Annotated in this window: 45 protein-coding genes (2 of these 45 running past the window's edge); 33 read left to right on the top strand and 12 right to left on the bottom strand. The window is 44.7% G+C overall.

From position 1 onward, the window contains the following. The 11 genes from HYN43_RS22290 to HYN43_RS22240 form a co-directional block, all read left to right on the top strand. Positions 1 to 949, top strand: partial view of a carboxylesterase/lipase family protein gene (locus HYN43_RS22290; RefSeq protein ID WP_119406140.1) — the 3' portion only. 590 nt of this gene lie to the left of the window's left edge; only the last 949 of its 1,539 coding nucleotides appear in the window; its start codon lies off the left edge, out of view; it ends in the stop codon at positions 947 to 949. 203 nt (positions 950 to 1,152) lie between these two features. Beyond that, positions 1,153 to 1,734, top strand: coding sequence for an RNA polymerase sigma factor (locus tag HYN43_RS22285; RefSeq protein ID WP_119406139.1), 582 nt, complete (start codon positions 1,153 to 1,155; stop codon positions 1,732 to 1,734). Then, complete coding sequence (locus HYN43_RS22280; protein WP_119406138.1) at positions 1,731 to 2,237, top strand: anti-sigma factor family protein; 507 nt, start codon at positions 1,731 to 1,733, stop codon at positions 2,235 to 2,237. Before HYN43_RS22285 ends, HYN43_RS22280 begins: the two co-directional genes overlap by 4 nt. 326 nt (positions 2,238 to 2,563) lie before the next feature. Next, the gene (locus tag HYN43_RS22275; RefSeq protein ID WP_119406137.1) at positions 2,564 to 3,466 is read left to right on the top strand and encodes a helix-turn-helix domain-containing protein; all 903 of its coding nucleotides are present in this window, start codon (positions 2,564 to 2,566) and stop codon (positions 3,464 to 3,466) included. Positions 3,467 to 3,556: 90 nt separating this feature from the next. Continuing rightward, entirely contained in the window at positions 3,557 to 4,390 is an 834-nt protein-coding gene (locus tag HYN43_RS22270) for an SDR family NAD(P)-dependent oxidoreductase (protein ID WP_119406136.1), read from the top strand. A 35-nt stretch (positions 4,391 to 4,425) separates the two neighbouring features. Next, complete coding sequence (locus HYN43_RS22265) at positions 4,426 to 5,157, top strand: SDR family oxidoreductase (protein WP_119406135.1); 732 nt, start codon at positions 4,426 to 4,428, stop codon at positions 5,155 to 5,157. A gap of 159 nt (positions 5,158 to 5,316) precedes the next feature. After that, entirely contained in the window at positions 5,317 to 6,162 is an 846-nt protein-coding gene (locus tag HYN43_RS22260; protein ID WP_119406134.1) for an oxidoreductase, read from the top strand. Next, complete coding sequence (locus HYN43_RS22255; protein WP_119406133.1) at positions 6,123 to 6,401, top strand: Atu4866 domain-containing protein; 279 nt, start codon at positions 6,123 to 6,125, stop codon at positions 6,399 to 6,401. Before HYN43_RS22260 ends, HYN43_RS22255 begins: the two co-directional genes overlap by 40 nt. A gap of 265 nt (positions 6,402 to 6,666) precedes the next feature. Continuing rightward, positions 6,667 to 8,292, top strand: a complete 1,626-nt coding sequence (locus HYN43_RS22250) for an NADP-dependent glyceraldehyde-3-phosphate dehydrogenase (RefSeq protein WP_119406132.1) — start codon at positions 6,667 to 6,669, stop codon at positions 8,290 to 8,292. Between the two features lie 305 nt (positions 8,293 to 8,597). Beyond that, on the top strand, positions 8,598 to 9,143 hold the full coding sequence (locus HYN43_RS22245; RefSeq protein WP_119406131.1) for a peroxiredoxin: 546 nt from the start codon (positions 8,598 to 8,600) through the stop codon (positions 9,141 to 9,143). A gap of 196 nt (positions 9,144 to 9,339) precedes the next feature. Further along, complete coding sequence (locus HYN43_RS22240) at positions 9,340 to 9,924, top strand: carboxymuconolactone decarboxylase family protein (RefSeq protein WP_119406130.1); 585 nt, start codon at positions 9,340 to 9,342, stop codon at positions 9,922 to 9,924. A 262-nt stretch (positions 9,925 to 10,186) separates the two neighbouring features. Here the strand turns inward: HYN43_RS22240 and HYN43_RS22235 are convergent, their stop codons facing one another. Genes HYN43_RS22235 through HYN43_RS22220 form a run of 4 tightly spaced genes read right to left on the bottom strand, consistent with a single transcriptional unit; the run spans position 10,187 to position 14,811 of the window. Continuing rightward, a complete protein-coding gene (locus tag HYN43_RS22235; protein ID WP_119406129.1) occupies positions 10,187 to 11,731 on the bottom strand; it encodes a DHA2 family efflux MFS transporter permease subunit in 1,545 nt (514 codons plus the stop codon). A 4-nt stretch (positions 11,732 to 11,735) separates the two neighbouring features. Then, complete coding sequence (locus HYN43_RS22230) at positions 11,736 to 12,791, bottom strand: HlyD family secretion protein (RefSeq protein ID WP_119406128.1); 1,056 nt, start codon at positions 12,789 to 12,791, stop codon at positions 11,736 to 11,738. 24 nt (positions 12,792 to 12,815) lie between these two features. Then, a complete protein-coding gene (locus HYN43_RS22225) occupies positions 12,816 to 14,180 on the bottom strand; it encodes a TolC family protein (RefSeq protein ID WP_119406127.1) in 1,365 nt (454 codons plus the stop codon). Further along, positions 14,164 to 14,811, bottom strand: coding sequence for a TetR/AcrR family transcriptional regulator (locus tag HYN43_RS22220; RefSeq protein WP_119406126.1), 648 nt, complete (start codon positions 14,809 to 14,811; stop codon positions 14,164 to 14,166). The genes HYN43_RS22225 and HYN43_RS22220 overlap by 17 nt, the downstream gene beginning before the upstream one ends. Positions 14,812 to 15,074: 263 nt before the next feature. Between HYN43_RS22220 and HYN43_RS22215 the strand changes: the two genes are divergently transcribed. The 4 genes from HYN43_RS22215 (at position 15,075) to HYN43_RS22200 (ending at position 20,524) form a co-directional block, all read left to right on the top strand. After that, positions 15,075 to 17,531, top strand: coding sequence for a PIG-L family deacetylase (locus HYN43_RS22215; protein ID WP_119406125.1), 2,457 nt, complete (start codon positions 15,075 to 15,077; stop codon positions 17,529 to 17,531). 4 nt (positions 17,532 to 17,535) lie between these two features. Next, on the top strand, positions 17,536 to 18,069 hold the full coding sequence (locus tag HYN43_RS22210) for a hypothetical protein (RefSeq protein ID WP_119406124.1): 534 nt from the start codon (positions 17,536 to 17,538) through the stop codon (positions 18,067 to 18,069). Positions 18,070 to 18,508: 439 nt separating this feature from the next. Then, positions 18,509 to 18,700, top strand: a complete 192-nt coding sequence (locus tag HYN43_RS22205) for a hypothetical protein (protein WP_119406123.1) — start codon at positions 18,509 to 18,511, stop codon at positions 18,698 to 18,700. A 108-nt stretch (positions 18,701 to 18,808) separates the two neighbouring features. After that, complete coding sequence (locus tag HYN43_RS22200; protein ID WP_119406122.1) at positions 18,809 to 20,524, top strand: sodium:solute symporter family protein; 1,716 nt, start codon at positions 18,809 to 18,811, stop codon at positions 20,522 to 20,524. On the opposite strand, the gene HYN43_RS22195 is transcribed toward HYN43_RS22200, so the two are convergent. From HYN43_RS22195 to HYN43_RS22185, 3 genes are all read right to left on the bottom strand, one after another. Beyond that, complete coding sequence (locus HYN43_RS22195) at positions 20,476 to 20,793, bottom strand: hypothetical protein (protein WP_119406121.1); 318 nt, start codon at positions 20,791 to 20,793, stop codon at positions 20,476 to 20,478. The genes HYN43_RS22200 and HYN43_RS22195 overlap by 49 nt on opposite strands. Before the next feature lies 1 nt (position 20,794). Then, entirely contained in the window at positions 20,795 to 21,118 is a 324-nt protein-coding gene (locus HYN43_RS22190; RefSeq protein WP_119406120.1) for a hypothetical protein, read from the bottom strand. Positions 21,119 to 21,294: 176 nt separating this feature from the next. After that, positions 21,295 to 22,149 (bottom strand): DUF2911 domain-containing protein, encoded by an 855-nt coding sequence (locus tag HYN43_RS22185; RefSeq protein ID WP_245446983.1) that lies wholly within the window; start codon positions 22,147 to 22,149, stop codon positions 21,295 to 21,297. A 383-nt stretch (positions 22,150 to 22,532) separates the two neighbouring features. On the opposite strand from HYN43_RS22185, the gene HYN43_RS22180 reads away from it, so the two are divergent. Beyond that, entirely contained in the window at positions 22,533 to 23,720 is a 1,188-nt protein-coding gene (locus tag HYN43_RS22180) for a class I SAM-dependent rRNA methyltransferase (protein WP_119406119.1), read from the top strand. Positions 23,721 to 23,909: 189 nt separating this feature from the next. Here HYN43_RS22180 and HYN43_RS30500 read toward each other — a convergent pair whose 3' ends face one another. After that, positions 23,910 to 24,170: a hypothetical protein gene (locus tag HYN43_RS30500; protein ID WP_162996584.1), complete on the bottom strand. Its 261-nt coding sequence runs from the start codon at positions 24,168 to 24,170 to the stop codon at positions 23,910 to 23,912. Here HYN43_RS30500 and HYN43_RS22175 point away from each other — a divergent pair. The 5 genes from HYN43_RS22175 to HYN43_RS22155 all read left to right on the top strand — a co-directional run bounded on the left by HYN43_RS22175 (position 24,151) and on the right by HYN43_RS22155 (position 34,878). Next, a complete protein-coding gene (locus HYN43_RS22175; protein WP_162996583.1) occupies positions 24,151 to 27,321 on the top strand; it encodes a SusC/RagA family TonB-linked outer membrane protein in 3,171 nt (1,056 codons plus the stop codon). The two genes, HYN43_RS30500 and HYN43_RS22175, sit on opposite strands and share 20 nt — an antisense overlap. Positions 27,322 to 27,336: 15 nt before the next feature. Next, a complete protein-coding gene (locus HYN43_RS22170; RefSeq protein ID WP_119406117.1) occupies positions 27,337 to 29,247 on the top strand; it encodes a RagB/SusD family nutrient uptake outer membrane protein in 1,911 nt (636 codons plus the stop codon). 11 nt (positions 29,248 to 29,258) lie between these two features. Beyond that, positions 29,259 to 30,008, top strand: coding sequence for a DUF3823 domain-containing protein (locus HYN43_RS22165; RefSeq protein WP_119406116.1), 750 nt, complete (start codon positions 29,259 to 29,261; stop codon positions 30,006 to 30,008). A gap of 73 nt (positions 30,009 to 30,081) precedes the next feature. Then, on the top strand, positions 30,082 to 32,262 hold the full coding sequence (locus HYN43_RS22160; protein WP_245446981.1) for a hypothetical protein: 2,181 nt from the start codon (positions 30,082 to 30,084) through the stop codon (positions 32,260 to 32,262). Between the two features lie 339 nt (positions 32,263 to 32,601). After that, entirely contained in the window at positions 32,602 to 34,878 is a 2,277-nt protein-coding gene (locus HYN43_RS22155; protein ID WP_119406114.1) for a GH92 family glycosyl hydrolase, read from the top strand. A 137-nt stretch (positions 34,879 to 35,015) separates the two neighbouring features. Here HYN43_RS22155 and HYN43_RS22150 read toward each other — a convergent pair whose 3' ends face one another. The 3 genes from HYN43_RS22150 to HYN43_RS22140 are packed head-to-tail and all read right to left on the bottom strand — an operon-like array spanning position 35,016 to position 38,037. After that, positions 35,016 to 36,320: an amino acid permease gene (locus HYN43_RS22150; RefSeq protein ID WP_119406113.1), complete on the bottom strand. Its 1,305-nt coding sequence runs from the start codon at positions 36,318 to 36,320 to the stop codon at positions 35,016 to 35,018. A 7-nt stretch (positions 36,321 to 36,327) separates the two neighbouring features. After that, complete coding sequence (locus HYN43_RS22145) at positions 36,328 to 36,975, bottom strand: DUF4276 family protein (protein WP_119406112.1); 648 nt, start codon at positions 36,973 to 36,975, stop codon at positions 36,328 to 36,330. Positions 36,976 to 36,981: 6 nt separating this feature from the next. Next, a complete protein-coding gene (locus HYN43_RS22140) occupies positions 36,982 to 38,037 on the bottom strand; it encodes an AAA family ATPase (protein ID WP_119406111.1) in 1,056 nt (351 codons plus the stop codon). A 252-nt stretch (positions 38,038 to 38,289) separates the two neighbouring features. Here HYN43_RS22140 and HYN43_RS22135 point away from each other — a divergent pair, with 252 nt between their 5' ends. The 10 genes from HYN43_RS22135 to HYN43_RS22090 all read left to right on the top strand — a co-directional run bounded on the left by HYN43_RS22135 (position 38,290) and on the right by HYN43_RS22090 (position 55,613). Beyond that, a complete protein-coding gene (locus HYN43_RS22135; RefSeq protein WP_119406110.1) occupies positions 38,290 to 40,047 on the top strand; it encodes a PQQ-dependent sugar dehydrogenase in 1,758 nt (585 codons plus the stop codon). Between the two features lie 141 nt (positions 40,048 to 40,188). Beyond that, entirely contained in the window at positions 40,189 to 41,691 is a 1,503-nt protein-coding gene (locus tag HYN43_RS22130) for a carboxylesterase/lipase family protein (protein ID WP_119406109.1), read from the top strand. A gap of 289 nt (positions 41,692 to 41,980) precedes the next feature. Further along, a complete protein-coding gene (locus HYN43_RS22125; RefSeq protein WP_119406108.1) occupies positions 41,981 to 46,210 on the top strand; it encodes a hybrid sensor histidine kinase/response regulator in 4,230 nt (1,409 codons plus the stop codon). Between the two features lie 856 nt (positions 46,211 to 47,066). Beyond that, a complete protein-coding gene (locus HYN43_RS22120) occupies positions 47,067 to 47,678 on the top strand; it encodes a TetR/AcrR family transcriptional regulator (protein WP_119406106.1) in 612 nt (203 codons plus the stop codon). 145 nt (positions 47,679 to 47,823) lie between these two features. Then, a complete protein-coding gene (locus HYN43_RS22115; RefSeq protein WP_119406105.1) occupies positions 47,824 to 49,203 on the top strand; it encodes a TolC family protein in 1,380 nt (459 codons plus the stop codon). Between the two features lie 9 nt (positions 49,204 to 49,212). Further along, a complete protein-coding gene (locus tag HYN43_RS22110; protein ID WP_119406104.1) occupies positions 49,213 to 50,292 on the top strand; it encodes an efflux RND transporter periplasmic adaptor subunit in 1,080 nt (359 codons plus the stop codon). Next, positions 50,289 to 53,348: an efflux RND transporter permease subunit gene (locus tag HYN43_RS22105; protein ID WP_119406103.1), complete on the top strand. Its 3,060-nt coding sequence runs from the start codon at positions 50,289 to 50,291 to the stop codon at positions 53,346 to 53,348. Before HYN43_RS22110 ends, HYN43_RS22105 begins: the two co-directional genes overlap by 4 nt. Before the next feature lie 285 nt (positions 53,349 to 53,633). Further along, entirely contained in the window at positions 53,634 to 54,218 is a 585-nt protein-coding gene (locus HYN43_RS22100) for a Crp/Fnr family transcriptional regulator (RefSeq protein WP_119406102.1), read from the top strand. After that, positions 54,215 to 54,787 (top strand): Crp/Fnr family transcriptional regulator, encoded by a 573-nt coding sequence (locus tag HYN43_RS22095; RefSeq protein ID WP_119406101.1) that lies wholly within the window; start codon positions 54,215 to 54,217, stop codon positions 54,785 to 54,787. Before HYN43_RS22100 ends, HYN43_RS22095 begins: the two co-directional genes overlap by 4 nt. Before the next feature lie 70 nt (positions 54,788 to 54,857). Next, positions 54,858 to 55,613: an SDR family oxidoreductase gene (locus HYN43_RS22090; protein WP_119406100.1), complete on the top strand. Its 756-nt coding sequence runs from the start codon at positions 54,858 to 54,860 to the stop codon at positions 55,611 to 55,613. Positions 55,614 to 55,915: 302 nt separating this feature from the next. On the opposite strand, the gene HYN43_RS22085 is transcribed toward HYN43_RS22090, so the two are convergent. Continuing rightward, positions 55,916 to 56,416, bottom strand: a complete 501-nt coding sequence (locus HYN43_RS22085) for a VOC family protein (RefSeq protein WP_119406099.1) — start codon at positions 56,414 to 56,416, stop codon at positions 55,916 to 55,918. 51 nt (positions 56,417 to 56,467) lie between these two features. Here HYN43_RS22085 and HYN43_RS22080 point away from each other — a divergent pair, with 51 nt between their 5' ends. Then, positions 56,468 to 56,857 carry a glyoxalase superfamily protein gene (locus tag HYN43_RS22080; protein WP_119406098.1) on the top strand — a complete coding sequence of 130 codons (390 nt, stop codon included), beginning with the start codon at positions 56,468 to 56,470 and terminating at the stop codon, positions 56,855 to 56,857. Further along, a protein-coding gene (locus HYN43_RS22075; RefSeq protein ID WP_119406097.1) for an ankyrin repeat domain-containing protein crosses the window boundary here: on the top strand, positions 56,850 to 57,671 show its 5' portion. The gene runs 150 nt beyond the window's last position; 822 of the gene's 972 nt are visible here — the first part of the coding sequence; the start codon lies at positions 56,850 to 56,852; its stop codon lies off the right edge, out of view. The genes HYN43_RS22080 and HYN43_RS22075 overlap by 8 nt, the downstream gene beginning before the upstream one ends.

Here is a 57,671-nt window from a genome sequence, read left to right as displayed (position 1 = left end):
AGCCTTGAAGTGGGTAAGGCAAAATATCGTGGCTTTTGGCGGCGACCCGGATAAGGTTACCATAGCCGGGCAATCGGCCGGATCAATGAGTGTGAACTGTTTGGTGGCCTCGCCGTTGGGTAAAGGTTTATTTAACGGAGCTATTGCCGAAAGCGGTGCCAGTTTTATTGCCCCGCGCGGATACGGTAGCCTGGCAGACGCCGAGGCGGCCGGTGCTAAACTGGCGACAACTTTAGGCGCTGTATCTATTGCCGATTTAAGAAACAAACCCGCCGCCCAACTGGCAGGCAAAGGCCAAAGCCGTCCGGTTGTTGACGGTTATGTGCTGCCCCAAAGTATTGCTGATATTTTTGCCGCGCATAAACAAAACGATGTACCGGTATTAACGGGATGGAATGAGGACGATGCGTTCGTCGGTCCGCCAAAAAATGCCGCCGATTATAAAAAGATGATTGAAGATCAATATAAAGATGAGGCAACCGAAGTTTTAAAGCTTTATCCGGGTAATACGGATGCCGAGGCAGCTGTATCACAAACCCGCCTTAACCGCGACCAGATCTTCGGCATGCAAAATTACACCTGGGCCAATGTGCAAAGCGAAACAGCGAAATCAAAAATATATGTGTATCGCTTTACCCGCCGTTTGCCCGCTACCCCCGCGTTTGAAAAATATGGAGCCTTTCATACCGGCGAGGTTGCTTATGCTTATGATAACCTGAAGTTTTTAAACCGCCCCTGGGAACCAGTTGATCAGCAACTGGCCACTACCATGAGCGCGTACTGGGCAAATTTTGTAAAAACCGGAAATCCGAATGGCAAGGGTTTACCGCAATGGCCCGCTTATACCGCTGATAAAAATTCTATCATGATGCTTGGTGAAAAGCCAGCGGCAAAACCGTTACCTGATAAAGCTGCTTTGGACTTTATGGTGAAGAAAGCCTCCAAATAATTTTATTTCACGCAAAGGCGCTAAGCCGCGAAGAGAGTACGGAAGATGACTTTGAAAGCACCTTTGTTATTTTCTCTTTGCGGCCTGGCGCCTTTGCGTGCTCAAAAAATCTACACCCCGCAAAAATCTATCACAACAAAATGGATTATATTTACTTAAAGGTGTAACCTGAACAGCAATGCCATAGTCACAACGATTATATAATGCAGAGCAAGCTTTCAGATATCGAACTTATTGAGCAAACCCTTGCGGGCAACCAATTCGCTTATGCCGATTTGGTAAAGCGCCATCAGCGTTTTGTTTTTACGCTGGCCATGCGTTTTGCCAAAGGCCGCGAAGACGCCGAAGAGATTGCACAGGATTGTTTTGTGAAGGCATACCGGTCGCTGGCAAGTTTCCAGGGGCAATCAAAATTCAGTACCTGGCTGTACAGTATAGTTTACACTACAGCCATGACATTTTTAAGGAAGAAACGGGTTGATACCGATTCGATTGATGACGAGGGGACTTTTGTACAGGTTGAAAGCCACGAATCGGCTTTTGATACCAATAATATTGAAAACAAATCCAGGTCGTTTTACCTTAACCAGGCCATTGCGCAATTGCTGCCTGATGATGCCACCATTATTACCCTGTTTTATAAAGGGGAGCAATCGTTAGAGGAAATTGCCCAAACCATGGGCATTGAAACCAATACGGTTAAGGTTAAACTATTCAGGGCGCGCCAGCGTTTGAAAGAAAAGCTGGAGCGCAATTTAAAACACGAGGTGAAAGAACTGATATGAACACCATCGAAGAAAAACTTTGGAACTATATTGATGGTACCTGCACGCCGGCCGAGCAGGACGCCATTACCCGGCTTATTGAGCAGGATGAGGTGTACGCATCAAAATATGCCGAACTAATGGCCTTAAATGCCGAGTTTGCTACAATGGAGTTCGACGAGCCATCAATGGCCTTTAATTATAGGGTTATGGAAGCAATCCGCGCAGAGCAGGCTATAACTCCGTTAAAGGCTACTATTAATAAAAAAATAATATTAGGTATAGCTGCCTTTTTTGTACTGAGCATACTGGCTTTGTTGGTACTTGTATGCTCAAATGTACAGATTACAGCAAATCCGTTCAGCGCAATCAGCCTCAAATTGCCGGATAATATCAAAATGCCTAACGCTTCCGGTTTATTCAAAAAAACCTTTATGCAAGGTTTTTTCATTTTTGATGTCATTTTGGCCCTATTTTTAACTGATAGTTATTTGCGTAGAAAAAAAGCTGCAAAACAGACATAAAATGTTCAGTTTTCTGTATGGTTATCGGGATAGGGTGTCGATTTGACACTAAATTAGCGTGTATTTGTAATAATAATGCAAGTATTAATGTATCAACAACGCTACATTAAATAAAAAATAAATAAAGCCCGAAACTTTGGCACAGTGATTGCCGTATACTATGCGAACTGGTAATCTTACCGGTTTAATTGTGATAAGGTTTAGGTTGAAAGTCGCCCGACGCAAGGTCTGGGCGGCTTTTATTTTTTTAGGAGGTTTTATCGCCGCTTCGCCCGCCTGCCCAACCCCACTTGACACCCCGGTTTGATTTTTGTAATTTTGTTTTTATGTTGAGAACAGAAACACTTGATGATTTTTATCAGCGTAAAATGAACTGGCTGCCCGGCAGCGTACAGCAAAACATTGGGCACTTTAACGTATTCAGGATAGAGGATTGCATTGGCCCCAATGCCAAACATGTTACCTACAGCCGCCGCACGTTTTATAAAATAAGCATGATGCGTGGCGATAATGTGATTCACTATGCCGATAAAAGTATTACGCTTTCGGGCACTACGCTAATGTTTTTCAGCCCGATGGTGCCTTACACCTTCGAAACCATGTCGGACGACAGAACAGGCTTCTTCTGCATATTTACCGAAGAGTTTTTCCTCGAAAAATTCCGTACCGGGCTGAGCGAGTTTCCGATGTTTGGCCTCAATGCCAAGCCTGTATATGCTTTAAATGATGAACAGGACGCCTATGTTACCCAGCTTTTTGAAAAAATGCTGGATGAGATCAATACCGAATATTCTTTTAAATATGATCTTATCCGAAGCTATGTAACCGAGTTGGCTTACTACGCGCTTAAAACCCAGCCATCTGAAAATGTGTATCAGCATGTTGACGCCAAATCACGCATCACATCGGTGTTTACCGAATTATTGGAAAGGCAATTCCCTATCGAAACCCCTTCACAGCGTTTTTCCCTGCGCTCGGCCAATGATTTTGCGCAGCGCCTATCGGTACATGTTAACCACCTGAACAGGGCTATCCGCGAAACCACAGGCAAAACCACCACCGATCATATTGCCGACAGGCTGCTGAGCGAAGCCAAGTCATTATTGAGGCATACCGACTGGAATATCTCGGAAATTGGCTACTGCCTGGGCTTTGAAGAACCTACCCATTTTAATAACTTCTTTAAAAAACAAACACAGCAAACGCCAAGTTCGTTCAGGAATGTTTGAATTTTGTAACCTTTGGTTTGATTAATGTAATGCCTTCGCTTTGTTGCCGCTGTAACTTTGCTTTCTCTAAAGCAAAACAAACAGTAATTTATGGACAACAAAAAAGTATGGTTTATTACCGGGGCTTCCAAAGGTTTTGGGCTCAGTTTAGTAAAACAGCTGCTTGAAGCTGGTCAGCTTGTTGCCGCCACTTCACGCAATCAACAGGAGTTAACCGCCGCGGTTAATACCACAAGCAATAATTTTTTACCCCTGCAGGTTAATCTGGTTAGTGAAGCCAGTGTATCATTAGCCCTGCAACACACGCACGAAACATTTGGCCGTATCGATGTAGTGATCAACAACGCCGGTTACGGTATTGGCGGCGCTATTGAAGAGCTAAGCGATGCCGAAACCCGTATGGCCTTTGATGTTAATGTTTTTGGAACGCTTAACGTGATCCGTTATGTAATGCCTTACCTGCGCAAACAACGTTCAGGGCATATCATCAATATTTCATCTATCGCCGGCGTAACTCCGGGCACAGGCTGGGCAGTTTACGGCGCTGCAAAACACGCGGTTATAGGCTTAACAGAAGTGTTGGCCGCCGATGTTAAAGAATTTGGCATCTATGCTACCGTAGTAATGCCGGGCGCTTTCCGTACGCAGTTCCTCACTGCCGATTCATTAGCCATGACCGACAATAAAATTGAGGGTTACACCGAAGTGCGCGCAAACCACGATAAGCTTTTAAAGATGAACGGCAAGCAAGCCGGCGATCCGGAAAAAGCTGCAACAGCAATTATCAATACGGTTTATGAAGAAAACCCACCAGTGTATCTTTTACTGGGCGGCGATGCCTATAACCGTGCTTTGGATAAGCTGCACGTATTGGATACCGCCTATCGCCAATGGCAGGATGTAACCTGCTCTACCGATTTTTAAAACATCAACCCTACATCTACCTATAAAACAAACCTATGGAAAACATCAAAAACAAAGTGGTTGTGATAACCGGTGCCAGCAGCGGCATCGGCGCCTTCACGGCCCGCAAGCTGGCCGGGCTTGGCGCTAAAGTAGTTTTGGCCGCCCGCCGCGAAGATCAGTTAAAAGCCCTGGTACAGGAAATTGGCGGCAATGCCACCTACGTAGTAACCGATGTGGCTAAACGTAATGATCTGGATAACCTTATTCAGCAAGCCATATCCAAATTTGGCCAGGTGGACGTGATGTGGAACAACGCCGGCGTAATGCCCATCTCCTTTTTTGAAGAAGGCCACGTTGACGAATGGGACAAAATGATCGACATCAACATTAAAGGCGTTTTATATGGCATCAACGCGGTATTGCCCTACATGTTGAAGAGGGGAGAAGGGCATATCCTTTCCACCTCATCAGTAGGCGGTTTAAAAACGTCGCCCGGCATAGGCGTTTACAGCGGAACAAAGTTCGCGGTAAAAGCCATTATGGAAACCCTGAGGGAAGAAGTAGCACAAACTATTAAGGTAACAACAATTTACCCGGGTGCAACTCAATCAGAACTTGGTCATGATATCACCAGCCCCAAAATCAAGGGCCTGTATGGTAATCTTACCAATATGCCCAAGCTTGATGAAGAGGCCATAGCCAACGCCGTGATCTACGCCATCAGTCAACGCGGTAATATCTCGGTAAACGAAATAACCGTAAGGCCATTAGGGCAAACAAGATAATAGAGCCAAGATAAAAGAAAGTAATTAACAAAAATATTAACCACTGAAAAGAGAAATCACCGAATCAAAAAATCTGTAGAATCACCCTAAAAATCGGTGTAATCCCAGAAAATAAAATCGGTGTAATCAAAAATCAATCGGTGTAATCCCAAAAAACAAATGGAAAACAACAAAATATGGTTTGTAACCGGCGCCTCAAAGGGCCTGGGACTCGCCTTAGTCAAGAAACTATTAACGCAAGGCTATAAAGTAGCCGCAACATCGCGCAGCTTAAGCGATTTAACCAAAGCCGTTGACAACGCTAACGACAGTTTTTTGCCGCTGGCGGTCAATCTTACCAACGAAGAAAGCGTACAGCAAGCCATCGAGCTTACCGTTAAAACATTCAGTAAAATAGATGTGGTGGTAAACAATGCCGGTTACGGTTTATTAGGCGGTATTGAAGAACTAACCGACCGCGAAGCCCGCGATAATTTTGAAGTAAATGTGTTCGGTTCGCTAAACGTGATTCGCAAAGCACTGCCTTATTTGCGCGCACAAAAATCCGGACATGTTTTAAACGTATCATCCATCGGTGGTTTTACCGGTGCTTTTGCAGGCGGCGGTATTTATTGTGCCACCAAGTTTGCGGTTAACGGTTTTTCTGAAACCCTATCGGCCGAGGTTGCGCCTTTTGGTATTAAAGTAACCATTGTGCAGCCGGGTTATTTCCGCACCAATTTCCTGTCGGCAGGATCATTGGCGGTACCGCAAAACCAGATAGCCGAATACGAGAATGTACGTAATACAGTGAATTTTCACCAAAACGACATGGACAAGCAACAGGCCGGCGACCCGGAAAAAGCCGCCGAAGCCATGATCAGGATCACCACCGAGGCTAATCCGCCGCTAAATTTATTTTTAGGCGAGGATGCTTACGGCCTGGTTGAAACCAAGCTTGCCTTCGTTAAAAACGAATTGGAAACATGGAAAGAATTAAGCCTTTCAACAGCAATAAAACAATAACAACAACTCATTATTTAGGGGTGTGGGTTACCCGCGACGGTTTTATCCGTCACCAATTTTTACCCAACGGCCGTTACGTGGAAGCACGCGGCGATAATGAAAATGCCTTCGCCGGTTATTACAGCGTATTAGGCAACCACGTTGAATACCTTGACGATACCGGCTTTACCGCCGAGGGGGATTTTATCGACGGAGCCTTTTTTCATGCCGGAATGGTGTTTTATAAAGAGACGGCATAGGTGAGAAAAAAGCGATGGCATGTGCAATTCCCCTCTTGAGAGGGGTGGGGGGGTGTTTTGTAGGGCGGCAACGGAACGCGGAAGAAACACACCCCTGCTCCCGCTCTTTTCCGCCGCGCCCCCTCTCAAGAGGGGAACTGGAAACGTCAGCAAAAAACTTCTCTTTGTGCCATAATAAAATCAGTAAATATTATTAGCACCTAAAAGCTTGCTTGTTAAAGCAGGCTTTTTCTATATTTAGGGTAAATCAAAACCCCTGGAAAATATGAGTTTTAAAACCCAGCTCAGTTCTATTTTTGTTGATGAAAACAAGATCCCTCCCGAGTTTCAGATTGAAGAAGTACACCAGCGCGAATACCTGAGTGCCGGCGAAATGAAGCCCTGGAATGGCGAGGTAAGCGAAGTGTACTCGCCGGTTGGCTTTTGGGGCGAAGATGGTACTTTTAGCCGCAAGCTGATAGGTACCTACCCGGTTTGTACCGAGAAGGAGGCTTTTGAATCGCTTGATGCCGCCCTTGCAGCATACGATAACGGCCGCGGCGAATGGCCCACCATGAGTATTGCCGACAGGATTAAATGTATGGAACGCTTCATCTTTAAAATGAGCGAACAGCGTACCCTGGTGGTTAAACTGCTGATGTGGGAGATCGGTAAATCATACGCCGATTCGGCCAAAGAGTTTGACCGTACCATCGAGTACATCAACGCCACTATTGATGCCCTTAAGGATATCGACCGCCAATCATCCCGCTTTGAAATGGCCGAGGGCCTGGTAGCCCAGATCCGCCGTTCGCCGCTGGGTGTGGTGCTTTGCATGGGGCCATTCAACTATCCGCTTAATGAAACTTTTACTACCCTTATCCCCGCTTTAATTATGGGGAATACCATTTTATTTAAACCACCTAAACATGGTACGCTGTTGCACTACCCGCTGTTAAGGGCCTTCCAGGAGTCGTTCCCGAAAGGCGTGGTGAATACTATTTACGGTAGAGGAGCAGTGGTTACTCCGGGACTGATGGCATCGGGGAAAGTGAACGTGCTGGCTTTTATCGGTTCGAGCAAGGTAGCTAACGATCTGAAAAAGCGTCATCCTAAAATAAACCGCTTAAGGGCAGTTTTAAGTTTAGATGCCAAAAACGCGGCCATCGTAACCAAACATGCCGATTTAAACCAGGCGGTAAGCGAATGTATTTTAGGGGCATTATCATTTAACGGGCAGCGGTGTACGGCCATTAAATTGATATTTGTGCAAAAGGAAATTGCCGATGAGTTTTTGAAACTGCTTAGCGAAGCGGTTGCCAAACTCAAATTCGGTTTGCCATGGGATAAAGATGTAAAACTTACCCCACTGCCCGAGCCAAACAAAACCGAATACTTAACGGATATAGTAAACGATGCTATAGCCAACGGCGCCAAAGTGATTAACGAAAACGGCGGCGAAACCTCGGCTTCATTCTTTTTCCCGGCTATTGTTTACCCGGTTAATGAAAATATGAAACTGTATCGCGAGGAGCAGTTTGGTCCGGTTATCCCTGTTATTCCGTTTGAGGATATTGAAGAACCAATCACCTACCAGATCGATTCGCCGCATGGTATGCAGGTAAGTATTTTTAGTAACGATGCCAAAGAGATTTCATCGCTGATAGATCCGTTTGTTAACCTGGTAAGCCGCGTAAACATCAACAGCCAGTGCCAGCGCGGGCCGGATGTGTTCCCGTTTACCGGCCGCAAGGATAGTGCAGAGGGTACTTTATCGGTTCATGATGCATTGAGGTCGTTCTCTATCCGCTCGTTGGTTACTACCAAGATGACGGAGACGAATAAGAATATCATCAACGAGATTGTGAATGATAACGACTCGAACTTTTTGAGTACCAAGTTTATTTTGTAACCCACAAGCCCTAAAGGGGACAAAGATAGTCAGAAGGGTTTACGAGGTTTTTTGTAAACCCTTCTTCACACGTAAGCGCCTCAATGAAACCTTATTCGATGGCTATCCGCATAATTATTGTTGCTGAGTTGTAATTGATGAAATCAATGTTTGTCAACTACCTGCTTTTGTAATTTACCTTCATCGATATTTCTTATTTTTAGATCGGATTATATAGTTAAAATCTATACATGATAGAATATTAGTATTCGGGAGGCGGCTTTAAATTTTTATATTTGCATCAACATTAAAAGAAATATCAAAATATGTTAACGATAGGACAAAAATTCCCCCAATTTTCTAAAACAGCGGTAGTAAGCCTTGAAAAAGGTAAAGAGTTTGAAACCCTTACTTCTGAGTACCTTACCAACGATGATAACGTTTGGACTGTAATGTTCTGGTGGCCAAAAGACTTTACTTTTGTTTGCCCTACCGAAATTGCCGAGTTTAACAAAAACTTTGGCGAATTCCGCGACCGTGAAACCCGCCTGATCGGTGCTTCTACCGATTCTGAGTTTGTTCACGCTGCCTGGAGAAGAGATCACGATGATTTGCGTGATTTGAAATTCCCTATGCTTGCCGATACTTCAAAATCATTAGCTGAAGACCTGGGCATTTTAGAGCCTACCGAAAAAATCGCTTACCGTGCTACTTTCATCGTTGATCCACAAGGTATCATCCGTTGGGTATCTGTTAACGACCTGAGCGTTGGCCGTAACGTGAAAGAAGTATTACGCGTACTTGACGGTTTACAAACCGACGAGCTTTGCCCTTGCAACTGGGAAAAAGGTCAGGAAACTTTAACTGTATAATTATTCAACAGATAAACGTCCCCGTACTGTATTCCGGTGCGGGGATTTTTTACACCTTTTTTTAAGCTGAAAAGAAGCTCAAAGCAGAAGGCTAAAAGCCTAAAGCAGAGAAATGTAGAGCCTGATCAGTCTAAAATAAATCATATTATCAAAAAATAGCTTTCGGCCTTCCGCCTTAAGCTTTAAGCTACCAGAAATGAACGAAAGTACCGAAGTGATCCAGGAGATACTTGAAAGTATCGGATTAGATAAAAACTACCGCACCGCCAGCCTTACCTTATTAGAAACCGGCGAATCACGCTACCTGCGCGATCTGAAACTGAATTTTACCAGCACCCTTACCTCGGCCCATTTAACTAATAAAGAATGTGCCCTGTTAGGTTTGGCCACCGCTGCAAACAATAATAACGTACCGCTTATCAACTTCTTTACCAAATACGCTAAAGAAAGCGAAGCTACCGATGCCGAAATTGGCGAGGCAGTTGGTTGCGCTTCATTATTGGCATCAAACAATATATTTTACCGTTTCAGGCATTTCACCCAAAAGGAGAAATACACGCAAATCCCGGCCCGTATCCGCATGCAGCTGATGATGAAACCTGTTACCGGTAAAGAGTTTTTTGAACTGGCCAGCCTTGCCGTATCGGCAATTAATGGTTGCGAGATGTGCGTGAACGCCCACGAAGATTCGCTGATTAAATTAGGCACTACCGAAGAGCGTATTTTTGATGCAGTACGCATCGCATCATTGGTTACAGCAACCGGAAAAGTTATATTTTAATAAGCTTAGCTTAGTTTAACGATAAAAAAGGCATGAAACGATTAAATTTCATGCCTTTTTCATAAATAGTATTTTATTGCCGAATAAAATTTGCGTTTATTAATTAAATTCCAGTAAATTTATACCTTAAGATTAAACAAACCTCGGCTACATTATTTTTTTCAAAAAACAATTGTTCCTCCGGGGGGAGTAACTTAAATTTTAATTGTTAATTTTTTTTGGGGAAAGCCGTTCCGGTAATAGTGGAACGGCTTTTATCATTTTAGTGAGCGTCGGCAGCTGCCTTTAGCTTTTTGAATGGCTGCAGGTAAAGCAGCGGAATGGAAAACAGCATTACCAAGCCCGAAATCCAGTAAGCATCATCATAAGTTAATAACAATGTTTGGCGGGTAATCATGCCCTCAATAGCCTGGTACGCCATGTGGGTAGCATCAAGCATTGATTTACCTTTGGCCATAAAGCCCTGGGTAAGCATATGCATCCTGTCGTTAAACGGATTGTTATACGGGTTGATGTTGGTAAGCAGGTTACTACGGTGCACACCCTGGCGGATGTGGATAATAGTAGTTAGCGTAGCAATACCAAACGAACCGCCCAACTGGCGCATCATGTTATTTAAACCAGATCCTTGCCCCAGTTCAGGCCCTTTCAAATCGGCCATGGCCAAAGTAGTAAGCGGAACAAATAACAAGGCCATACCCACACCACGGATTAACAAAGGAATCAATACATCCTTTTCGCCGGTTTGTAATGTGGAGCCTGCCAGCATGTGCGTAAACACATAAAACAAAAACATACCCGCCGTAGCCATAAATTGTGCCGGGATGCCTTTATTAAGCATCTTGCCGATAAACGGCATCATCACAATGGTACACAAACCGCCGGGGAACAATAGCTCGCCGGTTTGCTGGGCGTTAAATCCTAACAAATTCTGACAGAACACCGGAAACACGAATACCGACCCGTATAAACCAAAGCCAAGAATGAACGATGTAAACATACCCACCGCAAAGCTTCGATGCCGCAGGATGCCAAAATTTACAATAGGGTGCTCGGTGCTCATCTCTCTCCATATAAATAATATGGTACCTAATACCGCGGTAATGGTTAACACCAGGATATAGGTTTTTGCAAACCAATCTTCACTTTCGCCTTTTTCCAGTACGGTTTGTAAACTGCCTACGGCAATAGCCAGCAGGATAATTCCCCACCAGTCTACCGGTTTACCTTTGGCATCTTTGGGCGTTTCGCGCACGTAGGTGTAAGTACAAAATGCAGCAAGTGCGCCTACCGGGATGTTTACATAAAAAATCCAGGGCCATGAAAACGTTTCAACTATCCAACCGCCAATGGTTGGCCCTACTGTAGGGCCAACTACCGCTCCTAAACCAAACAGGGCGGTTGCTGTACCAATTTGTTCGCGTGGCCAGGTTTCGAGCAATATAGCCTGTGCGGTTGAAATCAAACCGCCACCGGCTACACCTTGTATTATCCTGAACAATACCAGTTCGTTCATACTATGCGCGTTACCGCACAAAAACGATACTATCGTAAATACGATAATGGAAGTGAGGAAATAGTTTTTACGCCCAAAACGGCCGCCCAGCCAACCCGACATGGGCAATATGATTACGTTGGCAACCGCGTACCCGGTAACCACCCAGGCCACATCCTCGAGGGTTGCGCCAAGGTTCCCTTGTATGTGCGGTAAGGCCACGTTAACGATAGTGGTATCGATCAGCTCCAGTAACGAAGCTGTGATCACCGTAATGGTGATGATCCACTTTTTAAAGCCAGTTTCAGCCATAATATTATTCTTTAATTACAGATACATTTACGCTCATACCTGGGCGTAATTTTGCAAGATCCTCTTTGCTGCCTGTGATTTTGATTTTTACAGGCACACGTTGTACCACTTTCACGAAGTTACCGGTAGCATTATCCGGAGGTAACAGCGAGAATTTAGCACCTGTAGCAGGCGAGAAATTGTAAACTGAACCTTCCAGTTTCATATCAGGGTAAGCATCAACCTCAATTTCAACTTTTAAACCGTTTTTAATGTTGGTTAACTGGGTTTCTTTGTAGTTGGCTGTAATGTACAGGCTGTTATCATTTACAATTGAGAACAATGTTTGACCAGCCTGAACCAGCTGACCTAACTGTACGTTCTTTTTAGAAGCGATACCGCTTGCAGGCGATTTAACGGTAGTGTAGCTTAACTGAAGTTTAGCATAATCAATGTCAACCTGCTTTTGCGATACGCCGGTGTTGGTTACCTTTAACTGGCTACGGGTTGTGCCAATTTGTTCAACCGCTGCCTTGTATTGGTCTTGTGATGCTTTGTAGTTAGCTTTTGCAACATCTAAATCGGCTTTGGCCTGATCAAATTGTTGTTGGGTTACTGATCCGTCTTTTACAAGGTTGGCATAACGGTCGTAATCTTTTTGAGTTTTCTCCAAACGGGCGAGGTTTGATGCAACCTGTGCTTTCGCGCCTGCAGAACTTGCCTGGTTAGCGAAAATCTGTGATTGGTTTACGCCAATGCCGGCACTTGCACCAACTTGTGCGGCCTGAGCCTGTTCTAATTTTATTCTGTAATCGTGATCATCTATTTTAACCAATGGTGCACCTGCGTTTACGTGGGTGTTTTCTTCAAAATAGATCGAATCTACATATCCGCCAACGCGGGCAACCACAGGGCTGATGTCGCCGTCAATCTGGGCATCATCTGTATCAACGTGTTTGCTGAAGTAGATGTATTCTTTTATACCGAAAATTACGCCGCCAATAAGTACTATACCTAATATGATTGGGATAACTTTGCTTTTCTTTTTCGGTTGTTCCGGTGTTTCTTGTTCCTTTGCCATTTTATTTAAAGGTTTTGGGTATTATTATTTGTTAATTTTTCCTGTTGATTTTAATAAAGTATAGTAAGCCAAACCAGCATCGGCTTTAGCCAGTTCTAAGTTGATCTGTGCCTGGTAAAGCAAGGTTTCGGCATCGGCACGGTCTGTAGCAGATGCGATATTGCTTTTGTATTTCGATTCGAGGATCTTATTGTTTTCACCAGCCTGATCGATAGCGGTTTGTAAAAGTTTAACTTTTTCAAGCGCCTGGGTATAGTTTTGGTAGCTTTGGTTTACCTCGTCTTTAATCCTATCGGTAGTGATGTTTTTGTTAATCTCAACCTGTTGCTCTTCCAGTTTAGCTTCTTTTACCTTGTTTTTGTTAGTCCACATCGAACTGAAGTTCCACGACGCGGTTAAGCCTACCGATATTGGGGTAATAAAGTTACCGCTTTTAGGGATAGGGTTGGCGCTCACATCAACGTAGTAAGCGGCGGCCGATGCACCTACCGTAGGCAACTCGTTAGCTTTAATGCTTTTGGTATTGATTGCGGCAACACGACTGCGCAAAGCAAATTGTTTAAACTCGGGGCGGGCAGCCATGGCGGTATCAAGGTATGATGCCAATGGGGCAACCTGTCTGTCGGCTTCGGTGATCTGCTCGATGTTTAACTGGGTACCTTCCGGCAAACCTAACAATACGTTAAGGTTGTAATTGATGATACGGCGGTTGGTTTCCAAATCAACACCATTAACCTCGATGTTTGAGCGCTGCAACTGGAAACGAAGTACATCGTTTTTGGTTACCAAACCCTGATCAAAAAAGCGTTGGGCCTGTTTAATCTGCGCGTCAACCGTGCTTAAGTTTTGTGCTACTACTTTTTTGCTTTGCAATACCTTATAAAGGTTGTAGTACGAGTTGATGATATCATAAACTACCTCATCTTTATTATTATCCACATCTAAACGGGCAACCTGGGTAAGCAGATCGGTTGATTGGCGGGCGTATTTCAGTTTGTTACCGCCAAAAATGGTTTGGTTTAAGGTAAGGATACCAAGATAGGCATCAGCATGCGATGGCAGGTTAAAGCTCGATTCGCCAAGGGCCAGCCTGTTGGCAGGGATCTGGGCACGGTTGTAACCGTAGCTTACCTTACCGGTTGGCAGCGCTTCGTCTTTAGCCTGGTTGTATTGAGAGATAGCCTGTTCAACTTTCGAGTTGGAGAGTTTTAAGGTTTTGCTGTTTTCAAGGCCGAGTTTAATGGCCTCATCCAGCGTAATAGTCCTGTCTTGAGCGGCAGCTGCAAAAGGCAGGCTTAATACTATGAGGGCGATGCCGCCGCGTAAAACGGGCCGCAATACCTGCTTTAATAGTTTAAGGTGGTTGGTTTTGTTATTTGGAGTTGTCATGTTCGTTAACTAAATAAGCTTTTAATAGTCGTTTCATATATGTTTTTACACGGGGTTTGAGTTCTTCTTCCATAAATTTTTCCTCGCGGATATCATGGCCTATGATAATCGAAGATAGCTGCGGCATGTTAACTATATAATTTTTTGTGCCGAACATCGTGGCGATTACCAAAGGCACATCCACCTCGTGGTAAAACTGCCCGTTGGTAACACCTTCTTCAATGATCTTCTTTATTTCTATAACGTTTACCATCAATATCTCGATGATCTTATCGGTGAGGTCGCCGCGTTTATTCATAGATACCTCGCGGTTAATTAGCTTTTGAAAGCAGTTGTTGGCAATGATGCGCTCAACGTAGTTGTCAATACATTTCGATAGCTTATCCCATGGAGTCATACTTTCGTCATTACCGATGTTTTGGAGTAGAGTACGGAAAGAATTGATCTTACGTTCAAAAACTGCCAGAAAAAGCCCTTCTTTCGAGCCGAAATAGTAATTGAGCATAGCCATGTTTACACCGGCTTCGCCCGATATGGTACGGGTGGAGGCCCCGTCATAACCCAGATCCGCGAATACCTTTTCGGCTACGTCGAGGATATGGTCTTTTTTATCTATTTTATCTTTTTCCATTGTTTTAACGGCACAAAATTAATCAAACGATTGATTAAGTGTATCGGATTGAAGCAGAAAAAGTTAATCAGTTGATTAAGATTACCACCGAATGACAAATTTGTTTGAGCCCCGTTAGGACTTTGGTAAAATTTTAAAGTGTTTGTTGAAACATTTAATAATACAATCAACAAATGTTAACACATTCATTGAGGCGGTAATTCAATTGTTATATTGTTGATACAGGAAATGCGAAATATCTATCTTTCAATATATTTGTTGGCATGAAGCGGATCCACCTCATTGTATTACTTTTATCAACAGTAGTTTTTTCAAAAGCCCAAACCAACCCGCCAACAGATATTGGCAGCATTCAGCAAAATTTTAAAAAGCTTGACGTGCTGGGCAGTGTACTATATGTAGCCGCCCATCCCGATGATGAAAACACCCGTTTGCTGGCTTACCTGGCGCAGGAAAAACATTACCGCACAGGTTACCTGTCGCTTACCCGCGGCGATGGCGGCCAAAACCTGATAGGCAATGAGCAAAGCGAGCTTTTAGGTTTGATCCGTACACAAGAACTATTAGCCGCGCGCCGTATTGACGGCGCCGAGCAGTTTTTTACGCGCGCTAACGATTTCGGCTTCTCGAAAGGGCCGGAGGAGACGCTAAAGATCTGGGATAAAGAAAAAGTATTGGGCGATGTAGTATGGGTGATCCGCAAGTTCAGGCCCGATGTTATCATTTGCCGTTTCCCTACTACGGGCGAGGGCGGGCATGGTCACCACACCTCATCGGCTATATTGGCGCAGGAAGCATTCAGCGCTGCTGCCGATCCAAATCGTTACCCCGAGCAATTAAAATATGTAAAACCATGGCAGGCCAAACGCCTGTTGTGGAATACTTTTAACTTCGGCAACACCAACACAACCGCTGCCGACCAGTTTAAAATAAACGTTGGTATTTATAACCCGGTGCTTGGCAAAGCCTACGGCGAAATAGCAGCCGAAAGCCGTAGCAACCATAAATCGCAGGGCTTCGGTTCGGCTAAGCAACGCGGCGAATCGTTCGAGTTTTTTAAAACTATTTTAGGTGATGCGCCTCAAAACGATTTGATGGATGGGGTTAACACCACCTGGAAAAGGGTAAAAGATGGCGATGCCGTTGAAGCTACCTTGGGAGTTATCGCTAAAAGTTTCAATGCCGAAACTCCCGAAAAATCGGTACCGGCCTTAATCCAGTTGCTGGGCAAGGTGGAGAAAATATCAGATACTTACTGGCGCGAGCAAAAAGTTAAAGACCTGAGCAATTTTATAGCTGCGTGCAGTGGTTTATGGTTCGAGGCTTACGCAACCGAAGCTACCTATGCTTTGGGCGATAAAATCAATATCCGCGCGCAGGCTATTAACAGGTTTAGTAACAGGGTAAAGATCAATAGCATCACAAGTGAGGATAATACGATTACATTAGATAGCAAAGTGCTGCCCGAGAACGAACTGCAGTCTTTTGATTCAGGCATTACCGCTTCACGCTTAACACAACCTTACTGGCTGGCTCAGCCGCACCCGATAGGTATTTATACCCTGCCGGATAATACGCTTGCAGGCAACCCCGAAAACCCCGACCTGCCAAAAGTTACCTTCCAGTTTATTATTGAGGGTAAACCCATCAATATCGATCGGAGGCTGATATATAAATTTGTCGATCCTGTACGAGGGGAAGTTTATCAACCTATAGAAATTACGCCACCGGTAACTGCAAATATTGAGGGCAAGGATTATATTTTCAGTGCGCAGCAGCCGCAAACGGTGTTGGTTAACCTGAAAAGTTTTACCAAAGCAAGCGGCAGTATTAGCTTTAAAGCGGTAAGCGGATGGAAGATAAGTCCGGAAAAAATTGATTTTACCGGTAAAGATAAAAATGACGAATGGTCGGTAGCGTTTACCATTACGCCAACCGATGCGAAACCTAAAACCGCCGAACTGGAAGCTGTGGTAAATGCCAACGGTAAACCGTTTTCGCTAAGTCTGCGCCGTATCAGGTATGATCACGTACCTGCAATCACCCTATTCCCGCCCGCGCAAACCAAACTGGTGTACCTCGACCTGAAAACCACCGGCAAAAAAATAGGCTACATAGCCGGTGCCGGCGACCAGATGCCCGAAGCTCTGCGCCAGGTTGGCTATGATGTGCATATGCTAAGCGAAAACGAGGTAATGAACGGCGATCTATCGGGTTATGATGCCATTGTAACCGGCGTACGTGCCTACAACGTAAGCGAACGTCTTGCTTATGAACAGCCCAAATTACTTGAGTACGTAAAAAATGGCGGTAATCTGGTGGTTCAATACAATAACAACAATGGTATTGTTGTAAAACAAATAGGCCCGTATCCTTTCACTGTTGTGAACAGGAGGGTAACCGATGAAAATGCAGCGGTTACTATTTTGGATAAAGAAAACCCGGTACTCAACTATCCCAACAAAATAACCAGCGATGATTTTAGCGGCTGGATCCAGGAGCGGGGGCTATACTTTGTAACTAATATCGATCCGCAGTACAAAACCATTTTCCAGATGAATGATAAAGGTGAAGAGCCATTGAATGGATCGCTGATAGTTGGTGATTATGGTAAAGGGAGGTTTGTTTATACTTCGCTGGCATTTTTCAGGGAGCTGCCTGCTGGTGTGCCTGGGGCTTACAGGTTGTTTGTTAACTTGTTGAGCAGGCCGAAAAATTAACGTCATGAATATTCCATTATCACACAATCCTGATAGCCTAAACGCTGTGATTAAAATTTGTTCAATAGTTGTTTTAGTTACTTCTATTATAGCAGCAGGTGCATCTGTTTTTTTATTTTATTGGGGAAATCAAAAGGATACCCTAAATAAGTTTGCATCGGATCCAAGAACTTTAAATTCTACTTTTGTGAATCAAAAGGCACTTATCAATGAACTTAAGAAATACTCTGGAACAGAAATTCAAATTTTAAGCGTCGCCGGTGATTTAGAATCTGAGGAGTTCGGGAATCAATTTTTTAAACTACTTGAAGATGCTGGCTGGAAACCAAAAAGGGCAAGGTCAATGATTGGAGGAGTATCTCCAAGAGACATTACAATATTTAAGAGTAATAGGGTATTAATAAAAGAAGAGTTAGCATTAAAAACCATTCTAAAGTATTTGAATTATAATTTTAAGATTATTGACGAAAACAACAATCCATTTAATCAAAAAATTGACCCTAATTTAATCGTTTTAGATATAGGACTAAAGTATTAAGAGATTGGATTGGATATGGCTTTCGGTTTGGAATGGTGCGAGGGCCGCGTTAGGGATAGTAGTGGAAAGCCCGGAGCGTGGGTTGGACTGTGCGGATGGCAAGGCGAGGACTTGGAACGGATAGCCCGGCCGCAGGCAACGCCCATATTTTGAACCGTTGATTTCGCTGGTTTGTCTGAACCGGGATTTGGGGAGATTTATAGAATTAATTAGATTTTTTAATTTTATTAATTCCTTAAATCGATAATTCGAGTCCAGACAAAATCCTGCCCATCCCAAAAATCCTCCCAAATCCCGGTTCAGACAAAATTGTACATATGCATACCCGCTTCAAGCCCTCTAATTTAAACCATCACAACCCACTCAATCCTTTTACAAAACAAACTTTGGTAAAATTCAATTAATCACCTATTTTTGCTGCAATCATACACATAACATCATGGGACACCATAAAGAAGAAAAAGACAACTTAGATTATATATACTACCTGGTAGGCTTATTTACAGGCTTGTTTATAGGTTTTATTTTGAATGTAGGCTTCACCTGGATTATTGTAGGTGGTATTTTGGGTTTGTTAACCGCTGCTGCATTTATAGCCGTGTTAGTTCGTGGCCGTAATGAAGAGGCCTGATCCCGACCTACCTTCATTTATAAAAAATTGGAACCAGTTTTACGGCATTGTTGCCGCATGGCTGGTTTTTTTAGTTTTAGTATTCTGGCTCATTACCAAATTTTTTGAATGAGTTTAACCGACTGGATCGTACTCGCCTTTACTATTCTTTCTATCGTTGCCTACGGGATCTGGAAAAGCGGCAGCAATAAAAATATCGACCAGTTTTTGGTTGGCAGTCGTTCATTACCCTGGTACCACGTGGGCCTTTCGGTTATGGCCACCCAGGCCAGCGCCATAACTTTTCTTTCGGCTCCAGGCCAGGCCTATTCGGATGGGATGCGTTTTGTGCAGTTTTACTTCGGGTTGCCGTTGGCCATGATTGTGCTCTGCATCACCTTTGTGCCTATTTTTCATAAGCTTAAAGTTTATACGGCCTACGAATTTTTGGAACAGCGTTTTGATTTGAAAACGCGTGCGCTTACTTCGTTCCTGTTTTTGGTGCAAAGAGGATTATCAACCGGCATTACTATTTATGCACCGTCTATTATTTTATCAACCATATTAAATATCGATACCACTTACACTACCCTCTTTATCGGCGGTGTGGTGGTCATTTATACCGTTTATGGCGGTAGCAAGGCAGTATCGTACACACAACTGCTGCAAATGAGCATCATTTTTTTAGGAATGTTTTTAGCCGGGGCACTCGTGGTTTACCTGTTGCCTAATAATGTAAGTTTCGTCAATTCATTGAAAATGGCCGGTAAAATGGGGCGCATGAATGTGATTGACTGGAAGTTTGATCCGGATAATCGCTACACCATTTGGAGCGGGTTAATTGGCGGTTTCTTTTTGCAGCTCTCCTATTTCGGTACCGATCAAAGCCAGGTAGGTCGTTATTTAACCGGCAGTTCGGTAGGGCAAAGCCGGTTGGGGCTCATTATGAATGGCTTGATCAAAATCCCAATGCAGTTTTTGATTTTGCTGATAGGTGTGCTGGTATTCGCGTTTTACCAGTTTAACAGGCCGCCTATGTTTTTTAACCAGTACGAGGTTAAGCAGATCAAAAACAGCAGCTACGCCACGCAATACAATTACCTCGACCAGCAATACACCCAGGCCTTTGAAGAAAAAAAGATCAAAGCCAACGAACTGGTTAAAGCTATTGACAGTAAAAACCAGGACAGGATTAATCAAGCGCAGGATCAGTTAAAGGTGGCCGATATCCAGGCCCGCATTATCAGGCAAAACGCCATCGAACTGATGAAAAAGAATAATCCTAAGGCGGATGATAACGATACCAATTACGTATTTCTGAGTTTTGTGACCCAATATCTGCCTAAAGGATTGATCGGGTTATTGATAGCTATCATCTTTTTGGCCTCGATGGGATCAACAGCAAGTGCATTAAACTCGCTGGCTTCAACCAGTGTGGTGGATATTTATAAACGAATCATTAATCCGGGCGCTACCGATCAGAATTATTTGAATGCCTCGCGGCTGGCAACTGTATTTTGGGGTGTTGTTTGTATTGGGATGGCGCTTTACGCAAGCCGGATAGGAAACCTACTCGAGGCCGTGAACCAATTGGGATCCTACATTTACGGAACGATACTTGGAGTATTTATTGTAGCGTTCTATCTAAAAAAAATAAATGGAACCGCGGTTTTTATCGCGGCCATTATCACAGAGGCTATTGTTTGTATATTGGGTTATTTTGATGCGATAGCTTATTTGTGGCTGAATGCTGTAGGGGCGGTTCTGGTGATTTTAATTTCTATGCTGATTAACCGCTATACCGGCAATAATTTGCCAAAAACATCCGACGCGTTGGCCGGGTAAATTTCGATCCCATCATACAATTCTGTGAATTTTAAAAGATACGGATCGCCGCTGCCGAAAGTAATAATTTGTTCAAGTTGGGCTATTACCGTTTTTCGGTTGGTATATCCTTTATGAACATTAACACCAATGCAATCAACATCAAATCCTAATTCCTTCGGGATTGGGAATACTTCAATACGATCCAGATTTAGCGCAGAATACCGGTCGAAAAAATGATCCCAGTTTATTCCCTTTTCGCTTTTCGCTATCAGGTTAAGTAAGGCCATATTATTTTACTATATCTATTAAAACAGGGTTTTCCAACTGCAAATTGTTAATCAATACCGATAACCGATCATTAAACATATCGGCTTTGCCAACCGGAATTTGCTGGCCCCTGATATCAAACCGTAATTTGATTTTGGTATTTAAAGGTAAGTTTTGGCATGCCCAGGCTGTACGACCAATGGCGTAATGTATTACATTACCTGCTTTATCATCGGTTGTGATGTCGCAATTAAATATCATTACAGCTTCGTTGTTCTGCTCGCTATAGCCCTCTACGGTTATAGGCGGCCAGTCTAATTGGTAGGCTTTAATTGTTTCGGGCATTTACCTGGAGGTTAATTTTTAATGTAACGCTCAGTCTAAGTTATGAAATTTTACCTGCAAGCAGGAATGGGAATTTTAGTTAATTGTGTGACCTGATCGCTGACTCCCAATAAAAAATCCCGGCTTTTTTCAAACCGGGATTTGGTGCGTATTAAAAAAGTCTCCTTCCTGAGTGACTATTCTTTCGCATGATCAAGCGCTTCCTGGTTCAGGCGCTCGTATTCTTCATCTTTATCAGCTTTAGCTAAAGCTATGCCAGCTTCGGCAGCGGCAATGGCACCTGCTTTATCGCCCTTGCGCAATAACAGGCGCGATTCCCAAAGTTTGTACCATGGGCCTTTGGGCTCAATTTTTTCGGCCTCGTAAACCCAGCCCAGGGCTTTGTCTACATCTTTATTGTTTTCGTAATAGTATTGTATGGCGTTGAAATAGTATGGTTTGCGGTCGCCTTTCATCAGCTCATCTATATTGGCGGTAATTTTGGCATCATCGTCGGTTTCCATGTGGATATAGGCTGCCGTTTTATCCCATACTAAAACCAGATCAGTTGATTTGGTGGTTGAGTTAACAAAGGCCATAGTGAACGTTTCTCGTTTTTCGCTTACATGAATTGGTTTTATGGTAAAGCGAAGAAAATCCTGGTCTTGTTTATAACTGTATGCTCCCCATTGTTTTACAACTTTATTCAAAATGATGGTCCACTCGTTTTTATTGGGGATGCTGAATAACGAGTAAGTGCCAGCAGGTACGGCGTTACCCTCAATAATTACTTTTTCGGTAAAGGTAATGGTGGTTGCGGCGTTGGCACCGGTACGCCAAACTTCGCCGTAGGGAATGATGCCGCCGAATATTTTGCGGTCTTTTACATTTGGGCGGGAATAGGTGATGGTTACTTTTCCTAATCCGAAATCCTGGATAATGGTTTGGGTTGAGCTGGCCTCGGGTATCCGGGGTATTTGAGCATACAATTTAGTGCTGAAACAACAACAGGCAATAAGCATGCTGAACAGGAACACGTAGTTTTTTTTCATGATCTATAGTTTTCGAATCTAAGATACCAAATGTTTTAATGCTGATATTATTGTGTATGACGTAAAAATATTTTCTGGGTTTAGTAGGCTGAGTATAAATTGATAAAAATAGAAATGCAGATGGAGTTCCGGCCGATAAGTGTTCGGAGTAAATAAAAGCAGGGGGAAGTGCGATTCCCTCCCATGGGAGGGTGTAGGGAGGGGTTTCTTCACCAGGCATGTATATTAACGAGGCGTACAAACCCCTCCCTGCCACTACGCAATCCAACGCACCCCTCCCCAAGGGAGGGAATAGAAAAACTTTCCGGGCACTTATATCTCCTATAACAAGCCACTCATCGCCACAACCCCAAAATTACCAGCGCTTTATTACCTTTGCACCCATGATCAATGTTATACTAAAAAAAGGCAAGGAAAAAGCCGTGCTGCAAAGGCATCCCTGGGTATTTTCGGGCGCGATAGAAAAAGTGAAGGGGAAACCCGCCAACGGTGATGTAGTGCAATTGCTTAACGCGCAGGGCGAATTTATGGCCTACGGTTTTTATAACGATCAATCGCGCGTTACGTTGCGCCTGTTGGAGTGGAATAAAGATGTACAGGTTAACGAAACCTGGTTCAGGGAAAAAGTTGCCGTGGCTGTTAAAAGTCGCGCTAATATATTAGCCAATGGTACTAACACCTGCCGCCTGATCTTCAGCGAATCGGATTATTTGCCCGGACTCATCGTAGATAAATACGCCGGTCACTTAGCTGTACAGGTGCTTACTTCCGGCATTCAGAATGTGATGCCTGTAATTATTGATGAACTAAAAAAGCTGCTTAGCCCCGAGAGCATCTCTGATAAAAGCGATAGCGCTTCCCGCGCCCATGAAGGTTTGGCCGAGGCAGAAAATAAAGTGTTGGCCGGCAGCCCGCCACCCGAATTGGTTGAAGTACTGGAAAACAATGTAGTTTATGGCATCAACATCACCGAAGGCCAAAAATCAGGATTTTATTGCGATCAGCGCGATAACCGCCATGTGCTGGCTTTACATACTAAGGATAAAAAGGTGCTTGATTGCTTTTGTTACACCGGCGGCTTTACGCTGAATAGCCTGAAAGAAGGCGCGGCATCAGTAACCAGTGTAGATAGTTCGGCATTGGCTATTGAAACTTTGGGCGAAAACATCAGGCTGAATAAACTTGATGCTTCGAAACATACGGCCATAAAATCGGATGTGAACACCCAGCTCCGCAAATTCAGGGATGAAGGCGAAAAGTTTGATGTAATTGTGCTCGACCCTCCAAAATACGCGCCATCGCGTTCGGCTTTAACCCGCGCATCGAGGGCCTATAAAGATTTGAACCGATTAGGAATGTTGTTGCTTAACGAAGGAGGACTATTGGCAACTTATTCCTGCTCGGGAGCGATGGATATGGAAACCTTTAAACAGGTAATTGCCTGGGCGGCGCTGGATGCCGGTAAACAGGTGCAGTTTATATACCAGTTTCATCAGCCGGAAGATCACCCGGTGCGGGCTTCGTTTCCGGAAGGGGAGTATTTGAAAGGATTGCTTTGCAGGGTGTATTAACCCCCTAACCCCCTGAAGGGGGAACAAAAATTAAAGGCGTGTTTGCGGAAGCAAACACGCCTTTATTATTAAGAATCTGCCGCGGGTTTAGCGTAGCGTAACCCGTGGTGTAAAACAGTTGGGGGCTGAGCCCCCAGCGCAATTCAAAAGGGACTTAAGTTTTAAACTTAAGCCATGCCCAGCCACGGGTTACGCTGCGCCAAACCCACAACACATTGTTGTTTCACTTAAAAAAGCGCTTAATTTTTGCCCGGTTAATAAATTTTTAGCCGAATTAACCCCTTTTTTAACCCCCGTTTTAATACCTCCCCCTTTATCATTGCTGCGCCAATTGAAAAACAGGTGCGGCTTATCTGGCTTAACCATCCCTTTAACCGGTATACTTTTTTTCACACGGCAACGAGTTATAAACCCATTAACCAAATTATTTATGAAGGAAATTTTTACCAATTATGGTGGGTGCCATCGCATCCATTATCGGGTTAAATTTACGGGGATGCTACAGCGCTTTATTGCTGTGCTCCTGTTTTTAGCCTTATGCACTTCGGCCTTTGCGCAAAGCAAAATAACCGGTGTGGTGAACGACGAAAAAGGGCAGCCCCTGCCCGGTGTTAGCGTTAAGCTTAAAGGCACTCCAAACGGAACTACCACCAATATCGACGGCCAGTTCAGCATTAATGCCGAAGCCAGCCAAATTTTAGTGTTTAGTTTTTTAGGATACGTACAGCAGGAAGTTGTTGTAGGCACGCAAAAAAGTATCATGGTTAAATTAATGCCCAACGCAACCAATATTAACGAGGTTGTAGTGGTTGGTTACGGTACACAGAAAAAAGCATCGGTAACAGGTTCGGTAGCTTCGGTTACCAACTCCGAGATTGTGACCACCAAAAACGAAAACGCGTTGAATATGCTGGCCGGTAAAATTGCCGGTGTGCGCATCACCCAAAATACTTCAGAGCCGGGCTCGTTCAGCAACTCGTTTGATATTCGTGGTTTTGGTAACCCGCTTGTAATTATTGATGGCGTGCCGCGTGATAATATTTCGAGGCTCGATCCTAACGATATTGAAAGTGTTTCGGTATTGAAAGATGCATCGGCGGCGGTATACGGGATCCGTGCGGCTAACGGCGTGGTATTGGTTACTACCAAAAAAGGTAAAAAAGGATCGATGGACCTTAACTATTCCGGCTCGTACGGCTGGCAGGTGCCGGCCTATATGCCGAAGCCGGTTGGTGCTATCGATTATATGACCCTGGTTAACGAACAGCTTTTACACAACGTTAACGGCGGCCACGCAAAATATACCGATGCCGATTTCGACGCTTTCAGAAACGGTACCCGTACCAGTACCGATTGGTATTCGCAGGTATTTGCCAACAGTTCACCTCAACAACAGCATAACCTTAACGCATCGGGAGGTAATGAAACTACCAACTATTTCCTGAGCCTGGGTACTACAGATCAAAACGGTTTTTTTAAAAGCGGCGATCTGAACTACAAAAAATACAACGTACGATCGAACGTAAGCAGTAAAGTAACCAAAAATCTTACAATCGATCTTAACCTTGCTGCAACCCTCGAGCAAACCAACCAGCTTTACAACGATGCCTGGTGGATTATCCGCTCGTTCTGGCGCCAGGTACCTACCCAAACGGTGTATGCCAATAACAATCCCGCTTATTTAAATAATGGCGAGGTGGATGGCTCAAATCCGGTAGCTTTATCAAATGCCGATATCAGCGGATATAAAAAAATCGCCAATAAGTGGTTCCAGTCATCAATGGCTGCAACTTATACCGTGCCGTTTGTGCCGGGCTTAAGTTTAAAAGGTTTGTATAACTATGACTACTACATGTCGAGCAATAAGCTTTACCAACGCTCATACAACCAGTATACTTATGATGCAAACAGCAAAAGCTATGCTACCATAGCCAACCAAACTCCGGGTTCATTAACCAGGCAGTTTTATGAAAAGCCTACCAGCTTAATGCAGTTATCGGCAAACTATAATAAAACATTAAAAGGAGGCCATAACATTGCCGGTTTGTTTTTGTATGAGGAGCGTTCGCAATCGGGCGATAACTTCAATGCCATGCGCGAACTGTCGTTACCTGTTGATCAGCTTGGCGCAGGTAATTCGGCCAATCAAAAAGCATCTATCGATGGCGGCTGGCCTTATGAGTTTGTTTCAAAATCATACGTAGGCAGGGTAAACTATGATTACAACGGCAAGTACCTGGCCGAGTTCAGTTTCAGGAATGATGCCAACTCAAAAAACTCACCATTGAAAAGGTGGGGTTTCTTCCCCGGCGCTTCATTGGGCTGGAGGGTTTCGCAGGAGAAATTCTGGAAAAACACCTCAGCATTATCATTTGTTGATGATTTGAAGATCAGGTTATCTTATGCCAAGCTGGGTGATGATTCAAACCTTGATTCATTTAACTACCTGGCCGGTTATAACTACCCCGCCGGTGGCGATAACAACAGGCTCCCGCCAGGCTCGGTGTTTGATGGTACGTTTGTTAATGCTGCCCAAAGCCGTGGTATTGCCAACCCATACATTTTCTGGCTGGTGGCAAAAACCTATAATGCCGGTATCGATTTACAGGCCTGGAACGGTTTACTGGGCGTAACGGTAGATGTTTTCAGGCGCGACCGCAGCGGCCTGCTTGATAAAAGGCTTGAAGCATTACCGGGCGTTGTAGGTGCCGAGTTACCGCAGGAAAACCTGAACAGCGATCAAACCAACGGTTTTGATATCGAACTTAACCACCGCAACCATATAGGCAACGTGGGTTATGTAGTAAAAGGTACTTTTGGTTATACCCGTAGCAAATGGATCAGCAAAATACACGCGGATTATGGTAACTCGCAGCTTAACTGGCATAACAATAATGATAACCGATATAACAATATTTTCTGGGGATATGGTGCCAACGGCCAGTTCCAAAACTATCAGCAAATCCTGAATAGCCCGCAATTTGTATCGCGCAACGCCGTGGTTGGTGATTATATTTTACAGGATTGGAACGGCGATGGTGTAATTAACGATCAGGATGTGCACCCGATAGCTCAAAACGTAAGTAACAACAACTACAGCACCCCGGCCACAACCTTTGGTTTAACCCTGGGTATAAACTACAAAGGCTTTGATTTTAACGCGGTGTTACAAGGCGCGGCAGGTATCAACGTATCCTACATCGAGCAGTTAAACATCCCGTTATGGGGTGGCGGCAGCGCGCTATCTATGTTTATGGACAGGTACCACCCAACCGATCCTAAAGCTGATCCTTATGATCCAAACACAGTATGGACTCCCGGGACCTTTGCCCTTACCGGCACAACAGCCAATACCAACTCACTGTCAAACATCCACAGCGCGGCTTACGTGAGGTTAAAATCGGCCGAGATTGGTTATACGCTTCCGGCAGGCGCCACCAAAGTTTTGGGTATTAAGGGTGCCAGGATTTTTGCCAACGGCTACAATATCCTTACCGTTACGGGTTTAAAATACCTCGATCCGGAGCACCCATCGGCCAATTACGGTTATTTATATCCGCTGGATAAAATATTCTCACTTGGCTTAAATGTTAAATTTTAATAAGGATATCAAATCATGAAAAAATACGCATATATAATATTTGCCTTTTTAATTTGCTGGACTACAGCATGTAAAAAGCTCGACACCCTGCCGCCAAGTATCATCAGCGATCAGGACGTGTTTTCAAGTTCGGCCGGTGTAACAGCTTATATGGCCCGCATGTACGCCGAACTGCCGATAGAAGATTTCAGGTACTCGCCCGAGCGCGGCTTAAATATGTTCTGGATCATCAGCCCAACAAGTGCTACCACAGGCGAGGCTTTAAGCCGCGACCAAAATGGCTCGATGCAGGAAAACACCGGCTTATCAACCTGGAGCGATTGCTACCGCACTATTCGCGATGCCAATTACTTTTCAGAAAACATAGCCAAATACACCGGCAACTTTACCACCGAGCAGGTTAACCAATGGTTGGGCGAAGCCCGCTTTATCCGTGCGGCAACTTATTTTGCGTTGGTTAAACGCTATGGCGGTGTGCCATTGGTTGATAAAGTGCTCAATTATCCTGCACAAAGCGTTGAGGAGTTGAAAATTCCACGTTCGTCTGAAGAAAAGATCTATGATTTTATCGGTACCGACCTGGATTATGCTTATGCCAATCTGCCCGAAAAAAGCCAGGCTGGTCGCGCTAACAAATATGTAGCGGCAGGTTTTAAATCGAGGGCAATGTTGTTTGCAGGTTCGGTGGCCAAATATAACCAGATTTCGTTGGTTGATGGTGGTGGCAACAGGCTTTGCGGCATCCCGGCAACAAAAGCGGTTAGCTATTTTAAAGCGGCTTATGATGCCGCGGTGCTGCTTGAAGGCAAGTATGATCTGTATAAAAAAGCGTGGTCGGCAACAGATAAGGAAGCCCAGTATCAAAACTATGTTAACCTGTTTTTTGATGCCACCAGCGGCGAAAACATATTTGTACGTCAATACCATTACCCCGAATCGGTACATGGTTATGATGCCTACAACGTGCCGCGCCAGTTAATGGGCGCCAATGGTTACTCATCAGAAGTTAACCCTACTTTAAACTATGTGGAGCTATTTGATGGGATCCCTAAAAATGCCGATGGCACCATCAAAACCACAACAGGCGGCAAATATGATCTGTATACCAACACGATGGACCTGTTTGCCAATGCCGAGCCAAGGCTAAGGGCCACCGTGGTTTTACCCGGCGATTTACTGAAAGGCGTAAGCATTGAAATAAGGAGGGGCATTTATACCGGCCCGACAGCGGGAGGGATCAGTCCGTTATTACCTGCCGGTTCAACAGCGCATTACCCAACAACCAATATGGTCGAGTCGGCCAACGCGTCGCAAACACCTTATACACTGCCAAATGGTACAACCATGAATCCTGCAGGATTAAGCGGTTATTTTACCGGTGATGGTACCTGCTCGGTTTCGGGTTTCTCTATCCGTAAATACATTGTGCCCGATAAACCAACCTCGTTGGTGTTGGAAAACCGCTCAGATCAAACCTGGATCGAACTACGCTATGCCGAGGTACTGCTTAACCGTGCAGAAGCGGCAGCCGAGCTGAATGCACTTGGCCAGGGCGATAAAAACTATTTACAGGATGCCTTTACCCAAATCAATGCCATTCGCGAACGTGCCGGCGCAACTTTATTAACCGGTATTGCCGGTTTAACAATTGATGTGGTACGTAAAGAGCGTAAAAAAGAGCTTGGTTTTGAAAACAAACAATACTGGGATATGCGCCGCTGGCGTGTTGCCGATAAAGAGCAAAACAGTACTGTTTACCGTACGCTGATGCCGTTTTATTCGGCGGGCGACAGCAAATACTTTTTTGATGCCCGTTTAGATGAGCGTAACTCCCGCTATACGTTTGATACACGCTGGTACTACGAGCAGATATCGCAAAATGAAATTCAGAAAAGCCAGAACCTTGTTCAAAATCCGGGTTATTAATTTATTGAGAGATGAAAAAACTATTTTATAGCATAGCATTAAGCATATTGGTTGCCGCGGGCAGCTCTTGCAAAAAAACAGATAACTACGCCGCGCCCGATGTTACCTTAAAAGGTACCGTAACTGATGCCGGTACAGGTAAAAGCCTGCAAACCGAACAAGGCTCGGGCACGCGGATCAAGCTGTTGGAGATAAGCTGGAGCGCAAATCCAACGCCTTTTTACATATCTTCATACCAGGATGGTACCTATCAAAATACCAAACTGTTTGCAGGTAAAAATGTGATCTCGGCCGAGGGCGCCTTTGTACCATTGGTACAGGTTGATGGCAGCGGCAAAACCATTGTTGATAAAAGCCAGACCGTTGATGTTAAAGATGTAACCACCGTAAACTTTTCGGTTGAGCCATTTTTAAGGATAGAATGGATTGGCGATCCGGTTTTAAATGCCGATGGTACCATCATCACCAAATTTAAAGTTACCCGAGGCACTGCCGACCCTAATTTTCAGCAAAACGTAAGTGATGTGGCTGTATTTGTTAACTCGAACAATTATGTAGGTAACAATAACTACGATAACCGCTACACACCTAAATTAAGCGGCGACGCGGCTAATGCTACCGTAGGTGCAACCACTACATTAACAACGCTTGGCGGTGCATTACCAGGTAAAAGGAGTTACTTTATTCGCGTAGGCGCAAAAATGCAATACGGTTTAAATTATTATAATTATACCGACGTTAAAGAGGTTAAAATACCATAACCAAATGAATACCTGTGTGTGGGAGCGGGTTGCCTGCTCAGCCCCTCCTTGCACGGTATCAATACAAATATTAATGATGAAAAACACTTTACTTTTTTGTTGTAGCCTTGCTTTGGCATCGGGCGTTTACGCGCAGCAGAAGCCTGGATCGCTTAAAGAAAAAACCGCTTTCCAAACCAGCAGCCCCTGGCGGCCCGAGATTGATGTACGATCAGACATTGCCATTGTTTATGGTACCAATGATCATCCGGGCATGAGCTTTGAGCAGCGCGTAAAAACCTGGCGCGACCGTGGGTATGATGTAAATTTCATGACTGGCATTGCCTGGGGCGATTACAAGGATTACTTTCTGGGTAAATGGGATGGTAAAAACCACCTCGGTGTAGGGCAGGTAACACAAAAAGGGGATACGATATTTCACGGCAAGGATATGCCTTATGTGGTGCCTGATGATTCGTTTATCGAGTACATGAAAACCGCTGTGGTAAAAAGAGTGATCGACGTTGGCATCACCAACATATTTTTAGAAGAGCCTGAGTTTTGGGCTCGTGCCGGATACAGCGCTGGCTTTAAGGATCAATGGCAAAAATATTACGGCTTCCCATGGAAACCGCAGGATGCCTCGGCAGAGAATACCTATCTATCCAACAAATTGAAATACAACCTGTACTACGAAACTATTAAACAGATATCAAACTATGCCAAAGAGTACGGCAAAAGCAAGGGCATGAAAATTAAGGTTTTCATTGCCACGCACTCGCTGGTAAATTATTCTTCGTGGCAAATTGTTAGTCCGGAGGCAAGTTTGGCTTCGTTACCGGGCATTGATGGTTACATAGCCCAGGTATGGACAGGCACCTCGCGCGAGCCTACATATTTTAATGGCGATAGAAAAGAGCGCGTATTTGAAAACGCTTTCCTTGAATACGGCTCGGTAGTATCGATGACAGCCCCAACCGGCCGCAAAGTATTTTTCCTCACCGACCCGATTGAAGACCGCGTGCACGACTGGAGTGATTACAAACGCAACTACCAGGCCACCTTCACCGCCAAATTATTATACCCCATGGTTGCCGATTACGAGGTAATGCCATGGCCAGAGCGTATTTACACCCACCCGTACCCGGTATTGGGCACTAACGAAAAAACGCTGATCCCGCAGTTTTATTCAACCCAGATGCAGGTGATGGTAAACGCGCTGAATGATATGCCCGCATCGCCCAATAAGGTGTCCGGAGTAAACAGCATCGGTGTGTTGATGAGCAACTCGCTGATGTTCCAGCGTTTCCCTACGCATAATGGCTTTGAAGATCCGCAGTTTTCTAATTTTTATGGCCAAACCCTGCCATTGGTAAAACGCGGTGTACCGGTACAAACGGTGCATATGGAAAACCTGGGTTATGCTGCATCATTAAAAAATATCAAAGTATTGGTGATGAGCTACTCGAACATGAAACCGGTATCGGCCGAGGTTCATGAGCATCTGGCGCAATGGGTTAAAAACGGTGGTGTGCTGATTTACGCAGGCCGCGATGATGACCCGTACCAATCGGTAATGGAGTGGTGGGATACCAAAGGCAACAGCTTTAAAGCCCCTTCCGAGCATCTGTTTAAACTGTTAGGCGTAAATCCAACCGGCGGCGACCAGCATTTTACCGTTGGCAAAGGCGCTGTATATGTGTTGAGGCAAAACCCTAAAGAGTATGTAATGCAGGTTAACAATGATAATAACTTCATTAAAGCTGTAAAACAGGCTTACGAAAAAGATGCTAAAGGCGGTGTACTAACCTTTAAAAACAGCATGTACCTGGAACGCGGCCCTTATGATGTAGTAGCCGTGATGGATGAAAATGCCGATAGTAAGCCGTACACCGTAAAAGGCCCGGTTATCGATCTGTTCGATCCGCAATTGCCGGTATTAGCCGAGAAAACCATTAATCCCGGCGAGCAGGCTTTATTGTACGTGGTAAATCGTGTAGCTAATAAAAAACAACCCAAAGTGTTGGCAACCGCGGCAAGGGTGTACGATGAAAAGGTTACAGCATCCAGCTACACTTTTGTAACCAAAAGCCCGATTAAAACATTGAACAGTACCCGGATACTGTTGCCGGCAAAGCCAAAAGCAACAGTTGTTACCAATAATAACGGACAAGCCATAAGCGATGTGAAAAGCAGCTGGGATGCAGCATCGCACACATTATACCTCGGTTTTGCCAACAGTCCCGATGGTGTTAAGGTGAATATAAAATGGTAAAGATTCTTTTTTGAGAGAAAGTTGGTTTATGCTTCCGTACGCGAAATTTCGTGTGCGGAAGTTTTTTTGATTAACAGGATGTATATGACCTCAAAAAAATTGTCCTTGTGTTGAATATGGTAAAAAACGAATAAAGATTCCCTCCCTCGGGAGGGGTGTGGTGGGCATGTGAAATGGCAGGGAGGGGTTTGTACGCCAAGCCGGGCGGATATAATTGGCTTGGCGTACAAACCCCTCCCTACACCCTCCCAAGGGAAGGAATCGCACGAGGCCACTGCTTTTTGATTTCTTTTAGAACCATATTTAATTGATTATGCAAAATAACACTCCAAATAATAAATGAAAAAGTTACTCCTCCTGGCATTTGCCTTTTTACCGGCAGCGCTATCGGCACAGGAAAAGCCGGCTACGCTTGTTGATTACATTAACCCGCTGATGGGTACACAATCTAAACCGTCCTTATCAAACGGTAATACCTATCCCGCGGTGGCCTTGCCATGGGGCATGAACTTCTGGACTGCACAAACCGGTAAAATGGGCGACGGCTGGCAGTACACTTACGATGCCGATAAAATCTTAGGCTTCAAACAAACCCACCAGCCATCGCCTTGGATGAATGATTACGGCATGTTCTCTATCTTCCCCGAAACCGGAACCTTAAAGCTGAACGAGAAAGATCGTGCCAGCTGGTTCTCGCACAAAGCCGAAGTATCTAAACCATACTACTACAGCGTGTACCTGGCCGATTATGATGTAACTACCGAAATTACGCCAACCGAACGCGCGGCAAGTTTCCAGTTCACTTTCCCTAAAAGCGATAGTTCGCACCTGGTAATCGATGCTTTTGATAAAGGATCGTACGTGAAAATTATTCCGGGCGAGCAAAAAATTGTTGGCTACAGCACTAAAAACAGCGGCGCTGTACCGGCCAATTTTAAAAACTACTTTGTTATTTATGTAGATAAACCATTCGCGCTGGCCTCGGCATGGCACGATTGGAAAAAAGATGCCGGCGCGCTGGAGTATACCGGTGATCATGCAGGCGCGGTTATCACTTTAAAAACCGCCAAAGGTGAAAAAGTGCACGTTAAAGTAGCTTCATCATTTATCAGCATTGAACAGGCCGAGCTTAACCTGAAACGCGAATTGGCTAACGATGATTTTGCAACAACCTGCCAAAAAGCAAAAGATACCTGGAACAAAACCCTTAACCACCTCAATATTGAAGGTGGCACGCTCGATCAAACCCGCACTTTTTATAGCAGCCTTTACCGCATGCTTTTCTTCCCCAATAAAATGTATGAGGTTGATGCCAGCGGGCAAAATGTGCACTATAGCCCATTCAATGGCAAAGTTGCGCCGGGTTACCTGTTTGCCGGTACCGGTTTCTGGGATACTTTCCGCGCGCTATACCCTTTCCTGAATCTGGTTTACCCATCAATAGCTAAAGAAATGCAGGAAGGTTTGGTGAATGATTACAAAGAAGGCGGTTGGTTACCGGAGTGGTCGAGCCCTGGTTATGCTGATTGTATGATAGGTAATAACTCGGCATCTATAGTATCCGAAGCCTATTTGAAAGGTTTGCGTGGGTATGATATCGAAAGCCTGTACGAAGCCCTTAAACATGGTGCTAATAATGAGGGGCCTAATGCTACCGGCCGCCGCGGTGTGCAGTATTACAATACATTGGGTTATGTGCCTTATGATGTAAAGATTAACGAAAATGCCGCCCGTACCCTTGAGTATGCTTATGACGATTATGCCATTTACCAGTTAGGTAAGGCATTGGGTAAACCTAAAAAAGAGATAGAGGTTTATAAAAAACGCAGCCAGAACTACCGCAACCTGTTCGATCCGCAAACCAAACTGATGCGGGGTAAAAACAAGGATGGTAAGTTTGAAACACCATTCAATCCATTTAAATGGGGTGATGCCTTTACCGAGGGCAATAGCTGGCACTATAGCTGGAGTGTTTTCCATGATATCCAAGGTTTGATTAACCTGATGGGCGGCAAGCAGCAGTTTGTAACCAAATTGGATTCGGTATTTGAAATGCCACCGGTATTTGATGATAGCTATTACGGCGGTGTGATCCACGAAATCCGCGAAATGCAGATTGCAGGTATGGGCCAATACGCGCATGGTAACCAGCCTATTCAGCACATGATTTATTTATACAATCACGCCGGGCAGCCATGGAAAACCCAATATTGGGTGCGTGAAGCGATGAACCGTTTGTACAGGGCCACGCCTGATGGTTATTGCGGTGATGAAGACAACGGCCAAACTTCGGCCTGGTATATCTTCTCATCATTGGGCTTTTACCCGGTTACCCCGGCCAGTGATCAGTATGTGTTAGGTGCACCCTTATTCAAAAAAGTAACTGTTAATCTCGAGAATGGTAAAATCATCACCATCAACGCCCCTAAAAACAGCTATGAAAACCGTTATGTAAATACACTAACCGTTGATGGCAAACCATACACCAACAACTGGTTAAGCCACAAAGGTTTATTAAATGGAGCCGTGCTTGATTTTGATATGCAGGCTACGCCTAATAAAGATCGCGGCACTAAAGATGCTGATGTGCCTTATTCAATGAGTAACGAGAAGTAAGCCAATCTAACCCGCACTGAAGAGGAGGGCCTTTTGTAAACGCATCACATGCGTCTCCCGCCATGCAAATCAAGTACGGCGGGAGGCACTCGTGATGCGTTTTGCCTTTTGTAGAAGGTTTACTCCGTTATTTCAAATTATTCCGCATTCTTCCTTAACGCCGCCCAAACATAAAACGGAATGCCGGCCATCAGCAATAAAAAGCCGTAATAAACGGCTTCCTGCCCTGCGCCGGCAATAGCCCAAAGGGCATAGCCAAAGGCAAATATAGCCAGTGCAACGGCACCGGCCCAGCCGCCCGCGTTAGGATTATTACGCACCCTGATAACAAGGTATGCCGCCGCCGAAAGCAGGTAGGGGATGAGTACGCTCAGTAAGGAAAGCAACAGCAGAAATTTAAATTGCGCTACCAGGCCTTTGGTGTAGTTCATGGTCATGAACAGCGATACCATAACACTGCTGATGATGATACCCATGTAAGGCACGCCCTTTTTATTGGTGCGGCTAAAAATTGGCGGGAAAAGCTTGTCTTTTGAAATGGCATAAGGTACTTGTCCCTGCAGCAGCGTCCAGCCGTTTAACGAGCCAAAAGCGGCTATCGCGATACCCGCGCTAACCCAGTAACGGGCACTGTTGCCATAAATAGCAACGGCCGCATCGGCATAAGGGGTAACTGATTTTTGCAATTGCGCTGCCGGGATAATGCCGATAACGCTTACACTTCCCAATACATAAATAAAGGTGGTAATCAATAAACCAAGCATAGTGGCCCTCGCCACCGTTTTTTCGGGGTTGGCTACGCTGCCCGATGGTACTGTTGCGCTTTCAATGCCGATAAAAGCAAACATGGTCATGGTGGCGGTAGCCTGTAGTGCGCTGATGACACTGCCGCCGCTGCTGTTAAAAGGTGTAAAATTTGCAGCTTTGATAAAAAACAGACCGCCCACAGCAACCAGTAACAGCGGTAATACCTTTAAAATAGTGGTAATCAGTTGCAGTTTTCCGCCTGTAACAACGCCCTGCATATTGATATAGGCTAACAGCCATATGGAACACAATCCCGTACCAACGGCAATGACGCTGCTGCTTGCCAATATTGGAAAAAATGTGCTCAGCGCACTCACAAACGATATGGTAATGGCCGCGTTGGCACAGGCCACGGCAAGATAATACCCCCAGGCCACCAAAAAACCAATAAAATCGCCAAGGCCGTGGCGGGTATAGGCGTAAGGGCCGCCGGTAGCATGAGGCAGCAGCTTACTCAGGTTACTGAAAACCTTAGCCAGGAAAAACGAACCAATTGCCGAAAATACCCAGCCCAGCAAACCAATGCTCCCAAAATTGGCCATAGCGGCAGGCATCAGGAAAATACCGGCACCTATCATGTTGCCAATTACCAGCGAGGTGCTGGTCCAGAGGCCTAATTTGTTTTGTAGGGGCATGGTGATGTTACAGGTTTTCGAGTGTAGTGATCCAGTTGTTGAAGCGGGGGCTTTTGGCTCTTATTTTTTCTAAGCCGATGCTTTCGGCTAAGCCCGCCCCGTAAATAATTTTATCGTATCCATCAATTAGCCTAATTAACCTCCGAGATGGTGTGTTTTCAGGAGTGTCATTAATCAATTCAGGATTAGGATACTGTTGAATGATTTGTTCGAGTTCCGTTTTCTTAAAATCGTCTTCTCTAAGGTTGTCTTCAAATATTTTAATATCGTTAAATAACAATGCCTCGAATTCATGTAGTTGAATATAAGGAATGAATCTGTGGTTTAAGGATGGGGCGATAGCTAAGTGCATGGCAGTTTCGAGCAAATTCATTCTTTTGCCCTTATCCATTTCTTTTTTTGAAGCAGCCCATTCCGGAAAAGCAAACCTGTCTTGAATTCCGTAGTAATCAATAAAAGTCGTAACGATGACCGACTTTTCCTCTATTAAATGATTCTCTATTTGTTTTTTCAGAGCAGACCACGATACAATTCCGCCTCCTGATTTTTTTATTGTTGGATAATCTATGTGAATTGCATTGAAATGTGGCTGCAATACCTGTCTACAAAATTCCTGCTCGGTTTGTCCTTCGCAAATTATTATAATCCTCTTCATAATTGCTTACGGCTGCCCTCCCGTAATAATATTTTGTTGCCATAAATCACCTATCGAATAGTCATCGAGCCAAACTGATAGTTGGTCTCTTTGCAACCGTTTAAATTCGGTTTGCCCATTAATTTGGTCGACTGTAATGATATCTTCCGGTTCAAAATAATTAAGAAGTTCTGCTGATTGAGTGGCAACAATCACTTGTGTACCCCTCGATGCTGCACTTTTTATCATGCCGGCCAACTTTGTAATAGCAAACGGGTGCAATCCCAGTTCAGGTTCATCGATAATTATACTTTTTCGTAATCTTGGTTGCAAGAATAAAGCAGATAGTGCAATAAATCTAATAGTGCCGTCAGAAAGATCTGAGGCCCCATAAATAGTTGAACTGTATTTATCCTGCCACTGCAACCGAATATGGCCTTCTTCATTAGCTTGTAAAAAGAAATCGGAAAAGTAGGGAGCGACGCTTTGAATGGTTTTTATGATGCGATTATATACAATTTGCTCATTTTGCTTTATGTGATTTAAGAATGACGCAAGATTTCTTCCATCTTCATAAAAGAGGTAAGAGCCATTTTGTACATTGCTCATTTGAGTGAACGGCGAGTTTTTACCGGTATCATGAAAATGATATTTTTTCAGGCCATCTAAATGTTCTCTTATATATTTTGCAATATCCGTTGATGTTGTTTTAACAGAAGATTCCGGCTTGAAATTTGTGATATCTTTTGCAATATTTCGAAACCACAATTGCTCTTTTGTAAAGATAAATCCGTCATTTTCACTTTCTACGGTAAATGAATAGGTATTTATTCCTTTTTCGAAAGAAATAGATGCACTTATTTGGGGAGTCACCCTGCTGCCTTGATATAGAAACTTTTCTGCGCCACCGCTTCGACCTGTATATTCTGTAAGGTTTTGTGTGCCAACTCTATTTAAAAAATCAAAAAATGAAATAAAGTTACTCTTACCCGAGCCGTTAGCGCCAATCAAAATATTAATCGGTTTTAACTCCACTTTGGCCTCCCTGATGGATTTGTACCCTTTTATTTCAATATAGTCCATAAATACAAAGCTATCATTAAAATATTAATCGATATCAATTTACAAAAAGCTATCTGTTGTACAAAAACGATTTCGGGCTATTGGGTTCGGGAAGATTCTCAATCCCCTACATCCCCACTACTTCCCGCGTTTATAACCATCATCTCTTCAAAAAATAAAATCTTAACTAAACATTTGCCATCAAAATCGCTTTTATAGCAGGACTTGCTTTTTAAGCAACCGTCCCGTTTAAGCATAATCTGTCTGCCTGTAATGAAAAATAAAACAACCGTGATCGGTATTTTACTGATGCTGTGCGCGCTTTCTGTTATCAGTTTTAAAAACATCGGCATAAAAATAACGCTGCCAGCCAGGGATACTGCCAATGGAGGCTTGTTCCTGCCCGGCAAGTTTAAAGCTGTTGTTGTTGTTGACAGCCTGGAAGGCCGCGCAAGGCACATTGCGGTTAACAGCAATGGCGATATCTATGTAAAACTCCGCTTTCCCGATTCGATTGGCGGCAACGTGGCCATGCGAGATACCAATAGGGATGGCCGTGCAGACATCATTAAAAAGTTTGCTGATTATGAGGATAAAGGTCCGTACGGTACAGGTATGCGGGTACATAACGGTTATTTGTACTTCAGCTCGGAGGCTAATGTTTACCGTGTTAAATTAAACACGCAAACACTGGTGCCCGATGCTCCTTTAGAATTGATATTGCACGATGCCACCGCCCCGCACGAGCATGACGCCAAACCACTTGCTTTTGACGGTGCAGGGCACATGTATGTAGCTTACGGCGCACCATCCAATGCCTGCCAGGAGCAGAACCGCGTTCCGGGATCGAAGGGAATAAAGGGCTGTCCGCTTTTGCAGCAATATGGGGGCATCTGGCAGTTTGATGAGGCTAAGCCAAATCAAACTCAGGCTGATGGCATCCGTTATGCCACCGGAATGCGCAGTATTGTGGCAATGGACTGGAACACTGTCGATAACTGCCTGTACGTAGTAGCTCACGGCCGCGACGACTTGCGCCTGCAATTCCCCAAAGTGTTTACGGCCTGGCAAAGCGCCGTGCTGCCTGCCGAAGAGTTTATCAAAGTGACCAAAGGCACTGATGCAGGCTGGCCTTATTACTATTATGATCCCATAAAAAAGAAAAAACTACTTAACCCCGAGTACGGCGGCGATGGTAAAAAAGCGGGCAATGGTGCCAAATACACCCAACCCATTATGGCTTTCGCCGCACATTGGGCTCCTAACGATTTGTTGTTTTACACCGGCAACCAATTCCCGGCGAGGTATAAAGACGGGGCTTTTATAGCTTTTCATGGATCAACCAACCGCTCGCCATACCCGCAGGCCGGCTTTTTTGTATGCTTTGTGCCTTTTAAAAATGGCAGGCCTGCCGGCGCATGGGAAATTTTTGCCGATGGGTTTGCGGGTAAAAACACCGTAGTAAGCGTTAGCGAAGCAACTTACCGCCCTATGGGTTTGGCTATGGGGCCTGATGGCTCGCTTTATATCAGCGAAACAGAAAAAGGCAAAGTTTGGAAAGTGAGCTACACCGGCGATAAAACCCAATTTACTCCAACACAGCTGGCCGGCATGGAGCAACGCAAAAAACTGCCCGGCTTCCGCCTGCCCGATGTAATGAAAAGTGATTTGCAAACCGGCATGCTTAAAGGCGGCGCTAAAGTTTACAATACCTATTGTGCCAACTGCCACCAAAAAAACGGTCGGGGTGATGGTAACATGATTCCGCCGCTAAGCGGATCGGAGTGGGTAACCGGCGGGAAATACATGGATAAAGACCTGGCCATACGTGTATTGCTGAAAGGCCTGGATGGCCCCATTAAAGTGAAAAATCACCCGTACAACAGCGCCATGCCCAAACACGATTTTTTGAGCGACGCTGATATTGCTGCGGTACTAACCTACATCCGCAATAATTTTGGCAACAACAGCAGCCTTGTTACCGCCGCCGAAGTGAAGAAGATGCGGGCCGAAGTGGCCAGGGATAAATAATTACCAATTTTGCCTCGAACTGTAAGTTGAAGCCTGGGTTTATGTTTAAAATTAGGTTCTCTTTAATGATATTTGTATAACCGGTTAGTGCTTATAATGCACTTAAGCCGCCCGCCACTTATAGTATAGTAAAACATCAATATGGAAAAAAACATCTGCCGGGTATTAACCTGTGCTTTTTTGCTGATCATTGTATTCAACTTAAACTCGGCAGCACAAACAGTAACAACCAAAATATCCGGCGGATGGATAAAAGGAATTGAAGAAGGGCCAACATTGGTGTTTAAAGGCATTCCGTATGCTAAAGCGCCTGTTGGTCCTTTGCGTTTTATGCCGCCCCAGCCGGCGGCACCGTGGAAGGATACCTTATCCTGCCAGAAATTTGGCAGCATGGCAGCACAGGGTGGTGCCGAATTAAAAGGAAGTGAAGATTGCCTGTCGCTAAACGTTTACACCCCAACTACCGATAAAAATGCCAAACTGCCCGTGTTGGTTTGGGTGCACGGGGGAGCGCTTACCGGTGGCTCGGGCATGGGCATGAACGGTCACGCCTTTGCCGACGATGATAGTGTGGTAACGGTTACCATCAATTACCGTCTTGGTGTTTTTGGCTTTATGTATTTGGGTGATGTTAATAACGCCTATAAAACTTCGGCAAATAATGGTCTGCTTGATCTTATCATGGCCCTTAAATGGATCAGGCAAAATATTGCTGCCTTGGGTGGCGATGCCTCGCGGGTAACGGTGATGGGCGAATCGGCAGGGGCAAAGCTTAGCAGTGCCCTGCTGGCAACGCCGCTGGCTAAAGGGTATTATAGCCAGCAGGTTTTAGAGAGTGGCGGGGTACAATGCATCCGCGATTCGGTTACGACCAAAGGTATCAGGCAGCGGCTAATGACCGAACTTGGCGTAAGTAAACCGGCCGACCTGCTTAAAATATCAACAGAAAAACTCATAGCTGCCCAATCAAAAATTGCCAACGGCGCACAGGGCACCAATTACTGGGGGCCGGTGAGCGACGGTGTAGTAATTGACGGCGATGCCTACCAGGCTGTACGTAAACTAAATAACAGCAAGGTGCGCTTCATTATCGGCACCAATAAGTTTGAAAGCAAAATGTTTATAGCGGGCGATAAGCGCCTTAATCAACCCGATAGTACGGTGCTGTACGGCTGGTTTGGCAATAACTACCGTTATGTGCTTGATGCCTATCAAACCGAAGCAAAAAAAACAAGTGCCGATAGCGCCGCGTTAAAAGTGTTAACCCAATACATGTACCAGATGCACAGCTACCGCTTAGCCAACACCCTGGCCCAGGCCGGGAACCATGTATGGCTATACCGTTTTGATTATAAGCGCGATGGCACAGGCGCTACCCATGCCGATGAGCTGGCTTACCTGTGGTTTAACCCCAGGCAAAATAACTTTAACGATACCGAAAAGCAATTGGCCGCGCAGATGCACCAAAACTGGGTAAACTTTATAAAAGGCAAAACGCCCGGCGAAGTGAGCGGCAAAACATGGCCGCATTTTGTTGCCGGCGAAAATAGTATTGTGGTTTTTGATGCTGTTTCGGGGCCGGTGCAGCTTAGCAATGTTTATAATGATAAGGCCAGTCCGTCGGCTTGTTTTGTGCTGAAATAAATGGGTTTAATTATCGTGCAGGAGGAGATAAATAATGCTTTTTATTAATTTGTAGGCGTTGCTTTAAATAAGCAGCAACTCAACGGTTAATATATTATAGCCGGTGGTTGTGCGCTTTTAAATCGAAACATTATTAACAGTTTTGCGTATATCCGTATCAAAAATATAAATACGCCTTTTAAAGCCGTTAGCATTTTAATAACGTAAGTACCGGCAGCATAAATATTTTTGTAAATCATCTGCATGATGATTTGTTGATATCGCAATTAAATAATACCCCTACATTGAAATGGCCGATCCAAAATTTGCGGTAAACCGCTGCTGTATTAAACTTTTTTTAAAGTGTATACTGTTTTTATTATGCTGGTGGCCCTTAACAACCCTTGCCCAGATCTCCGATTCGCGCTTCAGGCATATCAGCAGCGAACAAGGCCTTTCAAATACTACCATCAATTGTATTTTTCAGGATAGCCGCGGTTTTATGTGGTTTGGCACCCGCGATGGGCTTAACCGTTATGATGGCTCGAAAGTAGTGATCTACCGTAACAACCCTGCCGATAAAACCAGTATCAGCGATAATTTTATCAATTGTATTTATGAGGATGCCAATCATAAACTATGGATAGGTACCAATTATAACCTCAATAAATTTGACCCGGTAACGGGTAAGTTTACACGTTGCGGCTTTAACAATACAGGGATCAATACCTTGTACCGGTATGATGACCATAACGTTTGGGTGGGTACGCAGGGCAAGGGGATTCGCCTGCTTGATATAAATACCTGCCGCCCTCAGAATTTTGCACATGGTAATTTTCCGGGTTTGGTTTGCGATACCATTAACACCCTTTACCAGGATGCAGCCAAAACACTTTGGGTAGGTACTCCGCACGGCCTCAGTACATTTAACGCAGCCACCAAAGCCTTCAACCCCGTAAATGTTGCCGAAGTTATTGCAAGCCCCATCGTTTCGATAACTGCCGACCGGGCTGATAACCTTTGGATAGGGATCAGTGGTACAGGCGTAGGGCGCTTGAATGCCACCACCAAACAATTTAAGCTTTTTGCACACAATGATACGGATGCCGGCAGCCTTTCGGGCAACCTGGTATTGCAGGTGATGTGCGATAAGGATGGCAGCATTTGGGTTGGTACCTTTAACCAGGGCATGAACTGGTTTGATGCCAAAAACAACACTTTTGTTAAATACTTTCCAAAGCCCGAAAATGCAGGCAGTATCTCCAACACCACCGTATCGGCTATTTATGAGGATGTGCAGCATAACCTTTGGATAGGCACCCACCGCGGTGGCATTAATCTGTACACTGCCGGCACCGATAAATTCAGACTCTATCGCCAGGGTATCAACCAAAATACTTTGAGCTATAATGATGTAAAGGCTTTTTTTGAAGATAGCAAAGGCAACATCTGGGTGGGTACAGACGGAGGTGGCTTAAACAGGTTCGACCGTAAAACGGGCCTGTTTCGCCAATATAAACATGATCCGCAAAACCCCTCGAGTATTTCATCAGATGCGATACAGGATATAGCCGAAGATGCACAGGGCAATCTGTGGGTAGGCACCTGGGGAGGTGGCCTTAACCTGATGAATACCTCAACAGGAACTTTTACCCGCTTTAAAGCCAATCCTAAAAATGCCGGTGCCCTGAGCTCTGATTTTATGCAGCGGATGCTGCTGGATAGCAAAGGCAATTTTTGGGTAACCACCTATTTTGGCGGTTTAAACCTGCTCAACCCTAAAACCCATAGCTTTACAAGGGTATTGAAAGGTGCCGATGGTAAAACAGGTTTTAAAGGGAAAAACGTAGTATCGGCAGGAGAAGACAAAGATGGTAATGTTTGGTTTGGTACCGATGATGGGGGCCTTAATTGTTATAACTTAAGTGCCGGGCGCTTTACCCATTACTTTGATCACCTGAAGAAAAACACCGATTCGCGGGTGATATTTGCCGATAGCAGAGGACGTATTTGGATAGGGATGGCCGGTTTATATTTGTTTGATAAGGCTAAAAATACTTTTAATCTCTACACTCATAAAGGTAACCTCGCCACCGATTTTATTAAAGGTATAACCGAGGACGAAAACCACGCGCTTTGGATCTCTACTTCAACCGGCATCAACAGGCTTAACCCGCAAACCGGCGAAAACAAACAGTTTAGTCCTTACGATGGTTTGCAGGATATTGAGTTTGAAGCCAATGCCTATTTAAAAACCCGTGACGGCGAAATGTTTTTTGGCGGCATAAAAGGCTTCAACAGTTTTTATCCCCGCAATATTAAGCCTAACACGGTTATTCCTCCGGTTTATATCACCGATTTTCAGCTCTTTAATAAATCGGTATTAACGGGCGCAGCCGATTCGCTATTGAAGAAAAAAATCGGATTTACCGAAAAAATTACGCTTAACTATAACCAGTCTGCCATTGCTTTCAATTTTATAGCCCTTAATTACATAGTAAGCCGCAATAACCAATATAAATATAAGCTGGAATGTTTTGATAAACAATGGATTGATGCAGGTACCGAAAAGCGAGCGGCTTACACCAATCTTGATCCGGGTACTTATGTATTCCGCGTAATAGCATCTAATAATGATGGCGTATGGAACACAAAAGGAGCATCGATAACTATTGTCATCATCCCGCCGTTTTGGGTTACCTGGTGGTTCAGGCTATTGGTTGTTATCCTGATTATTGCAGCGGCATATAGCTTTTACGCTTACCGGATCAATGCCATCCAACGCCAAAAAGAAGAACTTGAACGGCTGGTAAAAGAGCGTACCCGTGAGGTGGTTCAAAAATCTGAGCAGTTGCAGGAGGCCAACGAAGAGCTGCATGCCCAGGCCGAAGAATTACAGGTACAATCGGAAGAACTGCAGGTGCAATCAGAACATTTGCAGGTACTGAACGAAGAACTTACCATCCAGAAAGAGCAGGAACACCAGGCCCGCGAAGAAGCCGAAAAGGCCAACCAGGCCAAAAGTATCTTCCTGGCTACCATGAGCCACGAAATCAGGACACCGATGAACGGTGTGATTGGCATGGCATCGCTGCTTGGGGAAACCAAACTTGATTTTGAACAGCGCGAGTATACCGATACCATCATCAATTGCGGCGAAAGCTTGCTGAGCGTGATCAACGATATCCTCGATTTTTCGAAGATCGAATCGGGCAAGATGGATATTGAGCATGAGGATTTTGATTTGCGGGCCACGGTTGAGGAAGTAATGGAACTGTTTGCCCAACGCGCCGCCCAGCAAAAGATCGACCTGATCTATCATATCGACGAAGATGTGCCCATCCACATTGTTGGCGACAGTCTGCGGATAAAGCAGGTGCTCATCAACCTCATTAACAATGCCATCAAATTCACCACCAAAGGCGAGATTTTTGTAAAAGTTTTCCTGAAGGAACAAATTGCCGAGAGTATTGAAATTGGTTTTGGTGTGAAGGATACGGGCATCGGCATCCCCGAAGAAAAAATTGGCAAGCTGTTTAAAGCCTTTTCGCAGGTTGATTCGTCAACCACCCGCAAATATGGCGGTACCGGTTTAGGGCTTGCTATTTGCGAGCGCCTGGTGCACCTGATGGGCGGCGAAATTTCGGCGGCAAGCCGTTATGGCGAAGGCTCGGTGTTTAGCTTTTCCATTAAAACGGTGCAAAGCAAAAACCCGGTACGTACGCCGTTGCTGTGCGATCTGGCCATGCTTCAAGGCTTGCGTGTGTTAATTGTTGATGATAACGATACCAACCTGTTCATCCTCCGTACGCAATTGGAGCACTGGAAACTAAAGCCGGTAACTGCTTCCTCGGCATACGAAGCTTTGGAAATATTGGAAAAAGACAGTGGTTTTAAATTGCTGATTACCGACATGGAGATGCCCGGTATGGATGGCATAGGTTTAGCCAACGAGGTAAAAGCGAAATACAACTGGCTGCCTATTGTGATGTTGAGCTCGATAGGTGATGAAACGAGGAGCAAATATCCGGGTCTGTTCTCATCTATATTGGTAAAACCGGTTAAGCAGTATCATTTATGCATGAGCATTTACAAGGCCTTTAACCAGGAAGAAGCTCCTGCACCTGAAACTATATCCAAAAATGTACTCCCTGCAGATTTTGCGCAAAACCACCCGCTGCGGATTTTAGTGGCCGAGGATAATACCATTAACCAGAAACTGATTGAACGGGCATTAGCCAAATTGGGTTACAAACCCGATATGGTCCTGAACGGTAAGATCGTACTCGAAATGCTGGCTAAAAAACACTATGATGCGATATTGATGGATATCCAGATGCCCGATATGGATGGACTGGAAACCACCGGGCACATCCGCGCGCAGGGAGGCAGGCAACCCTATATAGTAGCCATGACTGCCAACGCCATGCAGGAAGACCGCGATGTGTGTATCAAAGCAGGTATGGATGATTATTTGTCAAAACCGATGAGGTTGGAGGAGTTGGTTGAGGTGTTGGAGAAGGTGCAGGTGTTTGGGTGAGTTTTGTGCATAGTTTGAGAATTAGTCACGCAAAGGCGCAAAGCCGCAAAGATTTTTTTTGTGGATGGTTTGAGAATTTAAGAGCGCAAAGGAGGGCAAAGTCGCAAGGTCTTTTAATTTACGAATTAGATGCAACAAGCGCGGTGGCCTGACAGAAAAGCGGGCCGGGAGTATGGCCTTGTGGGCTGAAGCTTTTTTCTGTCTTGGGTTTTTGGTTACTTTTGGGCCAAGCCAAAAGTAACAGCCTCCGCGGCAAATGAGCGGCCAATGTTGGTATTATAACACTAAGCTCTTATTTATCGGGAATAACGAATGCCGCTTGCTATGCTCCACCGTTGCCCTCGGCGAACAATAGTACATTTAGTTTTTCGAATTTGCGGCCATATAAACCATAAGCACGGCACCCGAAACTGCAATGTAAAATAATATCAAATAGGCGATATAAGCTTTTTTTATGTTTGCCAGTTTTTTTACAACTATCGGATCAATCTCTTTTTTAATAACGAGATTGAGAAGTTTCAAGGAAAATCGTTTATGAGTATTTATCCTTCCTGATTCATACAACCAGAGGCTTTGACATCCAAAATACAAATTGCAGATACCAATTATTATAAAAAGACAGAAGACGATCATGATTCGATTTAGTTGATATGATAGGGTTTGGTTAAGCAAATATCTACATTACTTTTTTTCGAAGATAAGTAAATTTAAAAAGAGCTTTATTCAGTCTCCATTATCTAAATACCACCTCCATCACCTCCCAAACTTTGATACCAACCTAAATTTTCGCATGTTTACGTTTCAATTACAAATTTACTGAACACTGTTCAGTAAATTTGCTGCTGTTAATATTACTATGGGAGTATCTGAAAGAAAAGAGCGCGAAAAAATGGAAATGAAGGAGCTGATCAAAGCTGCTGCGTTAAAGCTTTTTTTGGAGGATGGTGTAGCCAAAACTTCCATCCGTAATATTGCCGATGAGATTGAATACAGTCCGGGTACCATTTACCTGTATTATAAGGATAAGGACGAGTTGCTGTACGAGGTACAAAGTGAAGCTTTTGGCAAACTATTAAAGGTTTTTGAGGAAAATGCTACCAGCGAAGACCCTGTTGAGCGCCTGTTGCAGCTTAGCCGTACTTACATCAACTTCGGCTTAAATAACCCGGAATTGTACGACCTGATGTTTATCATCCGCGCGCCTACAAACGTAGATGAAGAGATCCACAAAGCTAATGGCGGCAACTGCCTTGATTTTTTAACCGATTGCCTGGCAGCCTGCGTGGCCGGTGATAGTTTGGTGGTTACTAATGTACAGGCAGCCACGTTACAAATGTGGGCAATGGTTCATGGCCTGGTATCGCTTAACCTGCGCTGCAGGTTAAAAGTAATGGATGCTTCTGAAGAAGAGATCCCTCATATATTACTGGCTACTATGGAAAGTTATATCCGTTCTGTAACAAAATAAAATTTTTTTGAACTAATAATAAACATCGTTCATTTTTTAAACATTTATTACAATTTAATCAAAGTTCAATCGTCTACATCAGTAGTTGAGCATCTAAAAAGAAAAGAATAAAAATTTTTTACTCCAATACTAAACATTGTTCATTATGTATACAACATTTATCAGGCTGTCACTTTTACTGGTTGCGCTTACCGGTATTAGTCAGGGCGGGGCTTATGCCCAAACGGGGCGGCTGGACGGTTATATTGCCGATGCCTTCGCCCAAAATCAGGGTTTAAAAGAGCAACAATTTAACCTCGATAAAGCCCTTTACGATTTAAAAGAAGCACAGGCTATGTACCTGCCAACGGTTAGCGTATTAGGCAGCTACACCAAATCATCGGGCGGGCGTACTATTGATGTGCCGGTTGGCGATCTCATCAATCCGGTTTATACGGCGCTTAACCAGCTTACCAACTCCAACAAGTATCCTATGCTGCAAAACCAGTCGTTTTTGCTTAATCCGGATAATTTTTATGACGCCAAGGTGCGTACCAGTTTGCCGTTAATCAATGCCGAGATCAGGTATAACAAACTCATCAAACAACAGCTCATCAACAGCCAGCAGGCAGCGGTTAACGTTTATAAACGCGCATTGGTAAAAGATATTAAAACGGCCTACTACCGTTATTACCAGGCTTTGCAGGGCGTGGCTACCTATAACAGCGCCATGCTGCTTATTAAAGAAAACATCCGCGAAAACGAAAGCCTGCTCCGTAACGGTGTACGTAATGGAACGGCTTTACTCCGTGCGCAAACTGAGCAGCAAAAAACCAGTGCCTCGTTAATACAGGCACAGCATGCGGTACAAAACGCGCGCTCATACTTCAACTTTTTGCTTAACCGTCCTCTTACCGATTCGATCATTGTTGACCAGGATGCCGTTACCGCAGTACAGGCCATGGCCGATACCACTGCCGGAACAGCAAAGCGCGAAGAGCTGAACCAGTTGCGCACCTTACAACAGGTTTATACACTTGATTATAAACTGCAAAAATCCGGCTTTATCCCCAAGGTAAATACGTTTATCGATCTTGGTTCACAGGGATTTGATTTCAACATAAATAATAAAACCCGCTATTACCTGTGGGGCGTTAACCTGCAATGGGACATATTTACCGGCGGGCAGCGAAAGGCCCGCGCGGCACAATCGCATGCAAAAATTCAGGCGGCAACCGCCCAGCTCGATCAAACTACACAGCAATTAAACCTTCAGTTAGATCAGGCTTACAATAACTATCAATCGGCCAAAGCAGCTTATCAAAGTTCGGTTTCACAGTTAACCTTTGCAGGCAAATATTATAACGATCAGCTTAAAGCTTACCGGGCCGGCCAGCTCCTGTACCTCGAATTGGTTGACGCTCAAAATCAGCTTACCAATTCCCGCCTGCAAATTGCCGATACCCAGGCAGGCCTGCAGGTAGCCCTTGCCGAACTGGAGCGCGACCAGGCCACTTATCCCATTAACAACCTCAACACCAAATAAAAACACACAATGAAAACATTAAGATACACCGGCTTATTACTTTGCCTGCCATTTATATACGGTTGTGGTTCCAAACCCAAAGCCGTTACCTCCAACGCTAATACCGATACCATCCCCGTACAGGTAATGCCCCTGCAACAGCAAAGCGGCAATACATCTATCACCGTATCGGGCCAGTTCACTACCGATGACGAGGTGATGCTATCCTTCAAAACAGGTGGCATCATCAATACGGTAAATGTTAAAGAAGGCGATGCCGTTAAAAAAGGCCAGTTGTTGGCTACCCTTAATCCTACAGATATCAACGCCCAGTTGCAACAAGCCCAGTTGGCTAACGAAAAAGCCGGGCGCGATTATCAGCGTACACAAAACCTGTATCAAGATAGTGTGGCTACTTTAGAGCAATTGCAGAATGCCAAAACCGCCATGCAACAGGCTAAACAGCAGCTGAACATGGCGGTATTTAATCAACAATACTCGCAGATCCGTGCGCCAAAAGATGGTTATATATTGAGGAAACTGGCCAATGCCGGGCAGCAGGTTACCGCCGGCACAGCTGTGCTGCAAACCAATGGTGCAGGTGCGGGCGAGTGGAAGCTAAGGGTAGGCATCAGCGACCATGAATGGGCTGCCTTGCAAATCAATGATAAAGCCGAAATTGAAACCACCGCATTGCCCGGCCAAACATTACAAGGCGTAGTAACCCGCCGATCGGAAGGTGTGGATGCAGCTACGGGTACTTTTAGTGCCGATATTACGCTTACGGGGGCCAAGCCAAAAGCCATAGCATCGGGCATGTTTGGTAAGGCGACGATCAGCATTCAACATGGCAAAACTACCGGAAGCCAAACCTGGCAAATTCCGTACGAAGCCCTTTTAGATGGCGACGGGGCCAACGGCTATGTATTTGTGACCGATGATAACAAAACAGCCCGCAAGGTAAAAGTAACCGTTGCCGCTATCGATAAAAATACGGTAACCATTACCGATGGCCTGGCTAATGCCCGGTCGCTCATTATTTCGGGTTCGGCTTATTTAACGGATAGCAGTGCCATTATTGTTCAATCTCCTAAAACAGCATCCAAATGAAAATATCAGAGTATGCTGTAAAAAACAGCCAGTTTACGCTGGTCATTTTTTTGATGATCATTGTTTTGGGGATCACCACTATATTGAATATGCCCCGCTCGGAAGATCCGGAAATGCATGCGCCCGCTTACCTCATTATAGTGAATTATCCGGGTACCAGTCCCCGGGATATTGAGGATAGGGTGGTAACGCCTTTGGAGAAAGTGATTTCGGGTTTGGATGATATCAAACGCGTGCGCACCAGTGTAGCCAATGGTGTGGCGGTGATCAGGGTGGAGTATAAGTACAGCTCCAATATCGATTCCAAATACCAGGAAATAGTACGCGAGGTAAATAACAAGCGCGCCGAATTGCCTGCCGAGATCACCAATATCGACATCCAGAAGCAACAACCATCGGATGTGAATGTATTACAGGCTGCATTGGTATCAGAAAATGCTCCGCGTAGCAAGCTGCAATACTACGCCGAGAAATTGCAGGACGAACTGGAAAAAGTATCCGCACTAAAACAGGTGAATATTTTCGGCTTGCCCGGCCAACAGGTAAGGATAGAACTTAATCTCGAAAAAATGTCGCAGATGCATTTGCCGGTAAGTGCCGTGGTGAATAGTTTACACAGCGAAATGGCCAGCATCCCCGGTGGTAGTGTTGATGCATCAAAACTCACTTTCAATATTAAAACTAATGATTACCGTACGCTTGATGCGGTGAACAATACCATCGTTTACGCGGCAGGCGGGAAAAACATCGCCCTAAAAGATATAGCGCATGTTTACTATGGTTATGGCGAGGAAAAGCACATTGCCCGCCTCAATGGTCACCGCTGCGTATTTGTGGTGGCAGCCCAAAAGGAAGGCGAGAACATCAACCGTACACAAGCCCAGTATGTAAAAGTACTGGCTGATTTCAAAAAAATCCTGCCCGCCAATATCGACCTGGTACAAAACTTTGACCAGGCTGATAACGTGAACCGCAGGCTCACCGGCCTGAGCCATGATTTTATTATCGCCATTTTGCTGGTAGCCATTACCTTGTTACCATTAGGCATCCGCCCGGCGGTTATTGTAATGATCTCTATCCCGCTTTCGCTGGCTATTGGTATTGTGTTGCTGCAACTCTTTGGCTTCAACCTCAATCAATTAAGTATTGTAGGGTTAGTTGTAGCATTAGGACTATTGGTAGATGACAGCATTGTGGTGGTAGAAAACATTGAGCGATGGATGCTGGAAGGTCACAGCCGTATGGAGGCCACGCTGAAAGCTACCGGGCAGATAGGCATGGCCGTGGTAGGTTGTACCGTAATCCTGATTATTGCCTTTATGCCCCTGGTATTTTTACCCGAAGGTTCGGGCGATTTTATCCGCTGCCTGCCGCTGGCGGTAATATTTTGCGTACTGGCTTCAATGGCGGTATCGTTAACTATTATTCCCTTTTTATCAAGCCGTTTATTGAAAAACCATACCAGTAATCCCGAGGGGAATTTCCTGATGCGCGGTTTGAAAAGAATGATCCACGGTAGCTATGCCCGTTTATTAGATAAAGCTTTGCAAAGGCCGTTCATCACCATTGGTGTTGCTGTGGTGATATTTGTGGCATCGCTGCAATTGTTTGGGGTGATAGGTTTTAGCTTGTTTCCATCCTCAGAGAAACCGCAGTTCCTGATCAATATCACTACGCCAAATCAATCCAACCTGCCTTATACCGATTCGATAACACGGGCTATTGAAAAAGAACTGAAACAGGAACCAATAATTAAATACTACGCCAGCAATGTTGGCCACGGTAACCCGCGAATTTACTACAATGTAATTGCCGAAAACAACCGCAGCGATTTCGCGCAGCTGTTTATCCAGTTGGATGAAGATACCCGCCCCGATGCCAAGCTGGCCCTGATCCAGAAGCTGCAAAACCGTTGGGCGCATTATCCCGGTGCCAAGGTAGAGGTTAAAAACTTTGAACAGGGCCCGCCTGTAGTTGCCCCGGTAGAGGTGCGCCTGTTTGGCGAAAACCTGGATACCCTGCGCGCACTATCCCTTAAAGTAGAAAAAATGCTGCACCAAACTCCGGGTACCATGTATGTGAATAACCCTGTTAGTTTGTTAAAAAGTGATATCCGCGTGGCTGTGAATAAAGATAAAGCCCAGCAGTTAGGGGTAACATCATTAGCTGTTGATCAGATTGCCCGCCTTGCCGTAACCGGCCTGGATATGGGTACCTATTACAATAACGATAACAAATATGGCTACGCCGTTTTGCTAACGCGAATGAAGGATGGTCGCCCTAACCTGGATGCCTTCCGCAACCTGTACGTAAACAATGCCCAGGGTAACGCCCTGCCGCTAAACCAGGTGGCTGATCTGAAGCTGGAAGCATCGCCGGCCATTATCAATCACCAGGAAAAGAAGCGTGTGGTATCTGTACAGGCCAACGTGCAGAAAAACTTTTTGGTAAGCCGTGTGCTTGATGATGTGCAACAGAAGATGGATAAAATGAAGCTGCCGGTGGGTTATAGCTACGAGATGGGTGGTGAAGTGGAATCGCGCAATAACTCATTCGGCGGTTTTTTAAGTATCATCCTCGTAACCGTATTTATGTTTATTGCAGTTTTGGTATTGTTGTTTAAAACGTTCAAAAGCATGCTCATTATCCTGTCGGTTATTCCGTTGGGGGTAGTTGGCGCGGCGGTAGCGCTTTGGGTTAGCGGCAACTCGTTATCGTTTGTAGCTATTATCGGGCTAATTGCGTTGGCGGGAATTGAAGTAAAAAACACCATTTTACTGGTCGATTTTACCAACCAGTTAAGGCGGCAGGGCAAAGGCTTGCAGGAGGCCATTCGTGAGGCGGGTGAGGTGCGCTTTTTACCAATAGTGCTTACCTCATTAACAGCCATTGGTGGTTTGATCCCTATCGCGATATCAACCAATCCGTTGATCTCGCCGCTGGCCATTGTATTGATAGGCGGGTTAATCAGCTCAACATTATTATCACGAATTGTAACACCAATAATTTATGAGTTAATACCACCTGCTGTTGAGGTGGAGGAGCAGGCGAAGTAAGCCTTTATTGTATGTTCGGGATAAGAAAAACTTTATAGCATTTCAATAAGCAAGGGAGAAATTGTATTAGCTACGATCAAAATGCTTCCTCTGGCTGTAACCTGCATAAGTTTTTTCTTATTCCGAACTTGCGCTTAATATCCAATTTTAAGTACATCAACAAGGTATATACTTAAAAATAAAGCTGCTGCAGAAACAAATCATTAATTGATGTTTTTAAATGGTTGTGGCGCAAAGCCTAACCAATAAAGCACGGTTTACACAATATATTGGTATTTTTATACCGTGCATCCGCTGATACAACATATCCAGAAAATAACGGGCAATCGCGAAACCGACGGACAAAAAATCCTGTCGTATTTCGAAGCCCGGATGTATAAAAAAAAGGATTTGTTACTGGAAGAAGACAAGCCCTGCAACGCGTACTTTTTTGTAGTAAAAGGCTGCCTTCGTTTGTTTTTTATCGATAGCAACGGCATGGAGCAAACCATGCAGCTCGCGCTCGAAAATTGGTGGATGACCGATCTGGATGCTTTCCGTACCGGGCGACGATCAACGTATACCATCCAGGCCCTTGAAAATGCCGAAGTATTGGTGTTGAGCGCTAAAAACTACGCTCTACTGCCGGAAGAAATTCCTTTGATGGAAAAATATTTCCGACTGATGTATGAGCGCGCTTTTGCAGCCTCCCTTAGTAGAGTGCGAATGATTTCGAGAATGCCCAAAAATGAAATTTTCGAACTTTTTGAATCCCGGTACCCCGAGTTTATTCAACGTATCCCGCAAAAAGTATTAGCCTCCTTTTTAGGTTTCACACCCGAATACCTGAGCGAATTGCGTAAAAAACGCATTGAACATAAACCCCTATGACCCAACAGCTCATCGCCCATATCCAACAACTCCTTCCCGGTTTTACTATACGACGGGAACAGCTGTCTCATTTTTTTGAAACGATAGCAGTTAAAAAAGATACCGTGCTTTTAAGCGAGGGAGCAACCTGCGATACCATTTACTTTGTTAACCAAGGCTGCCTGTATTTATTTTACGACTATAATGATAAGCGGGAGGTGATCCATTTTGCACTCGAAAACTGGTGGTTAACCGATTATAAAACCTTTTGCGATAGCAAGCCCGCGGTATATGCCATTGCCGCCATGGAAGATTCGGAAATAACCTGCCTGAGCCGGGCAAATTACGAGGCCATGTTATTGCAATTCCCCGTTATGGCGCTGTATTTTAATAAAATTCATGAACGGGCTTACGGGGCGGCTTTGTATAAGCAAAAAACATTTGCCACTACCTCCAAACCGGATTTTTATAATTATTTCCGCCGAACTTACCCGGTGTTGATCCAAAGGATTCCGGATGAGATCTTTGCATCCTACATCGGCGTTTCGCCCGAAGTTTTACGCCAATTGCAGGCCGCATTTGTTTCTTAAACCAGCTTAAGTTTTCCCGGCGTTTGGCTGCCCATCTTTGTATCATCAAATCATTTAAAACTTTACAGAGATGAAAATAGTAGTTATTGGCGGCACCGGCCTTATTGGTAGTCAAACAGTTGCTTTACTAAAAGCAGCCGGATATGATGTTGTAGCAGCCTCACCCAACAACGGCGTAAACACACTTACAGGCGAAGGCTTAACCGAAGTTTTACAGGGCGCCCAGGTAGTAGTGGATCTATCCAACTCGCCATCATTTGAAGATACCGCGGTGATGAATTTTTTCAAAACCGCGAATGAAAACCTGATGCCGGCCGAAAAGGCAGCCGGTGTGCAGCACCACATCGCCTTATCTGTTGTAGGTACCAAAAACCTGCAGGCCAGTGGCTACTTCAGGGCAAAACAGGTACAGGAAGATCTGATCCAGGCCTCGGGCATCCCTTACACCATTGTTCACGCCACCCAATTTTTTGAATTTGCCGGCGGTATAGTTTACATGAGTACTGCTGATGGGAAAGTGACTTTACCTGACGCCAATATCCAGCCTATTGCCAGTAAGGATGTAGCTGCCTTTATGGCCCAAACCGCGGTTGCACAGCCCGCCAACGCTATCCTTGAAATTGGCGGTCCCGAAAAATTTGATATGGCTGCCTGGATTAAACAATATGCTGAAGCTACCGGCAAAAACCTTGTGATTGAAACCGATGCCAATGCACTGTATTCGGGCGCGGCAATCGAGGCTGATACCTTAACTACTTCAAATGCAGTTTACCTCGGCCCAACAAAATATGCCGATTGGATTGCCGAGCCGGCTAATCAGCGGTAACTCAAAGCTATTAAAGTATCGTTATTACTGAGTAGGTAAAAGCCGAGGCCTCTGAAGCAAATATGACATCACCATCTTGTCATCCTGAGGAACGAAGCATCTTCTTCGCCCTGCATAACCGCTGTGCTTGTTGTAGAAGATGCTTTGTTCCTCAGCATGACAACGTGTTTTTAAACATGGTATAAGCAATCGCACGGAAACAGAGAGGTTAAGCAAGTGTGCCCTGTACAATCCGCGATTGCTTTGTGCCTCACAATACGTGTTGTAAATGCTATTCTTAATACTTTTAAATGGCCTGAAATTTACTTAGCCGTCGCCGTCCCCAATTTTGCATACTCCACATCATTGGGCTCCCAAAGCTCAATTTTATTCCCTTCCGGGTCCATCAGGTGTACAAAGCTGCCATAACTCACCCGCTCTACCGTATCTGTGGGCATAATACCTGCGGCCTTTAATTTCGCCAGCAGCGCATCCAACTGCACAACCCGGTAATTAATCATAAACTGTTTTTCGGATGGTTGAAAATATTTGGTTGTTTCTTTAAACGGCGCCCAAAGCGTAAAGCCCTTTTTGGTACTATCCATACCCTGGTGCCATTCAAAATTGGCACCGTAATCGCCCATCGGGATGCCGAGGTTTTTATTATACCAGGCCTTCAAAGCCACAGGATCCTTGGCCTTAAAAAAGATGCCGCCCAGGCTTGTAACCCGCGGGCCCGAATTTACCGGGTTAATTAAACGGTTAAAACCATATCCTAAACCAAAGCTAATCAGTAATAAAACAACCAACGTAAATCTTTTCATAATGAGCTATTTAGGCATAAATATAATCAATTCATTAATTAACTTAGATGCATGCAAATCATCCCGTTACTTAAAGTAAGCGATATGCGTGCCGCCATACGGCATTATACCGAAGTTTTGGATTTTTTGATGACCTGGCCCGATGATACTCCCGATTCGCCGGTTGTTGATCTGGGGCATGAACAAATGGAACTGCAAATCACCACGCACGAAAGCGACAGGCTTTTTGGATCAGTGATCTACGTATACACAACGGATGTGGACGCGCTTTTTGCAAAATATAAAAGTCGCGGGCTCAACACTTCCGCCAAACCCAACTCGCCGGTGCACCAGGGGCCGGTTGATCAAACCTGGGGACGGCGGGAGTTTTACGTTACCGATGTGGATGGAAATACATTGCGCTTTTGCCAGAATATCAACATGATAAAAACAGATGATTAAACCGTCTGAAATGAGTCTCGGCGTACCGATGCAAGTAGCCAATAAGGTTATTTCAACTACAGATAAAGTATGGGAAACATTAATAGCCAGCTACCAGGGCGACCTCGAAAAGTTAAAAAACCTCATAACCGGATGCCCCGAACTTATTTACGCCCAATATAATTACACGCCACCCATACATTTTGCGGTACGCGAGGGGCACACTGCCATGGTAAAATACCTGCTTAATGAAGGTGCACATGCGCCCGGCTACCGGATTTATCCCTTTTTAGATAACCTTAATGTTATAGCCGAAGATAGGGGATATACCGAAATAGCTGTAATGCTAAATGATTATGCAGCCCATCCGGAGCAACAAAAATACTTTGGCGATAATGGCAGAATTTTTTATAACCGCAGCCCGGAGCAAATGGAATTTGAGCAGGCGGTTGATCGGGAAGACCTCGCAGCAACCGAAGCTGTATTGAAAAATCATCCCGAATTTGCCCTCGATGAAACTTTTTTTTGGGGGGAGGGAATATTAACTTTTGCCGCCAAACACAACAACCGCCCAATGGCCGATTTGTTGATTAGCCACGGCGCCAAAGTACCCGATATTTTAAAATGGACGCCTGCGTATTATTTTGAACGCCTGGATGGGGCTTCCTACATGATGGAAAAAGGCATGAACCCCAATACCCAAAGCTGGCAGCAGGTAAGCATTTTACACAACATGGCCCAAAAAGGAGATATGGCCAAAGTGCAATTATTATTGAAACACGGGGCAGATCTGAACAGTATCGACGATGATTATCAAAGTACGCCTTTAGGCATG

The sequence above is a fragment of the Mucilaginibacter celer genome (genome assembly GCF_003576455.2).
Lineage (GTDB): Bacteria > Bacteroidota > Bacteroidia > Sphingobacteriales > Sphingobacteriaceae > Mucilaginibacter > Mucilaginibacter celer.
This window is presented reverse-complemented; position numbering and strand designations above follow the sequence as displayed.

Excerpts from the sequence above, each read along its gene's own strand:
- HYN43_RS22285 (WP_119406139.1), top strand. The coding sequence starts at position 1,153 with ATGCAGAGCAAGCTTTCAGATATCGAACTTATTGAGCAAACCCTTGCG.
- HYN43_RS22280 (WP_119406138.1), top strand. The coding sequence starts at position 1,731 with ATGAACACCATCGAAGAAAAACTTTGGAACTATATTGATGGTACCTGC.
- HYN43_RS22275 (WP_119406137.1), top strand. The coding sequence starts at position 2,564 with ATGTTGAGAACAGAAACACTTGATGATTTTTATCAGCGTAAAATGAAC.
- HYN43_RS22270 (WP_119406136.1), top strand. The coding sequence starts at position 3,557 with ATGGACAACAAAAAAGTATGGTTTATTACCGGGGCTTCCAAAGGTTTT.
- HYN43_RS22265 (WP_119406135.1), top strand. The coding sequence starts at position 4,426 with ATGGAAAACATCAAAAACAAAGTGGTTGTGATAACCGGTGCCAGCAGC.
- HYN43_RS22260 (WP_119406134.1), top strand. The coding sequence starts at position 5,317 with ATGGAAAACAACAAAATATGGTTTGTAACCGGCGCCTCAAAGGGCCTG.
- HYN43_RS22255 (WP_119406133.1), top strand. The coding sequence starts at position 6,123 with ATGGAAAGAATTAAGCCTTTCAACAGCAATAAAACAATAACAACAACT.
- HYN43_RS22250 (WP_119406132.1), top strand. The coding sequence starts at position 6,667 with ATGAGTTTTAAAACCCAGCTCAGTTCTATTTTTGTTGATGAAAACAAG.
- HYN43_RS22245 (WP_119406131.1), top strand. The coding sequence starts at position 8,598 with ATGTTAACGATAGGACAAAAATTCCCCCAATTTTCTAAAACAGCGGTA.
- HYN43_RS22240 (WP_119406130.1), top strand. The coding sequence starts at position 9,340 with ATGAACGAAAGTACCGAAGTGATCCAGGAGATACTTGAAAGTATCGGA.
- HYN43_RS22235 (WP_119406129.1), bottom strand. The coding sequence starts at position 11,731 with ATGGCTGAAACTGGCTTTAAAAAGTGGATCATCACCATTACGGTGATC.
- HYN43_RS22230 (WP_119406128.1), bottom strand. The coding sequence starts at position 12,791 with ATGGCAAAGGAACAAGAAACACCGGAACAACCGAAAAAGAAAAGCAAA.
- HYN43_RS22225 (WP_119406127.1), bottom strand. The coding sequence starts at position 14,180 with ATGACAACTCCAAATAACAAAACCAACCACCTTAAACTATTAAAGCAG.
- HYN43_RS22220 (WP_119406126.1), bottom strand. The coding sequence starts at position 14,811 with ATGGAAAAAGATAAAATAGATAAAAAAGACCATATCCTCGACGTAGCC.
- HYN43_RS22215 (WP_119406125.1), top strand. The coding sequence starts at position 15,075 with ATGAAGCGGATCCACCTCATTGTATTACTTTTATCAACAGTAGTTTTT.
- HYN43_RS22210 (WP_119406124.1), top strand. The coding sequence starts at position 17,536 with ATGAATATTCCATTATCACACAATCCTGATAGCCTAAACGCTGTGATT.
- HYN43_RS22205 (WP_119406123.1), top strand. The coding sequence starts at position 18,509 with ATGGGACACCATAAAGAAGAAAAAGACAACTTAGATTATATATACTAC.
- HYN43_RS22200 (WP_119406122.1), top strand. The coding sequence starts at position 18,809 with ATGAGTTTAACCGACTGGATCGTACTCGCCTTTACTATTCTTTCTATC.
- HYN43_RS22195 (WP_119406121.1), bottom strand. The coding sequence starts at position 20,793 with ATGGCCTTACTTAACCTGATAGCGAAAAGCGAAAAGGGAATAAACTGG.
- HYN43_RS22190 (WP_119406120.1), bottom strand. The coding sequence starts at position 21,118 with ATGCCCGAAACAATTAAAGCCTACCAATTAGACTGGCCGCCTATAACC.
- HYN43_RS22185 (WP_245446983.1), bottom strand. The coding sequence starts at position 22,149 with ATGAAAAAAAACTACGTGTTCCTGTTCAGCATGCTTATTGCCTGTTGT.
- HYN43_RS22180 (WP_119406119.1), top strand. The coding sequence starts at position 22,533 with ATGATCAATGTTATACTAAAAAAAGGCAAGGAAAAAGCCGTGCTGCAA.
- HYN43_RS22175 (WP_162996583.1), top strand. The coding sequence starts at position 24,151 with ATGAAGGAAATTTTTACCAATTATGGTGGGTGCCATCGCATCCATTAT.
- HYN43_RS22170 (WP_119406117.1), top strand. The coding sequence starts at position 27,337 with ATGAAAAAATACGCATATATAATATTTGCCTTTTTAATTTGCTGGACT.
- HYN43_RS22165 (WP_119406116.1), top strand. The coding sequence starts at position 29,259 with ATGAAAAAACTATTTTATAGCATAGCATTAAGCATATTGGTTGCCGCG.
- HYN43_RS22160 (WP_245446981.1), top strand. The coding sequence starts at position 30,082 with ATGATGAAAAACACTTTACTTTTTTGTTGTAGCCTTGCTTTGGCATCG.
- HYN43_RS22155 (WP_119406114.1), top strand. The coding sequence starts at position 32,602 with ATGAAAAAGTTACTCCTCCTGGCATTTGCCTTTTTACCGGCAGCGCTA.
- HYN43_RS22150 (WP_119406113.1), bottom strand. The coding sequence starts at position 36,320 with ATGCCCCTACAAAACAAATTAGGCCTCTGGACCAGCACCTCGCTGGTA.
- HYN43_RS22145 (WP_119406112.1), bottom strand. The coding sequence starts at position 36,975 with ATGAAGAGGATTATAATAATTTGCGAAGGACAAACCGAGCAGGAATTT.
- HYN43_RS22140 (WP_119406111.1), bottom strand. The coding sequence starts at position 38,037 with ATGGACTATATTGAAATAAAAGGGTACAAATCCATCAGGGAGGCCAAA.
- HYN43_RS22135 (WP_119406110.1), top strand. The coding sequence starts at position 38,290 with ATGAAAAATAAAACAACCGTGATCGGTATTTTACTGATGCTGTGCGCG.
- HYN43_RS22130 (WP_119406109.1), top strand. The coding sequence starts at position 40,189 with ATGGAAAAAAACATCTGCCGGGTATTAACCTGTGCTTTTTTGCTGATC.
- HYN43_RS22125 (WP_119406108.1), top strand. The coding sequence starts at position 41,981 with ATGGCCGATCCAAAATTTGCGGTAAACCGCTGCTGTATTAAACTTTTT.
- HYN43_RS22120 (WP_119406106.1), top strand. The coding sequence starts at position 47,067 with ATGGGAGTATCTGAAAGAAAAGAGCGCGAAAAAATGGAAATGAAGGAG.
- HYN43_RS22115 (WP_119406105.1), top strand. The coding sequence starts at position 47,824 with ATGTATACAACATTTATCAGGCTGTCACTTTTACTGGTTGCGCTTACC.
- HYN43_RS22110 (WP_119406104.1), top strand. The coding sequence starts at position 49,213 with ATGAAAACATTAAGATACACCGGCTTATTACTTTGCCTGCCATTTATA.
- HYN43_RS22105 (WP_119406103.1), top strand. The coding sequence starts at position 50,289 with ATGAAAATATCAGAGTATGCTGTAAAAAACAGCCAGTTTACGCTGGTC.
- HYN43_RS22095 (WP_119406101.1), top strand. The coding sequence starts at position 54,215 with ATGACCCAACAGCTCATCGCCCATATCCAACAACTCCTTCCCGGTTTT.
- HYN43_RS22090 (WP_119406100.1), top strand. The coding sequence starts at position 54,858 with ATGAAAATAGTAGTTATTGGCGGCACCGGCCTTATTGGTAGTCAAACA.
- HYN43_RS22085 (WP_119406099.1), bottom strand. The coding sequence starts at position 56,416 with ATGAAAAGATTTACGTTGGTTGTTTTATTACTGATTAGCTTTGGTTTA.
- HYN43_RS22080 (WP_119406098.1), top strand. The coding sequence starts at position 56,468 with ATGCAAATCATCCCGTTACTTAAAGTAAGCGATATGCGTGCCGCCATA.